Below are 48153 nucleotides of genomic sequence, written 5' to 3' on the forward strand. Positions count from 1 at the left end.
ATAAAATAGCCTGTACATTTTGCTACATAGGTTTTCAGTTGTTAGTTATTCTTTTTGGTTATTAAAATGTACGACTTATTTTTGCTAGACCAAAAAAAAGGGCCCGAAGGCCCTTTGTTACATAACATACTTAGGGAGTACTTAGCCTCGTTTTACGCGGCGACGAACACCTGCAAAACCAGCTAATAGAACAGTTAACCAAGCAAGTGAACCACTTGATGATTTTGCTTTTTCTTCAGGAACAACGGTTGTCTCTTGTGCCGTTACCGTCACTGCTACACCTAGTTCCATCGGTTCAACACCATCACTTACCGTTACAGTAAACTGATGCTCACCAGCTGTTAAACCTGATACTTCAGTGATTGCTGATGTTGGGCTTGCGATTGTACCTGGGCCTTCCCATGAGAAAGTTAACTCATCGTTATCTAAATCATGTGATGCTGATGCATCTAGGGTAATCATGCTGCCTTCAGTAACTTGCTGAGCACTTGCTTCAACAACCACTACCGGTGCATCGTTAACTGCTTCAACCGTTAACATAAAGGTCGTGCTTGCAGCATCTGAAGGGTATTCAATATCAGATACCATCACAGTTACTTCTGTCTCACCAGAGAAGTTCTCATTTGGTGTAATCGTTACTGTATCGCCATCAACTTCATAGGTTACGTCGTCAGAAATTACCGAGATTTCATTCTTCGAGTTCTTTTCATCAATGTGATGAACTTCAAAGCTAATCGGTGTTTCTTCTGTTGTTACCATGTCATCAAGGGCTACCACAGTGATGTTGCCTGGAATGGTTAGTGTTGCTGTTGAAGTCATGTCATTCAGACCCGAGATTGCTGCTTTAGCTGCAACTTCAAGTGTTTGACCTGCTGCAGACGGCGTAACTTCGGCCCAAGCAGTCACTTCAAATTGTGATGACTCTGGACCTACATAGTCCATACACACCACGTAACCATCGCTGATCACTTCATCTAGGTTGTTATAAGCGATTTGAATACCACGGTAGTTTTCAAGTGGACCATACTCGAACTGGGCACCACGGAAACCTTGCAGGCCGATACTACCTGCAGGACGCGTCGAACCGTAGTCTAGATTGTCGTATGCATAGTAAATTTCATGCTCATCTTTACCAAAGCGTGTATTTGCATTAAATAACACCTGGAAATCAAAAGAGTTATCACGTTTAGTGTATGTGTATTTACCTGTTGTACGGTCATATACTGGATTATCATAGTCTGATGCGTTATCCCACTCAACAATGCCCCAACCAGTTGTTGTACTTGCAAGTGAAATACCTTCGCTAGACGATAAACCAACTGACATTACAGAGCGCAATAAGCCATTATCAGTGAACTCCCAACCACGCCATAATGGGCCCATATTCTCATATGGGAATGAGTTATAAGGGAACGGGTTATGAACAGGGAAGAAATATCGGCTACCATTTGTGTTAACTGTACCCATACCACGAATTTGGATTATCGAGTTTTGGATATTGGTATTTTCAGCATTGTTATAAAGGCTGAATGTATCATATGCGCCGTTATAAAAACTTGCGATTGGTAACGAGTAACCATTTCGTGAGTTGTAATAATTATTCTCTTCAAAACCAGATAAAACAGGTGTAATACCAAACTCTGCTAAGTCAACATAGCCACCCGGGTTTGAGTTACCAAAATCAGGCGTACGACACATTTCATCGGTAATGTTATCTGTGACGATATAATCAGGTTCAACATCGCGAGTATCCGCTTGCGTACCCGTTACAATCACCTTACCGTCAGCAATTTCAACATTGATTTCTGATGCTGTTGAGACCGCCACGTTTTCTGCTTTAATGTCAAGACCCGCAGGGATATCAAGCTCTAGTGAGAACTCTCGATCTACACCTGAATTATTTGCTAACACTTCAAATGTGTAAGGCACCATATCACCCACTTTCGCACCAGTATATGGTGCATCAAGATGAGCAACGTCATTACCACGGTTGAGCTTAAATGGAATAGAACCTAGGTTACCATGGTTCACAGCCGATGTACCTACATCTAATAGTGAGTAGTACACACTGTCAGCATCAATGTCCATATCCCAGTCAACAGTCATTTCAACAGTATTTTGACCATCACTTCCTGGAAGGCTTGCAGTCATACCAGAGGCTACTTGGTCTGACACAACCGCTGTTGCAAGTTCAAATGTTTCTTCAACGGCACCCACTGACGCTTTATTCGGGCTATAAGCAACAACCCAATACTCACCTTCTTCTGGGTTATTGATATTACAGAAGTTTTTATAAATCTTATGATTAGATACACATAATATTTCATCTTGTGGCTGAACAATTCCATCACCGTTGTAGTCTTTACCTATATAAATAATAGGGTTAACTACGTTCAAGGTACCTTCTAGCTCAGATTCAACATCAACAGTTTCTGCAATAAAACGTTTTGAGTTAGCTGGTACTGTCACAAACTTAGTAAATGTTGCTTCATCTAAAATATCAGCTGCATCAACATCACCTGTGCGATTCATCGTCCAAGGGAAAGTACGCTCATCATCTTTTGGTAAAGTCACCGTTGTGATATCTGCTTTTACTGGCTCATATGCACGAGCCACTGGCGCTTCAACACTTGGTAATACAATACCTTTAGCTACATAAGTACCTACGTTTGAGTGAGCTGTTGTCTCTAAAGATGATGGTAAGTTACCACGATCATATTTAAACGCCACAGGCCAATGTGCATCAGGGATATTTTCTTCTTCAGCCTGGAAAACAAGGTTTGTATGCAGCTCAACCTCAGAGTTACTGAACCAATCTTGAGTATCCATGATTGATGCTTTAACAATGATTGTTTGTGTCTCACCTTTTTTCAGCGTGAAAGTTTTCGGGAAGATATCGATATTCACACCGTTTTGCGCTGTTTGTGAGTTAACATCAAACGCCCAGTTTTCTACATCTTCATGACTTACAGTCCAAGTACCATCTTCTGTTGCTTTAATTGTACGAACCCACTGACATTCAGGCGCACAAGAGAAATTAACTAGATTTGGTAAGTTAAGTTTATGTGGTGTACCACCATTATATGGATCAGCAGCTAAGAAGTTATCTGCCGTTTCATCCATGACAAAACCAGCTTTAGCAGCCAATCCAACATTGATGCGACCTGCGCCCGAACGATAGGTTTTCGCATCAGCAACAACATCACTTGCACTATTCAAGCGATGATACTTAACAACGTTTTCAGCAGTCATCGATAATGCAGATTGGATTTCAGCCGCAGTCCACTCAGGGTGAATTTGACGTAATAACGCCATTGAGCCTGCAACATGTGGTGATGCCATCGATGTACCGCTAATTGCAGCGTAATCTTGGCCATGTGGCGTTACAAATGGATGTTCATCAGAGTAAGCCGCGTAAATATCAACACCAGGAGCAGCGAGCGTAGGAGCAAGTACTTCAACATTAGAATAAGACGGGCCTCGTGATGAGAATGTTGCCAACCAGTCAGCATCTTCTGCATCAACACGACGCTCAATCACTGTTGGTTTGATGGTGATCATATGACCAAGTTCAGAGTAACTATCTACCCAATCTTCTAAGCCATCTTCTGGATAAACACCATTCCATTGATCGTAAGTAAAGTGAACACCTGGTAATGAATAACCTTCAGCCACTGTGCCTTGATCGCGGTCACGGTTAAACATGATGAAACCATCTGCACCACCGGCTTTTACGTGATCAACTTTTGCAGTACGCGCATTGGCTGCTGAATCATTTGGATCGTGACGTTGACAGATAACAATAACATCAGTGCTACCATCAGCCGCGCCCGCGATTTCAGTACCATCTTTGTAGAAATTGAAGGTGTTTTCTGGATAATCTGCCGTACAGTAACCGTTGTAGTCTTTAAAACCATTTACGTCTTCGTAATCTTTAGCCCAAACAACAACACCGGTAATTTCTTCGCTATTAATTGAACCACCAACAAGGCCTGTTTCTGACCAGCTAGGTACTTCTGAACCCAAAGTTTCGTCTGCAAAACCAGCAAACTCGACCGCAGTTTCAACAGCGACAGTACGACCATGTGTTGTTGCTGCAACTTGTGCAAGCCAAGGTGATGAATTATCTAAGTAACCAAAACACTCAGCCGCGCCACATGCTTGACCACTGTTACCTGCTGCCGCGGCAACGTTAATGCCCGCTTCACGCGCTGCTAAGAATGCAAGTTGTACTGGATCGGCCCACACATTAGAATCAGCACCACCAATTGAGAAGTTGATTACATCAACACCATCAGAAATTGCATCTTCAATACCCGCTACAAGTGCTTCACCAGGACAGCCTGCGTATTCGTCACTTGATGGATAACATACTTGATAAGCAATGATATTTGCGTGCGGTGCAACACCTGAGATTTCAGGAAATAAACCTTCTTTTAAGATATTACCATCGGTGTTTTCACCAAAGCTCGGAAGCATAAACGGTACATCTTTGACCACGTTACCAGCTGCTGTTGAAGCTACGTGTGAGCCGTGACCTTGGTAATCTTCACCAATTGCTGGCCAGCCTGGGATCATGGCATCAAATGCATCAGTGATCACATCATAAGAACGCACACCGATTAATTTATTATTACATTGAATTTCTTCAGGTTCTTCAACACAGTCACCTACATAAACACCTGGACCAAACGGGTTTTCATGCTCGTAACCATCCCCACCTACAGCTGCAAATGAAGGGTGATCTGAGTTAATACCGGTATCGATGATACCAACGATTTGGCCTTCACCTTTACCCTTGATGCCACTAGGAACGCTTGAGCCATCCCAAATTTGATCAGCGCCGATATGCTTAGGACCTTCATCAGAAAGAAGATCATAGTTCTTCGAACGCATTACAGAAACGACTGCACCAAGCTCTGCAACGCGCATCGCTTCTTGCTCTGTCATTTTTACAGAGAAACCATTTAATGCTTTAGTGAATTGACGACGCATCTCTGTACGACCAGTCACCGCAGTCACGTTTTGCATTACAGTACGTTGCTTTGAAAGTAGTTTATTTTGATAATCTGTTACAGCAGAGACTGCCGCTTGACCTTTTTCAAATACTTTTGAAACGCCTTGTGCTTGAAGTGATTGTGATAATGGTGAGGTTAAATCGCGTGCTTCAAGAGCAACAGAGTTATCACGTAAACGGATAATATAAATATGCTCACCATCAATGCCTTCTTCAGCAAATTTATTTGCTTTGCTATTTAGTTGAACATTTAGGCCATCGTTTTGTAGCATGTTGCTAGAGTCACCTTGGTTAAACTCTTTGCTAAACGCTTTTACTTCTTCAAATGTTATATTAGGTGCTTTTAATTGGTGTTTTACTTGATTGTTATCAACACCCACTGCATGAGCAGCACTGGCACTGTAGAGAGCTGCGGCAACAGCAATCGAGAGTGTTTTCACTTGCATAAAGTATCCCCTGGATAGTTAGTTGGAGTAATTATTCAAGCTGTGTGAACATCCATTTCACTGCTTGCGACTACAATATAACCACAAGAGGTTTTAAAAATGGCGTACATTCGTGTAGCGTTTTGTACACACTGTTAACATTTAAATTACCAGGCAAGTATCAATATTAAGTTTATTTTTACAATGCCGATAAATAGAAAAAGGGGCAGCGCATATTATTTAGGTGAAGTTGAAGAGCTTAGTTGTCTTGGTGAGCGCTCAGCACAATCTGGTGGTTATAGCCCTACAGAGGCCAATAAGATTGCTATTGAGCAGCTAAAACTTGAAGTAGTAAATCGAGGCGGCAATGGCTACTGGGTAGAAAGCTGTAAAGACTTTACCAGTGACTATCAAAGCTGCGATGTTGCCACTGTATGTAAAGGTAAGACTTATAGTTACTGAGGCAAACTTCGCTTTATTTATTACTGAGCTGTCACTTTTAACAGCTACAAACAAAAAACCGAGCATATAAGCTCGGTTTTTAAAACTAACATAACGATTAAGCTTGTGGATAATCGCGATATGCACGCTCAATTTTTTTCGCTTGCTTTTTAGACACACCAAGGTGCGCTAGTGCAACACGTAAACGAGCACGTGATAAGTCAGAACCTAAAATTTCCATCGCATCAAGTACTGAAGTTGAAGATGTCTTACCTGTGATAGCCACAAAGATTGGCTCAAGGAAGTCTTTAATCTTCAATTCATGGAAAGTCGCCACTTCTTTTGCGATAGCAAAAATCGCTGGCTTTTCCCAACTGCGTAAACCTTCTAATTGCCAGATGAAAAACTGTAATGCTTGACGGATTACATCTTCATCAGCTTTACCTGCTGTTAATAGCGCAGGATCATAGCTTGGAATACCACCGACAAAGTGACCGGCAAGGTCAACCATATCAGAAAGCGTATTAATACGCGTTTTTGCTTCTGGTAATACTTTAGCGAATAGCTCAGTATTAAACTTCCAATCAACAAAACGTTGCATTAGTTCAGCATCAGATAAGTTTTCACGGATCCACATACCGTTTAACCAGCTAAGCTTATCGATGTCGAAAATAGGGCCACCAAGCGACACACGTTTCATATCAAAGTGTTCAATCATCTCTGCTAACGTGAACTTTTCACGCTCATCAGGCATTGACCAACCCATACGGCCTAAATAGTTTAATAGTGCCTCTGGTAGGTAACCCATTTCTTTGTAGTAGTTGATTGAAGTTGGGTTTTTACGCTTCGATAATTTTGACTTATCTGGGTTACGAAGTAATGGTAAGTGGCCTAGTACTGGCGCTTCCCAACCGAAATCTTCATATAACTTTAATAGCTTAGGCGCTGAATTGATCCACTCTTCACCACGGAAAATGTGGCTAATTTGCATGTGATGATCATCAACTACGTTAGCAAGGAAGTAAGTTGGGAAACCGTCAGCTTTAAGTAGCACTTGCATGTCTACATTTTCCCATGGGATCTCAATGTCGCCACGTAGGTAGTCGTTAAACTTAAACGTGCCTTCGCTTGGGATCTTCATACGGATTACGTAAGGCTTACCCGCTTCAAGGTTTGCTTTAATTTCATCTTCAGAAAGATTTAAACCGCGACCATCGTATTTAGGGCGTAGGCCTTCGGCCATTTGCTCTTCACGCATTTGGTCTAGTTCTTCGCTCGTAGCAAAACAGTAAAAAGCTTTACCCTGTTCAACTAACTGATGCGCAAATTTCTTATATAAATCGCTACGCTCAGATTGACGGTATGGCCCAAACTCACCGCCTACATCTGGACCGTGATCCCAGTTTAAGCCTAACCATTGTAAGCTATCCATAATAGCTTGCTCTGATTCTGGCGTACTACGAACTTGGTCTGTATCTTCAATACGTAACACAAACTCACCGCCTTGCTGCTTAGCAAAACAGTAGTTAAATAATGCGATGTATGCAGTACCTAGGTGCGGGTCACCAGTCGGTGACGGAGCAACACGGGTGCGAATTGTCATGGTTATATCTCTCAAAAGACAATTAAAAATTTGCCCAAATGCTAGCACAGCACGGGCTATAATCGAAGTGAAAAGCCGCTTTATGCCGCGACTTTATCTAAATAAGCAATGATATCGTTTGATTCATACAACCAAGTTACTTGGCCGTTTTCTTCAATGCGTAAACAAGGCACTTTTACTTTTCCGCCCTGCTCTAAAAGCTCTTGGCGAAATTGCTCGTTGCCTTTGGCATCACGAGTTTCAACTGAAAGACCTTGGCGTTTAATTGCACGACGTACTTTCACGCAAAATGGACAAGCTTTAAATTGATATAGCTTAAATTGTGATGTCACTGAATCAAGCGCCGCTTGCTCTGCTGCCGGACGCTTTTTACTACGTGGTGTGAATACAAAATCAAAAAACAAAATGATGCGGCCTAACAACCAACGAACAAACTTCATCTTACCTTCTCAATAGGGCTCTAAAAAAATAGTGGGCAATTTTAACACAGCTAAGCGCGCTGCAACACCTTAAAACAGCTCTATTGAATCATCTTGAGGTTTGATTTTTTGAATATCTAACTCTGAATAGGCAGTGACACAATTACGACCACTGTTTTTAGAATGGTACAAGGCCTGATCGGCTTTTTGGACCAGACTGGCAACCATTTCAAACTCGTAGATTGGCATAAAACCGCTACTCACTGTTAAGTTACCGACTTGCGGGAAAGGGTACTCTGCTACGCAGCCACGAAAGCGATTAAGGGCATTGCGTGCATCGAGCTCGTCACTTGCTTGAAATAACACAGCAAACTCTTCGCCGCCGTAGCGAAAAACATAATCTTCAAAGCGAAAGTTATTTTTTAATAGCTGCGCCACTAACAAGATCACTTCATCGCCAATAACGTGCCCATAGTTGTCATTTACGCTTTTGAAATGGTCAATATCGACCATCGCCAAATACCAATGACGTTGCTTTGAGTCATGGCTTTCATGGCCTACAGCGGCATCGGCTGCAATTTCAATCACCTTTTTATCAAAGGTTTGCCTGTTTAAAAGCTCAGTTAAAGGGTCAAGTTGCGACTTATAAAGTAACGACAGTTGATTCGCGTAGATATTTAGCATGTAGATGGCGAGCATGCTACAGCGCTCTGAAAGCTCTTTTTCAGACTCAATGACCAGTACACCAACCACATTGCCCATGTAATAAATGGGCACATAAGTAGAAATAAAGCCGTAGTTGCGACTGATGCGAATTTTATTGCGGCTGACTTTTTCGATAAGCTCATTGACTTCGTGTTCACTGAGCTCTTCAATAACAGAATCTTTATTTAGCAGTCTTGCAGGCAAGCCCGGTTTGAAAAATTTATTGATATAAATAGCGAAACGAGAGAATTCATCTAATTCACTCACGGCATTGATAAGCGCCTGATCGAGCTCAGGCTCTTCTTCTTGTTGGGTAATTTCTACAACCCAGTCATGTCCGCAAGCGTTAGCCGCCATCTAAAAGTCCCCAAAACTGCTTATTACTTTAGTTTAGTTAACTTTATCAGAATTACTAAAAAACTATAACAAAATCATATCATCTCGATGGATTACTTCACTGCTTGGTGCAAATGCAAGCAACTGGGTAATTTGCGACGAATGACAGCCCTTAATTTGATCAATTTCTTGATGGTTAAAATTAACAAGGCCTTTGGCTATACATTGCCCTTGGCACGTCACCACTTCAATCACATCGCCGCGTTCAAATTGCCCTCGCACAGTTTTTACGCCTTTTGCCAGTAAGCTTGCACCACGCTCTTTAAGTGCAAGGCTTGCGCCATCATCAATCACTAATTGCCCCGTGCTTTTAGGTCCTGCAAGTAACCATTTTTTGCGGCCATCTTTTGGTGCGGTGAGTTTTAAAAAGCGTGTACCAGGAAGCTTGTCGGCCATACAATTTAGTATCACATTTTTGCCTGCGCCTTTGGCAATAATGACCTCAACACCAGCGCGACGTGCAATATCGGCTGCTTGCAGTTTGGTTGCCATACCACCGGTACCTAGGGTAGTGCCACTGCCACCAGCGAGCTCTCTTAGCTCATCATTAATATGCTCAACTTCGTTGATAAGTGTCGCATTGGCATCAGAGCGAGGATCGCCTGTAAATAGGCCTTCTTGGTCAGTTAACAGTAACAGCTTTTCTGCATTCGCTAATATCGCGACTAAAGCAGATAAGTTATCGTTATCACCTACTTTAATTTCGGCGGTTGCCACGGCGTCGTTTTCGTTAATAATTGGTACTACATTGTGCGCAAGTAGCGCATTTAAGGTATCGCGGGCATTTAAGTAACGTTCACGGTCTTCTACATCAGCGCGGGTCAGTAGCATTTGTCCAACATTCACACCATACAAAGCAAACAAGCTCTGCCAAATATGAATAAGTTGCCCTTGACCGATTGCAGCAAGCATTTGTTTTTCAATCAAAGAACGACCACAGGGGGTAATGAGTTGCTCGCGACCTGCAGCAACCGCGCCGCTTGATACTAAAACAACCTGATAACCCTGCTTTTTTAACTCGCAACATTGGCGAACAAGTTCAACCATGTGCGCTTTATCTAATTTGTCGGTACCGCCTGTCAGCACGCTTGTGCCCAGCTTTACAACAACGACGTGTGGCCTTTGCATTTGATTCTTATATTCTGTAATTAAAATAGAGAATTTATATATACCAGCTAACGGTTTTTGAACAAGTTAAAAAAATTCATGCTAGGATCGCGCTCTCGTTTTTTTACTCAATAGCGACACCTATGCCAGCCAGTTTATGCTTAATTATTGCGACCTTTTTATGGGGTAGCTCTTACATTGCTTTAAAGCATGCAATCAATGTTTATGACCCTGTGTTAGTGATTTTTTTAAGAATGCTAACCACATTATTGATTAGCTTATGTTTATGGCGCTATATAATCCGCTTTGAGTTTAAACCAGGTGACTGGAAGTACTTAATTGGTATGTCGCTGGCTGAGCCTTGCTTTTATTATTTATTTGAAGGACATGCCCTTGAATACACTTCGGCATCGCAAGCTGGGGTAATTGTTTCTTGTTTACCAATTATCGTCGCTATTTTGGCGTTCTTAATACTAAAAGAGTACATCAGTAAAGCCATCGTCGTTGGTTTTACCTTGTGTATTGGCGGCAGCATTTTATTAACGCTATTGTCACCAAGCACAGAGCAAGCCCCTAACCCGCTGCTTGGTAACTTTTTAGAGTTGATGGCGATGGTGTGCGCGGCGTTTTATACCGTGAGCGTAAAACACCTAGTAGCTCGTTACTCACCACTTACTTTAATTGCAATTCAAGGGTTTAGCGGTAGCTTATTCTTTGCGCCTTTTTTATTTTTCATCGAACTACCCAGCGAAAATCAGCATGATTTAAGTGCCCTACTGAGCATTTTATATTTAGGCTCATGTGTCACTTTAGGCGGCTATGGCATGTACAACTACGCCATTAGTAAGGTGTCGGTATTAACTGCTGCTGCTTATTCAAACCTCATTCCAATTTTTGCGTTAATTTTGTCAGCTATTTTACTTGGCGAAGTACTCACACTATGGCAATGGGTGAGTATTGCAGTGGTATTCGCCGGTGTTATTGTTAGTCAACGTCATCAAGAGCTGAAAGTTGACGTAGACGATAATTTATCAGCCGACACCAATAGCCTAAACTCTGTCCCTGAAGCTAACGAGTCAAAAGGGTAACAGGTTAATAAATAAAGGCCTGATTGCGCTAAAAAACCTTGTTCGCTTTGATGAATAACATCAATGCTGCGAACTTGATAGTGTTCAATCTGGCCATTTTGCAACTGCATACTGAACTGCTCACCCACTGCGACATGTTTTAGAAATGCAAAGTGGGTGTCGTTATGGCCAGCTATTAACACCCCTTTTGAGCTGCCAAGTTCACCGCTTGGCAAAAAATGCCCGGGGGCAAACGCAAGGTTTCGCCCCGACGCACCGGCAAGTACAGTCATCTCTTGCTGCTGGCTTGGCCAATTTATGTGTGCAGTGACATAACCATCGGCGTAAAACCAGGGCCTTACTTGCTGATTAGGACTTTGCAAAGCTTGCTGCCAAGCTGACTCAATTAGAGCCTGTGCCAGCCAAGCTTTCGCCTGTATATAGCCACCATTAACAAACAATGCGATGCCAAGTAAGGCGCTGCAAACTGGCAGCGCTTTTTTTAGCGTCGCCATTGCCATAACCATGAGAATGTAAGCAACAACAACCCAAGTAACATAAACACCCGGCTTTGTCCGTCGGTTTGCGGTAGCGTCATGCCATTAGGAAGTTTATTTCGTACTTGCATTGAACGCTCTGCAATCTCATTCCCCGCGTAGTTATCAACTGCAATAAAGGCCGTAAAAGGGCTAAGTAAATGATGCTGAAGTGCTAATGCTTCGACTTCTGCGCGTACCGCCTGTTTTTCGTTATAAAGCAGCAATGACTTAATTTTTTGTCTGGCCCAGAGTCTAGCGATACCTTCGCCGTGTGCAGCATTGGCAGTTGCTAAATTAATCGTCATTGGCCCTGTGTTTGTCTGCCCCTTTAATGTTAAGTGCTGACTGCCATCAAGCTTTACGGCAACCAAAACCGGCTCTGAAAAATACAAGTCAGGTAATGGCGATGGCCAATACTCAAGGGCTGCTTTGTCGCCTTCAAGAGCAAGCTCAGTAACAGCTGGATGCGCCAGCTTATCAAAAAGTAGTTGCATTTTTGGCTGTACTTGGCTGGTGCTACTTATAAAAGTAAATGTACCACGACCAATATCAGCAGCCCTGGTCATAAAAAAGCTATTAGGCGCGCTACCAATACCGACGGTAAAGAGTCGGCTGTCACCTAAATCTGTTTGAATTTGTTTAAATAGCTGCGTTTCGTTACCCACACTGCCATCGGTTAAAAACACCACTTGGCGTACAAAGCCATCATGCTGTTTACCATCAAGTACCTGAGTCAGTGCTTTTGCTATTTCGGTACCGCCATCAGCTTGTAAGCCATAAATAAAGCGCTCTGCACGGCGAATGTTAAAGTCATTGGCAATCATTGGTGTGTCACTTAACACTGACACTTCGCTATCAAAGCCGATGATGTTAAAACTATCATTTTCATCCAATAAAGAAAGGGCATAAAACAAGGCTTGTTTAGCCTGCTCCATAGATTGACCATGCATTGAGCCGGAGGTATCTACAACAAACACCATTTCTCGAGGAAGACGAGCTTGCGAGGTAAAGTGATCGCTTGGCGGTACTAACATCAGTAAACCATATTCTTGCCCTGCTACAGTTTCGGTAAAAAATGCAGCCTGAGAGTGGGCTTTATCAAGGGGTTTAAATGTCAGCTCAAAGTCTCTATCCATCGGAACATCACGATTAAGTGATAACTGGTACCGACCAAAACTTGGGTTATCGATTTGCATACCCGCTAAATTAGCGCTGATATCACTGAGTTCAAGGCCAATATCCATCGCAATTGCAAGGTTTAGGCTCGCATCAGACTCTTGGCTTTGTGCGCGATGAAAAACAGGTTTCAGCCACGCTGATGCCACTTGCGCTGTGTTAGCTGTTGCGTCGTTCTGTTGTTCTGTGTCTGTTGTTTCTAGATTCGCTTTTTGCTGTAGTTCTGCCGTTAAAGGTTCGTAGCGCGGCGTAATAGTGGTAGGAAAGCGCAGTGAAAACACACCATCTCGAAAACCGATTATCTCTTGGTATTGCAAGGTAATTTCAATCTCTTCCCCTGCTCCAAGGTTTGCCACATCAGTAGAGAAAATATTCGCACGTTGCTGACGAACTAAAGCGGCGCGTTTACCCTGTTTTTGAGCTTGCTCAAATTGCTGTTCAGCCTGCTGTTTAAGGGCAATGTTACCGGTGATAATGCGCTCACCAATTTGCATTTGCATGGCATGAACTGCACTTTCATCAAGTAACGGAAACACATAGCGTGCATTAACCGCAAACGGGTGCGGGTTTTGATAACGTTGTTTAACAACAACATGATTAATAAGCCCAGTGAGCGTCATAGTGACATCGTTTTTCACTAATAAGCCCGAAGACACTTGGCTATTTGAGTCATCATAAAATCGCAGTTCGGCACTGGCATTGGCTGCAAATGCAGGGTTAACTGCATAACCTAATAAGAGGATAAAAAGGCTCCCAAAAAGGAGCCTTTTGGTACGGTTACTCAACATAATATGTCACTCCATCGACCGATGAATTAGTGGTTACTTTGTGCTGTACGTAAGCTGCTTTGTGACACAGGGCGTGTCGTTAAGGTTACACGGCGGTCAAACACGTTGTCTTCGTAGTTATTTGAATCGGCAACACTTTGCTGCTCACCAAAGGCGGTTGCGGTTAAGCGCGTATGAGGCACACCTTGTTTAATTAAGTAGCTTTGCACTGCATTTACACGCTGTTTTGAGAGCATTAAATTAGCCAATTCATCACCACGCTGATCTGCAAAGCCATTTAAGTCGATAGCCAAATTTGGCTGGGCAATCAATAACTGCGCGACTTTGTCGAGTTGATTAGCAAAGTGTGGGGCAATTTCGCTAGAGCCGGTTTTAAACTGTACCGTCATCGCCAGTAAGGTGTTTAATTGGGCTTGTAGTAACTGCTCTTTTTCGTCAGCTAATAATTCAAGCTGCTCACTTAGTGCTGCGTTATCGGCAATCACTTGTTGGTAATCAGCGGTTTGCTCTTTCATTACAACTAATGCGTGAGCTTGTTCATCAATGGTGTTGTCTGCCGCTTCTTTTTCACCAATTAAGCCACCAGCAAACGCGCCAATAAATGCTCCCACTGGGCCGCCGACTATGCCGCCAACAACTGCGCCAGCACCTAAGCCAATGGCTGTTTCTTTTGGTGTTTCTTGTTTACTTTGACTCGCAGCATCTGCAAAAGGGGCTACAGATACAGCAGATGTGATAACAGCGGCAATAATTAATTTTTTCATGGTTTAATCCTTTTTCTACTTAATTGCTTGGCAACATTGGTTGGTGTTGCAAACTTGGTATGGAGCTATTAAAACAAGTCGAAATGGCAATAAAGGGGATCAAAAAAGGCAAACTGCTGAGCAATTGTGGCAGAAAAATGGCAATCGCGTTTTTGCCAGTACGCAAGGCAAAAAATTAGGTATAGTTCGCTATAGAAAGAATTTAAGTAAGTATTAGCAATGAAGAAAATAGCAATCGTTGAAGATGAAACTGCAATCCGTGAAAACTACACAGAAATGCTCAGCGCTCAGGGCTATCAGGTTGTAGGCTTTGCTGACAGATCCAGTGCTGAACTGGCATTTAGTCAATCTTTACCAGATTTAGCCATTGTTGATATTGGCCTTGGCCATGAAGTGGATGGTGGTTTTTTACTTTGCCAAACATTACGAAGTCTATCTAAAACCTTACCGATTATATTTTTAACCGCCCGCGATAGCGAAATTGATACCGTATGCGGCCTGCGCATGGGTGCTGACGATTACTTAACTAAAGACATCAGTATGGCGCACCTTGCTGCTCGAATTGGCGCATTGTTTAGACGCCTTGATGCCTTCGACCAACCCGCCGATCAAACCGCTCTTTTGCATCGCGGCCCATTAAAGTTAGATACTCAGCGCATGCAGGTTTTTTGGCAAGAGCAACTGGTTGATTTAACTGTGACAGAATTTTGGATGGTGCATTCACTTGCACAGCGTCCAGGCCATGTAAAAAGCCGCAACGAATTAATGAGTGATGCCAAGATTTATGTTGATGACAGCACTATTACTTCTCACGTAAAACGTATTCGTAAAAAATTTATTGCTTTAGATGGTGCATTTGACTGCATTGATACCGTTTACGGTATGGGTTATCGCTGGGAGCAAGCTTAATGCTGCGTTTTGGGCTTAGAACAAAGTTTATTTTCTTATCCTGCTTTTTATTTTTATTGCCCTGGCTTGGCTATGAATATGTTTGGGAAATGGAAAAGTTTTTAAGACAAGGGCAAGAAAAAACCTTAGTAGGCACCACCCGCGCACTCGCAACCGCATTACATGAACGCCCCGCTTTGTTTGACTCGCAAACCAACTTTTTAGATCAAGTTGTAAAAGGCCGAGATTTATACGCTTACAACCTAAATAACCCGATTCAGCTTGATGGTAAATTGTCGGAGTGGCAGCCTTACCAAAGCTTATTTTGGCATTATGACAAACGCTACTTACAAGGGCTAAGCAATGAGCATCAAGAAAGTGATCTAAGTTTTGATCACATGGTAGGCAAGTACGAAAACTACCTTTATGCGGCATTTAAAGTCACTGACAGCTCACTGGTGTATCGTGCTAAAAATGTGCTTAGCTTTACCCGTAATGATCACTTACAGATCATGTTAAAAACACCTGAAGGTGAATTTAAAAGTTATGTGGTGGCTGCCCGTCAAGATGGTTGGGTTAATGCCTTTGATGCTACGACACAAGAGCCGGTCACTAAAATCCAAGGCTATTTTAAAAGCACCGATACGGGTTACAACATAGAGCTGCGTTTTCCGCTTTCGATGCTAGGTAATAAGCTTGGTTTTGCGATTGAAGATTGGGATGAAGACAAAGTTGAGCCTCAGCTAATGTCGACCTCAAACCTGCAAAACCCAAATGATATCGGCTCAGTTTTAGTGCCTTCACCAGAAATTAACCGTATTTTGAAAGGCATGGGCCACAGTGGCAGTCGAATTTGGGTCGTCGATAACCATCATCGTGTCCTTGCGCAATCAGGCTCAATTCATCATGCCGATGGCGTTTGGGCAGACGGCTTAAAAGAGGAGCCTGCAACAACATGGTGGCAACGCTTTGAGCAAGATTACTTACACCCACTTTACTATAAAATTTTAACTCGCCCAGAAAATGAGTTTATTGATACCTTGCATGATGTCGCAGCGATGCAAGGTACTCACATAGCCAGTGCTTTAAATGGTAAACCCGCATCATCATGGCGCTTAACCCCAGATAACAAAGCCGTTATTTTATCGGCGGCCTACCCTATTTGGATCCAAGATAAAGTCATTGGTGCAGTAATCGCAGAAGAAACCACCAACGGCGTGCGCACTCTGCGTAATAAATCCTTAGAAAAGCTCTTTAATGTGATTTTAGCGGTGATGCTTGTTGGTACTGTGACACTGTTCTTTTTTGCTTCAAGAATTTCCAGCCGTATTCGCCGCTTACGTGATAATGCCGAGCAAGCTATTGATGCTCAAGGGCGGATCACTGGCAAGATTACTTATGCCGATTCGAATGACGAAATTGGCGACCTTTCTCGCAGCTTTGCCAACATTGTTAGCCGTTTAAGTGGTTATACTGATTACTTAGAAAATATGTCATCACGACTCTCCCATGAACTTCGTACGCCTGTGGCTGTTGTACGCTCATCACTTGAAAATTTACAAATGCAGCCGCAATCTGAACTGAGTCAAAAATACCTCGACCGTGCCAGTGAAGGGGTTGAGCGGTTAGGTAAAATTATTACCACCATGAGTGAAGCAACGCGCCTTGAACAAAGTATTCAAAATGCCGAGGCAGAAGAGTTTGACCTGACCAAGGTGATCACCGGCTGCATGCAGGGCTATCAAATAACCTATGGTGAAAGCCTATTTACCTTGTCGCTTTGTAAGGAGCCGTTAAATGTTAGTGGCGCACCAGAATTTATTGCGCAATTACTCGATAAGCTCATCAACAATGCACTTGAGTTTAAAACCCCGCAAAGCACAATTTCAGTCAGCTTAACCAAGCAAGAGCAGCATGCATTATTAAAAATCAGCAACCAAGGGCCTTTGCTCCCTGACGGTTTAGTTGAACACATTTTCGACTCAATGGTCTCGGTGAGAAGTCAGCAACATCAGCAGCAGCCACACTTGGGTTTAGGCCTTTATATTGTAAGGCTTATTTGCGATTACCATCACGGTAAAGTATTAGCAGAAAATTTAGCTGATGGCACAGGTGTTGTATTCACTGTGGAGCTGCCTATTTAATAAGCATATTTGCGTTACATATGATTACAGTTTAATGACTGGGTATTCACCGATAATTCAGATTACAGGACGTAATATTTGTAATACAAAAGGCAAATTATTCTTTGGAGGGCATCATGCGATCTGGATTACAACGTGAAGAGATTGAGTTCATTATGGGGCTATTTAGCTATAATGAAGCAACCGATAAACCAGCGGCTCCAAAAAAGCAGCCTGTAAAAGCTGACACAAAAAAAGTTGATACAGCGCAATATAAAGCAAACTACAAAGCAACTTATTTGACCTAGCTAAGGGTAGCTCATTACAATGGCGCACCTTTGGAATATAACGCCTTGTAATGAAAAAACACTCACCTAAAAAAGAACTGATTTTACTGCCCGTTTTGTTCGTGGCTATTTTGCTTTGTGTTGCAGGTCACTTCCTACTCCAGCCTAACTACCAAGACAGCCATACCGTTGAGTATTTACTCGCTGCACTGCCATTTGCCTTGTTTGGATTAGTGATTATCGCCTTTAAAGTTGCCAGTAAAAACGATAACCAAGAATAGATCAAAGAACGTGATAGCCAAACCAATCGGGCTTCATTGCTTGAGCTTGCCCGCTTGGCGTTAATTTTATTGATAAGTTGCTATCTAACAAATCAATCGCAAAACAATCGTCTACATCGTGCAAATCATCTTTATGAAGATGAGTCATTCCAGCCAATAAAGACTCTTTAGCGCGTTGCTTCGCTTCTTCACTGCTACGGGCAACGTACAATGCAAAATCATGTTGCTCCGCAAGACTATCAGCTCGGTAAGCACCTAAATTCACAAAATATAGTTTTTCTGTTTGGTGATGCGCAGTATCAACCACTTCGACCTGATAGCCATCGATGTGCTGAATTTGCATGTAGCTATCCATGTGCACATTGCTTTTATCACCCACCCACTGTGCTTTTAGTTTTGAGTAAGTTTGCTCAATGTTATCGCCTACGACAAATCGAACGTCGTGCATTTCAATGTGGCAACCTTGAATACGACCGCCCAGATAGACTAAAAAAAGCGCCATGTTTTTCCTTATATTAAGCTTTCAACATTAATGTTGTGCTTTTTAATTAATTTATAAAAATCTGAGCGATTACGTTTCGCAAGCTTTGCGGCTTCAGCAACATTACCCGCTGACATTTTCAGCATATTAATTAAATAATCTCGCTCAAATTCTTTTTTTGCATCGTTTAACGAAAGCGGCTCAGCAATACTTACATTACTATTTAATGCACTCTCTACTAACTGAGCGGCAATCACTTTACCAGGTGTAAGGGCTACTACCTGCTCTATTACATTTTGTAATTGACGAATATTACCCGGCCAGTCATAGCGCACCAAAGCATGCATTGCATCATTGGCAAACTGCTTTTGCTCTTGCCCCATACGTTTAGCAATTAGACCTGCAAAATGCTGTGCTAGCAAACTTATATCTTCTCTGCGTTCACAAAGCGGAGGCAGTTTTAAGTTCACCACATTTAATCGGTAGTATAAATCTTCACGAAACTGCTGATTGCTAATTGCCTCAGGAAGATTCTTATGAGTCGCCGACACTACCCGCACATCAATTGGGATCTCTTCTTGAAAGCCCACAGGGCGAATGGTTTTCTCTTGTAAAACCCTCAGTAGTTTTACCTGTAAATTTAGCGGCATATCACCAATTTCGTCTAGAAAAAGGGTACCACCTTGTGCTTGTTGAAACAAACCTTGATGGTCTTTGACTGCACCTGTAAATGCGCCTTTTTTATGCCCAAACAATTCAGATTCTAAAAGCTCTCCCGGCACTGCGCCGCAGTTAATTGCCACAAATGGCCCATCACTAACATGGCTGTGTTGATGTATTGCTTGTGCAAGCAGCTCTTTACCTGTGCCGCTGGCACCGGAGATCAACACATTCACTTGCGTTGGACCAAGCAATTTAACTTGCTCAAGTAAATGCAACATCGCGCCGCTACGGGTGACAATATTGGTTTGTGTTGTTGTTTCATCACCGTGTACACCATGGATCTCGATAGCTTTAGCAAGGCTGTCGAACAGCTCATCTTTATCAACCGGTTTGGTAATAAATGCAAATATACCTTGCTTCGTCGCTTCTACTGCATCAGGTATCGAACCATGTGCTGTCATCATAATCACCGGCATTGAAGGGTAACGACTTTGTAACTGGCGATGTAGAGCCATGCCGTCCATTTCATCCATTCTTAAATCGGTGATCACCGCATCGTAGGTTTGATTTTTTAGCGTTTGTAGTGCCTCAATGCCACTTTCAACTGTATTAACCAAATAACCTTTTGACTCAATTCTAATTGCCAGTAACTTTAATAAACTCGCATCGTCATCTACTAATAAAACCCGTGGTTTTGTTACTTCATTCATGGTTACTGCTCCTTGGTTTCTTCACGTAGCAGAAGTTGTTGTTCGATAGTCGCAAGCGACGATAAGGTTTTTTCCATTTCATCACTCAGTGCTTGCTTTGCTTGTTTTGCCGCTAAATTCTGTTGTAAATATTGCTTTTGCAACCAAAGATACTGCTTAATATCATCTGGCCAATAAAAAGCATGGTCGCTTTTTTCAAGCTGGTTAAGGGCTTTTTCTGGCTCTGAAGCACCGAGTAAACAAATTGATTCAAACAGACGCTTTAGCTCATTTTCGCCAACATAATTTGCTTTATCAGAACTCGATTTAAAGCCACCGCACTTGGCAGCATGCCAAGCAATGACAGTACTTGCAGGCGGGTATAACGGCTCACTTTTCGGCCGAGGCTTGGGATTAGGTTGCCCTTGAGGCTTCACATCTGTTGTCGGCTCTACTTGCTCTGGCTCGACATGCTTTTGCGTGATCGTGCACCCTGTTATAAAAAGTGTGCCTATAACAAGCATAAAACTGGCTTTATTCGCTAAGCCCATATCAGTTAACTCCTTGGGTTAATTGAATTGGTAAAATGGCTGTAAATACACACCCTTGTGGCTCATTATCTGTAATAGAGAGCTTACCGTTTAATTGTTCAACGGTTTCTTTAACGATAGTTAAACCGAGCCCGCTGCCCATTTCAGTATGTTGTTTTGCATTCTTGCCTTGGTAAAAAGCCCCAAACACGGCGGCTTTTTCAGTGTCGTCTATTCCTACTCCTAAGTCGCTAACACTCAAAATTAACTGTCCCTGCTTTAAGCTTGCTTTTATTGTCACTGACTCATGTTCCGGCGAAAACTTTAGCGCATTTGAGGTGAGTTGAATAAGCACCATTTCAAGTAGCTCAATTGAGATAAACAAGGTTTTATTTGGTAACTCGTTAACCCACACAATGGATAAGTCACGCGCTGATAATCGGTGCTCAAAATGACGCTCAATTTTATTCATCATCACGTTAAAATTAAGCTCGCTTAGGCTTTGCTTACTCGTTCGAATCGCGTTGTAACTCAATAAGCTTTCAATCATGGCTCTGAGTCGCACCATACTTTGTGTTATTAACTCAAGGACAGCTTGTTGCTCACTATTGATTGGACCAACAATTTCATCTGCAAGTAAATCTGTGCCTTCAACCATCGAAGCTAGGGGGGTTTTTAACTCATGTGTCACATGGCGTAAAAACGTATCTTTTTGCTGCTCAAGCATATGTAACTGTGCTTGAACCCATTCTAGTTTATTACCTAATTCAACTAACTCTGACGAGCCACGAACTTGAATTTTTTGCTGCCAATGGCCTTGTCCAAGTTTATCAATCACATGTGTGAGTTCCCTAAGCCGTCCGCTGATCCGCCAAAGAAACCCGCCCCCGACCAATAACGTCAGTGGAATTAACGCAACTAACCAATTAATAAATGAAGCTTGAAGTGCTTTTAATTGCTGCTGATTTTTTGTGATGCGTAATTCATTTTGTTCTTTGAGCCAATTTGTTTGCTCACTGATAAGCTTACTAGCGGGTGCAAACAGCTCACCATCTTGCTTTTGTTCTATTAATAAATGTTGATGCGCAAACTGTAATACCTCAGCCAATTGCCGCCACTGCGAGACATAATCAGCGGTTGGACTTAAAAATATAAGTTCATCGACACTTTGCAGTGACGATTGCCACTTATTGGCAATCAAGCTATCGAGGGACTCACTTTTAAGCACCCAATTTTGTCGAGTTGCCCTTTCTAGGCTATTTAAGTCTTGTTTTAGGTTATTAAATGCTTTGGTAATTTCGTAATTATCACCAACAATTTCTTGAGTCACCGCAAGCTGCTTATTGAGCGCATTTAAAAATAAAATCACCACCAATGATAACGGCAGTAAAGACAGCAAAATGCTACAGACGAACTGACCAATAAGACTAGGTCGCCAATTGAGTAACTGTTTTATTTTTATCGCTACTTTATTTTGCATATTCACTCTCAACATAATTTCAGATGCTGATTATTAGTGAACAAACTTAGACACTCGCTGAATCCGACCTTAAAAAGTGCTGATTTTTACCCAAAAACCGATACAAAGTTGCTATTTGGCAACATGCTAACTAATTGAAATAATAAGGATAAACTTTTAACACCTGAAAATCGTTGCAAAAAAGACACAACACCCTGTAACTATTTCGCATTCAAAACCACACAAAAACTATAAACCATTGATAATTAAAACCTTTTAACATTGGCACTAATTTTGATTAGTACTAATCAAATTAGTTATTTAGGACACAAAATGAAAGTAACGGCCCAGGTAGCCACCCTGCTTATAAGTCTCATCTCGCTAAGTAGTTATGCACTAGATTTGCAAACAACGTTTAACGAGCTTGATAAAGACAGTAATGGTTTTTTGAATGAAGCAGAAGCATCTGAAGATGCATTATTACATGGCAACTTTACGCAAATTGATAGTAACCAAGATGGCCAAATTTCATTTTCTGAGTTTCAGTCGTTTATTCAATAGGAGATTGTAATGAAACAACTTTTAGCTGCATTCTCGCTGATGTTTTTAGTTATCAGCGCCACTGTTTTAGCATCACAAATGGATGTTCGATTTGCTAAATTTGATACAAACGCCGACGGCGAGATTTCATTAACTGAAGCAACTAAACACGATAACTTACTTAAGCAATTTGCTGATCTGGATGAAAACGGCGATCAGGTTTTGTCTGAACAAGAGTTTGAAAAATTCAAACCTTAACGGCTTAAAGTGCTTGCCATAATCCCAGAGGGAATGTGTAAACGGATTTAAATTTTGGGAGTTAAATTATGGCAAGCACTTTTATTTATAAAGGAGAGTAATTATGAGAATTTTCTGGCTTGCTTCATGCACCTTAATTACTATAAGCTTCAATAGCTTAGCATTGGATGTAAAACAACGATTTGATCACCTCGATAAAGATAAAAATGGTTTTTTATCTGTGCAGGAACTGTCATCACAACCGCACTTGCAAAAACGCATAGCGCAGTGGGATACAGATAAAGATCAACAAATCTCGCTCCTTGAATTTAAACACTATTTAACAAACAAGAGTTAAAATAATGTCAAAATTAACCTTTGCCAGCCTAATTTTATGTGGTGTATTTAGCACAATAAGTTTTGCTGCAGATAGTATTGGTGAAAAATTTAAACAACTTGATCGTAATGACGATGGCTACCTGACTCGTTCAGAGTCAGCGAGAGATCCTGCTCTGTGGTCACGTTTCAAAAACTACGACAGCGATAAAGATAATAAATTATCGCTCAGTGAATTTAAGGTCTACGCAAGCAAATAAAGAGTTACAGTTAATTATTTACCTGCTGCTGAGTTGCAGTTTACTGCAACTCTGATACTGTTTTCGTAAATCAATAAAAACTATTAGAAGATTATGAAACTCATCATCAGCTTACTAGCAACAGCTTCACTTAGCTGCTTTGCCAACACCACTGTTATTTACAATGTAAATGGCTACACGCCTACCTACAAAGGTGAAACCCAACACTTTTCTGCACTGGTTTTTAAAGACGGTAAAGTCGTAAAAACAGGCAATGACTCAATTAAAAACAGCTTCCCTGACGCCACCTCAATTGATGGTGAGCAAGCCACGTTGTTACCTGGTTTAGTCGATGCTCATGGCCATGTAATTGGTTTAGGGAATAACCTCTCACAACTTGATGTCAGGAATACGCTCTCGGCAGATGAGGTTGGCAAAATGCTGGCTGAGTTTGCCAAAGATAAGCAAGGTTGGATCATTGGTCGCGGTTGGAACCAAGAGCAGTGGCCTGGCGGTGAATTTCCAACTGCCGCTGATTTAGACAAGTATGTAAAAGACAAACCTGTGGTGCTTTCTCGCGTTGATGGTCATGCAGTATGGGTTAACTCAAAAGCCATGGAACTTGCAGGTATTGATAAACAAACTCCCTCTCCTGCCGGCGGTGAAATTTTAAAGCTAGATTCTGGGTTACCTTCAGGGGTATTCATCGATAAAGCTGAAACACTTATTACCCAGCATGTACCAAAAGCAAGTCATGCCAGCATAAATACAGCATTAGATAATGCTGGTGAACACTTGCTGAGTTTGGGTATTACATCAACCCATGATGCTGGTATCGATTATGATACATGGCAAGTGTACAAGCAGCGCTCTGAGCAAAATACCCTTCCGGTTAGAATCGTTGCCATGCTAAGTGCAGCCGATCCTCAGCTAGAAACCATGCTCAAAGCAGGCAAATATAAAGACATGAATGACATGCTGTCGATTCGAAGTGTCAAAGTGTATGCGGATGGTGCTTTAGGAAGTCGAGGCGCAGCCCTTATCGAGGAATACGCAGATCGTAAAAATCACCACGGCTTAATGCTTGAAACCCAAGAAAAACTTGAGCAACTATTCAACTTAAGCTTTGCTCATGGTTTTAGTGCGAACACCCATGCCATTGGTGATAAAGCCAATCATGTTGTGCTCGATGCTTATGAAAATGTGTTTAAAAAAACCGGTGGGATTTTACTGCGTAACCGAATTGAACATGCACAAGTTGTTACTCCTGAAGATATCCCTCGTTTTAAAACGTTAAAAATTATTCCATCAATGCAGCCTGTTCATGCAACCTCTGATATGCATATGGCAGAGCAGCGCCTAACTGAAAAACAACTTGAAGGGGCGTATGCTTGGAAAACCTTTTTAGCGCAAGGCTCAATAATTGCAGCAGGTTCTGACTTTCCTGTAGAGCTTGCTGATCCGTTTGATGGATTATATTCAGCCATTACACGAATGGATCATAATCAATTACCTGAAGGCGGCTGGCGACCACAAGAGCAGCTATCGCGTGATGAAGCTTTGCGTGCATTTACTTTAGGTGGTGCTTATGCTGCACATCAAGAGTTTAAAGTAGGTAGTTTAGAGCAAGGAAAGTGGGCTGACTTTATTTTGATTGATAAAGACTATTACAAAGCCCCTGTTTCTCAGATCCACGATATAAACGTGACACAAACTTGGATTGCGGGCGAGCTGAAGTATAAAAAAGAGAAATAATATTACTTAGTGTTACTCGGCGTCAGCTTTTTGCTGACGCTTTAATTTAATGATGTGGTAAATATTCACAAACGCCAGTAAGCCATTGGTAAAGGCTACCGGAACGGCACCAATTGCCAGCCCGTAGAAGGTAAATGCAATACACCCTGCTAGGTTGAGCCAGCGTAGTTTTACTACATCGCTCATTGTCAAAGAAGCAACCAACAGTGCTGACGCTAAATAGCCTAAATATTCCCAACTCAATTGTTCTCTCCTAGGCTTTAGGTTAGCATTGGAGCTTGTCATTTTTTTTGACGCACTCTGTGCTAGTTTGACAATAAAATAAAAAAGCTAACTTACTAAAAACCTTGTAAAGCTTAAGAGTAATCTTAGCTTTAAAATCATTACACGGGAAATGAAGGTATCAGTAACGTGAAACACCTTACTAGCAAGTTAGCGTAAATTCTTAGAATCTTAATGCTAACGTCATTAAGATGTAATAAATAGGACAATTGTCCGAAGAGCGGCGTTAATGTTTCAATATCATTTTTCAAGCTATCTTGTTGACCAATTACTGACATTTGCTGGCAGTAGTTTTCAACAAGCTAAAAAAGAAGTGCTGATCCACCAAGATCAACCCTTGTCAAAACTCGTATTAGTGAGAAGCGGCACAGTGTCATTCAGCTATGACGTGGGTAATGGCCGACGCCTTCTTTTAGGCCAGCTTGATTGTAACAACACATTGATTGGTGAGATTGAAGCACTGAATAACTACCCGTGCATTTACACAGTTACGTGTTTTAGCGATGTAAGTTATAACTTAATAGAGCTTAAGCATTGGCGCGCACTACTCTTAGAAAAGCCAGAATTAAGCTTATACACAGCGCAAACAATTGCTGCTAAGTTCCAAGAAAACCAAAAAATAAACTTAGATAAACTGCTATTACCACTTAGCTACAATATAGCTAAAGATTGCTTGTTAAGAGCTGAAAACAGCAACCCAACACTACTGCGTGCCTACCCTACCGTAAATGCTGAAGCAGAGCGCTTTGCCACCACCGAAAGAGCTTATAGACGAGTAGTTACAGAACTAGTTGAAAAAGGCTTAGTGCAGAGAAGTAACCAAGGTTTACAAGTGGTAGATATCGACAAGCTTAGTGACTACGTAGAAAGTTTTGCGCAGTTATAAATGTGTTACAAATTATTCTTAAATGCTTTAAAATAATATTACCAAACTGAAAAGCAAAGTCAGCACAAGTTCAGTTGGATAATCTATAAATATTCATAGAGTTAAGCTTCTTAACAGTAAGACTCTATATTACAATTTAGCAAAGCGGTTTGTTATCAGCTGTTGTACTTGATAGATAAGACAGAACTTTCTTATTTTATTAATGAAAGTATATATAATGTTCACTTGACGTATATATAATGTACGCTTATCCTTCAATAACAGATAACCATGTGTGGCGTTTTTTCGGTGCACAAACCGGTACTATTTGCTCTAATAAAAGTCTGATTACTTTACGAGAAAGGAAAGAAAGGTAACGATTATGGGAAACAATGAATTTAAACTAACCAAGCTAGCGCTAGCGTTAGGTGTCACTTTAAGCTTAAGTGGTTGTTTGAGTGATGACGACAAAAACGACACAGTGCCTGAGCCACCTGTACCTACTGTAGATGTTCCTGTGGCTGATACACCTGAGGATTTAACGTTCTATGTTTCAGGTAACGTAGTTCAAAAATCAACAGGTAACCCAATTGCTGCAACAATTATGTTCTACCAAGACGGCTCTCCTTCTGAAAATGTTGTAGATATCGACGGTAACTCTATTACCTCTATCACAACTGAAGATGGTTCTTTCACATTCAATCTTGCATCATCAGATGTTTCTACGCTTAAAATGATTGTTTCTTCAGATGAGTTTATTTCTAAAACTTCGATTTTAGACTTCTCTGAAGTAGATGACTCTGAACCGTTTGAAGCTTTCGTTCAACTTACAAAACTTGATGACACTGTAACTTCTGCTTCTGGCACAGGTACTGCTACTTCTGGTCAACTTGCTGAAGAATTAACTGTATCAGCAGATGCAGACTCGAGCTCGGCTTCAGTTGCTATTGGTACTGATGTTGTATTGCAAGATGCTGATGGCAACGCAATCTCTGACGGTGATATTAGCTTATCAGTTGTTACTGCTGATGTTGATGCGGCTTCAGGTAAAGCAAAAGCAATTGACCTTATCCCTGATGGTTTAAATGAATCAAGTACAACTACAGTTCAAGTTCCTGTTTCGATGATGAATGTTGAAATGATGGCTGGTGATTCAAAAGTGAAGAACTTCTCTAGCCCAATCTCTCTTACGGCATCATTACCAGCAACAGTTAATGGCCAAGCCATTTCTGAAGGCGATTCTCTAAGTGTAATGTCTTATAACGAAGATACTGGTGAGTGGGCAACTGAAGATTCTGTAACAGTAGACGCGGATGGCAACGCAACAGTTTCTACTAATCACTTATCTGGCTGGCCTTTCCTTTGGAGCTTCCCAGCTTGTACAGCGGTACCAACTTTCGCATTAGGTGGGTATCCTGGTAGCGTACCATTAATTATTGATATTGATACTCCTCAATTTTCATACAGCCGCCGTATTAAATCTGGCAGCGGTAACCTATTCTTACGTGCTGCAGCTAAGTATGGCTTATGGAATACTTTAAATGCTCGTATCTCTGTACGTGATTTACTAGGTAACTCATGGGGTTTCAGCTCACAATTAGTATGTGGTCCAATTTCAATTCCAGTTGTTCAACCTTACGAAATCGTTAGTGAGAATATCAATGTAACTTATTCTTGTTCTAACGCGAGCGAAGATTTCCAAGATAATACGTACCCATTCACAGGTGCTTTAGTTAAGTATGCACAAGCAAACAGAATTAAAACAGCAGCAAGTGGTTCTGATGGTTCATACAGCTTAACTGGCTTACAAAGTGGTGCAGAGTATGATGTTGTATTCACTCCACGTGGTGTTGATGTTGAAGAGCAAACATTCACTATCACGGCAGATGGTACTGATGAAACCTTTAACATCGTTCGTGACAACTGTGAAGTTGAAGAAGTTCCTGTAACTGGTGGTACTGGTGGTACTGGTGGTACTGGTGGTTCTGGTAACGGTGGCTAGTCCACAACGCTAATAAAGCTTTTAAAACCGCGCTTATGCGCGGTTTTTTATTGCCTTTAAAAAATATACATAAACACCAAGTTTCTCTTTTGTGATAAGCATCAATGCATTTACGCTGCTTAAACTACCACTATTATCAATGGGGAGTTTTACGCACTTAATTAAAGACAATAAAAAAGGCCCACTAAGAGCCTTTTATGAAACATCTGAACAAGATTACTTTTCAAGTAAAATGTCGTGGATGTTCGCTAAATCAGACTTACCTTCGATAATTTCGTCTGGCGTTAGGCCTGAAAGCTCATGAGGGAACACTAACCACTCTTCAGACTCATGAATGAAGTAATCTGGCACCATGTCTACCTTTGAGTTCTTCGGCTTGTAGTATGGGCATGCAACGCGAATATCACGTGGTAGGTTTAAACGCATTAACTCCGAAAGCTTTTCTTTTAATGCAAAAATACTGCGGCCAGAATCGAACACGTCATCAACGATTAGTAATGAATTGTCTGCATTGGCATTTTCAATGATGTAATGCAAACCGTGAACTTTGATCTCTTTAGATTGCTGGTTAATACCGTAATACGAAGAAGTACGCACTGCGATATGGTCAGTTTCGATGCCTTTGTAATCGTAATATTCTTGAACTGCGATACCAATTGGAGCACCACCACGCCAAATACCAATGATGAAATCAGGACGGAAACCATCTTCATAAACTTGTGCCGCAACACGAAATGAATCTTCAAGAAGCTGCTGCGCAGTGATATAGCACTTATCTGACATAAATAGAGACCCCAGTGTGAATTGATCATTCAAGTGTAGCTAATTTAATAAAAACTAACCACAGGATGAGAAAATGTGGGGCGTGATTTTATACTAATTTACTCAAAAAAGCTTGTATCAGTTTGTAAAATTCCCCTTTAGATCAAAAAAGCCCCTTAACTTAGATAAAGTTAAGGGGCTTAATGAAAAAGATAATTGCTTATGCTTTTTCTAGTAATGTTCTTGCAACGGTACGCATACCTTGTGTTGTTGCGCCTGCAGCCCACTCGCTTGTGCTACCCATGTTAAATGCAGCAGCAAGGTCAATGTGAACCCAACCTTTACCTTCATTTGGCACAAAGCGTGATAAGAAACCAGCCGCATTAGAAGCACCACCGTAGCCACCACCTTTTTGTGGACGACTATTTGCTGTGTCAGCATATGGCGACGGGCAATTTTGTTGGTGCCACTTTTCAAGTGGTAGTGGCCAAGCAGCTTCCATTTCTTGCTCTGCAAAGTCTTGTACGTCACGTACAAGCTCTTTATCAAGACCAAACAATGCATTGTACTCTTGGCCTACAGCAACAAGCGCAGCGCCTGTTAAGGTTGCCGCATCAATGATTAATGGCGCGCCAGACTCACCTGCTGCCATTAAGCCATCAGCTAGTACTAAACGACCTTCAGCGTCTGTGTTAACGATTTCAACCGTTGTACCATTTTTATACGTTAAGATATCGCCAAGTTTGTAGGCGTGGCCTGAAATTAAGTTTTCAGCACAGCATAAGAACAACTTAATGCGTTTGTTGATACCACGGCTAATAGCAAGTGCTAAACCTGCAGTCACAGTTGCTGCGCCGCCCATGTCGCATTTCATGCCTAACATGCCTTCACTTGCTTTGATTGAGTAACCACCTGAATCAAACGTAATACCTTTACCAACTAAAGCGGCTGCAACAGGCGCGTTTTCATCACCAGTTGGGTTGTAATCTAATGCTAATAATACTGGTGGACGTTCACTACCACGGCCTACCGCATGGATACCAATCCATTGTTGCTCTAATAAAGCATCACCTTTAATAATTTGGTAGCTTACGTGCTCAGGTGCTAGTGACTGAATAAACTCAGCTGCTTTACCAGCTAGGCTCTCTGGGAAAATATCATCAGCTGTGCCATTGATCATTTGACGAGCCCACGTCGCAGCTTGCTTTAAAGAAGCCAATTCTTTGCCGTCTGTTTTTGCATTTTCAACAAACTCAATAGCATCTAAATTCTTTGGTGAAACAAAGCCTTGGTAGAAAGCCCATTGTGTTTCTGTACACCAAACATCGCCCACTAAGGCAATATTTTTTAAGCCTTGATTAGCTAACGTACGTGCTGCTTTTTGTACGTTTTTAAGTGTATCTTGCTCAGTTAAATGAACAGTTGCGCCTTGTTCAGTAAAAGAAAGAGCGGCTTTTTCGCCCCAATGTGCGGCAGCGCCCTGCTCGCTAAGTTGAACTAGAAATTTTTCTGACATGTTAGAATACTCTTTGCGCTAAAAATGTTACTCGAGTTTACTACAGCCAACGTCAGTTCCCAACAGCTTGCGATAAATAGCATTATGAGATGTGGTTCAATCCTCGTAATGAATCACTTACAATAAAGAAAAACGAATTACTAAGAGCCATGAAGTTTACTCCCGCATTACAAACAGCTACCTTAATTAAACGCTACAAACGTTTTTTAGCCGACTTAAAAACTGCCGATGGCGAAGAGTTTACAGCTCACTGTGCTAATACCGGCAAAATGACGGGCTGTGCAGAGCCTGGATTTAAAGCGTTTTATTCAACCAGTGATAACGCCAAACGTAAGTTCCCTCAATCCTTGCAATTAACTCAGAACCAATTCGATCACTTAATATGTGTTAATACCGCGATTGCAAACAACGTTGTACAAGAAGCCTTAAATGCAGGCGCGATTACTGAACTTGTTGACTACCAGACAATTGCTGCAGAAGTAAAATACGGCCAAGAAAATAGCCGTATCGATTTTTTATTAACAGGTGAACACAAACCCCATTGCTATGTAGAAGTAAAATCTGTGACATTACTTTCACAAACAGAACCACAATCTGGGCAAGGGTATTTTCCGGATGCAAAAACTGAGCGAGGCCAAAAACATCTGCGAGAGTTAATAGAAGTGGTGCAACAAGGACATCGTGCAGTATTATTTTTTGCCGTTTTACATGAAGGTATCAATCAAGTAAGTGCGGCGGAACATATCGACCCGAAATACGCCAAACTTTTAACTGAAGCTATAGATAATGGTGTTGAAGTGATTGCTTATAAAGCAAAAATTTCGGCAGAAGAAATTAAGTTGCAAGAAAAATGTGATTTTCTGAACTAAGCTACTCTTTTACGAAAACGACAATAAAAGCACTATTTTAGTTGTATTATTTTTTTTTGCCCATATAACTTAGCAAATTTAAAAAATTTATGGATAGTTAAGGGCTTACAAAACCGCCCATAATTATTTGAGCAATCATTAGCGCAAGGTCTAGAGGATTAATTAAAAATAAATTTGCCTCAGTCTAATGATTCTGCTATTTATAGCCGCCGGCTAACGCTGGGCAAAATATTAAGGATTTAGGAGAAAGTTATGCCAGACCAAAAAAGACTAGGGTTATTGGCTCAGGCCGGGTTGGAACCATACCAAGAACAGCCAGGTGAAGAGTATATGAATGAAGCACAGCGTGCTCATTTCAAAACAATTTTAGAAGCTTGGCGTAACGATTTACGTAACGAAGTAGACCGTACTAAATCGCATATGCAAGACGAAGCAGCTAACTTTCCGGATCCAGTAGATCGTGCAGCACAAGAAGAAGAATTCTCATTAGAACTTCGTACTCGTGACCGTGAGCGTAAACTGATCAAGAAAATTGAAAAAACGATTCAATTAATCAAAGAAGATGACTTTGGTTTCTGTGAATCATGTGGTATCGAAATTGGTATCCGCCGCCTAGAAGCGCGTCCTACAGCTGATTTATGTGTAGACTGTAAAACGCTTGCGGAAATTAAAGAAAAGCAATCTGGACGCGGTTAATTACATCCTTTAATTAGCCCATGTCTACCACAGCCGTTAACACGCCAATGCGTGAGTATCGTGGCCGCTTTGCGCCATCCCCTTCAGGGCCATTACATTTTGGCTCACTTATAGCGGCTGTGGGTAGCTTCCTTGATGCAAAAGCCAATCAAGGGAAGTGGTTAGTACGCATTGAAGATATCGACACAACGCGTGTTGTAAGCGGTGCTAGCGACGATATATTACATACCTTAGAGGCTTACGGCCTGCATTGGGACGAGCCTGTCATATACCAAACCCAGCGTCATGAGCAATACCAAGCCATTGTAGACGAGTTAATTTCGCAGAACCTTGTTTATGCATGTCATTGCACGCGCAAAGAAATTAAAACAATCGGTGGAATATACCAAGGCCACTGCCGGTATAAAAACCACGCTTTAACTGATTCAGCGCTACGTTTAACCCAGCAATTTGCAACCAGTCAATACCATGATTTAATTCAAGGTAAAGTGTATGTTGATAGCCAACTTGCCAAAGAAGATTACTTAATAAAGCGAAGCGATGGTTTATTTGCTTACCAACTGGTCGTAGTCGCCGATGATATTGCACAAGATATTACAAGAGTCGTTCGCGGCGCTGATTTACTCGAACCTACCGCACGACAACTCAGTTTGTTTAAGCAGCTAAATAAACCGGCCCCAGAATACGCCCACCTACCTTTAGCAGTAGCTAAACCCGGTTTTAAGCTATCAAAACAAAATTACGCTCCGGCAATAGCAAAATCAGATCCAAAGCCTGCGTTGTTCGATGCCTTGCGCTTTTTAGGCTTAAAGCCAGAAAGCTCACTTTTATCGTTAAATATCGATCAGATGTTAGCATGGGCTATTGAAACTTACCGCCTTGAACACATACCAAAGGTGCAAGAAATACAAGTTAGCGAGGATCCAAACTCTCCTTTTTGTAACTTTGTTACTATTGAAAAATAAATTGCCAATTTTAAAGGCCGGGTAACTTAATTTTTCAGCCCTGCTGGTATATGATAGCGACCCAAAGTGTGCGAATCATCAACACCTTAATTTAGCGCCATTTAAAACACACTGATTACACGTCAATCTCACATCGGCGAAGTATCAAACAAACGCTATACTTGATGAGTCGCAAAGTCCGCGTCGTAGGAGACAGATTATTATTTCTAAGCTTTTTCAATTTTGTCGGCAGATTATTGGCCCAAATGCCACGACATCAAGTGATGCTTTGCCAACGAGTGAGTTACCTTTGGTGATCGAGCGCAGTGAACATGGTATTTCGCGCAAACAATTTAGCCCAAATGCAATCAAAGTATTGTACCGCCTTAAAGAAGGTGGTTTTGATGCCTACCTTGTAGGTGGTTGTATTCGAGATATATTGTTAGGCCAACAACCAAAAGACTTCGACGTTGTAACAAACGCAACCCCTGAGCAAATCAAAAAGCTATTTCGTAACTGTCGCCTAATTGGTCGCCGTTTTCGTTTAGCCCATATCGTGTTTGGTCGAGAAATTATTGAAGTGGCGACCATGCGTGGCCATCACGAAGCCGAAGAAAGCAAAAATCAAATTAGCCAATCAAGTGAACACGGCCAACTCCTGCGTGACAATGTCTATGGCAGCATCGAAGAAGATGCTGAGCGCCGCGACTTTTCGATTAATGCACTTTACTACTCAATTAACGATTTTTGTATTTATGACTATGCCAATGGCATTAGCGCGATAAAAGCAAAACAAATTGAGCTAATTGGCGACCCAGAAACACGTTACCGTGAAGACCCTGTGCGCATGTTACGTGCAGTGCGTTTTGCCACCAAACTGGGAATGAGCATTGCACCTGGCACCGAAAAGCCAATTAAAGGCCTTGCTAATTTACTTGATCATATTCCGCCTGCTCGTTTGTTTGAAGAATCACTCAAATTGTTTTTAAACGGCAAAGCTGAAGAAAACTACTTAATGCTACGCCAGTATGGTTTATTCAAAGCATTATTTCCTGCTCTTGATAAAATCTTAGATGCCAACCCTGAAGGCTTTGAGCATACGTTTATCCTGCAAATGTTTAAAAACACCGATAAACGTATTAATGCTGATAAAAAAGTCACCCCAGCCTTTATTTTTGCAGCCTTATTGTGGTTCCCATTGCAGAGCATTGCGAAGAAGTTACAACAACGCGACCAACTTTCAGAGTACGATGCATTTGCACAAGCAATGAACAAAGTACTGAGTGAAAACGCGCAACATGTAGCAGTACCAAAACGCTTCACCTTGGGTGCACGCGATATTTGGCATATTCAGCAACGCCTTGATAAACGAGGTGGTCAGCGTGCTTACAGGCTCACTCAACAGCCTCGCTTCAAGGCTGCCTATGATTTCTTACTACTGCGTGTGCAAGCTGGCGAAGAGCAGCAAAAAGAGCTTGCTGACTGGTGGACAACCTACCTAAGCCAAGACATCAATGGTCAAAAAGAAATGGTTAAAAGTTTAGGACACCAAGGTGGCCCTAAGCGCCGTCGTCGCCCACGCAAGAAAAAAGTAGACTAAGTATGAATACCGTTTATTTAGGTTTAGGTGCCAACTTAAACACACCACGTAAACAAATTCATGCTGCTGTCACTGCCCTAAAAGCATTAAAAAACGTTGAGTTTGTTTGTGTATCCCATGATTACGCAAGCAAACCAATGGGGCCACAAGATCAACCCGATTATGTAAATGCAGTCGCGTGTGTTAAAACTGCACTTAAGCCAGAGCAGTTGCTTGATTTAACTCAAGCCATTGAGCTTGAGCATGGCCGTGTTAGAAAAGAAGAACGCTGGGGTCCGCGTACCCTTGATATAGATATTTTATTGTTCGGTAATGACGTGATAGACACCCCTCGCTTAACTGTGCCTCATTATGGCTTAACAGAGCGAGAATTTGTTGTTTATCCCTTGTTGGAAATTGCACCAGCACTTGTACTACCGAATAATCAATCACTTGCTGATATAACAAAAACGTTGCCTTTAAACGATTTACAACAACTCCCTCAGCAGTAATCAACCAAGGCTAAGCCTTAGAGGAAATTATGTCTAAAATCACCGTTTCAACTCTCAATAAAATGAAACAAGAAAAACAAAAAATCACCGCATTAACGGCCTACGATGCCAGTTTTGCAAAATTGTTTCATGATAATGGCGTCGAGGTGATTTTAGTCGGTGACTCACTAGGCATGGTACTGCAAGGTGCTGATGACACCCTTGCAGTAACTAACACAGATATTGCTTATCATACACGTTGTGTGCGTGCGGGTAGCCGCGAATTATTTGTGATTGCTGACTTACCTTTTATGACCTATGCCAACCCAGCTGATGCCTGTAAAAATGCAGCAGAGCTGATGCGTGCTGGGGCAAACATGATAAAGCTTGAAGGCGGCGAATGGCTGCACGACAGTATTCGTGCAATGACCCAACAAGGTATTCCAGTATGTGGCCACCTAGGATTAACACCTCAGTCAGTACATGTATTTGGCGGTTTCAAAATTCAAGGTCGTGAGCAATCTCAAGCCGATAAAATGGTCAGCGATGCAAAAGCACTTGAGGCAGCAGGTGCACAGTTACTTGTTTTAGAATGTATTCCAAGTGAACTTGCTAAACGTATTACTGATGAACTGAGCATTCCTACGATTGGTATTGGTGCAGGTAATCAAACTGATGGGCAAATCTTAGTAATGCACGACCTAGTTGGTATTTCGGCAGGTTATATCCCTAAGTTTTCAAAGAATTTTTTATTAGAAACCGGCAATATGCCAGCAGCAGTGCAAAAGTATTGTGAAGATGTAAAAAGTGGTGCTTTCCCAAGTACCGAACACGAGTTTAAATAAATGCAATCAATCACTGAAATTAAATCGTTACGCAGCCAAATCAAAGCTTGGCGTCAAGCGGGCCTGAGCATTGCGCTAGTGCCTACCATGGGCAATTTACACCAAGGTCACTTTTCACTTGTTGAAAAAGCCAAAACATTGGCTGATAAAGTGGTTGTGAGTATCTTTGTAAACCCGATGCAATTCGGTGCCAATGAAGACCTTGATAGTTACCCGCGTACACTAAACGAAGATAAACAAGGTTTAGCAGATCTTGGTACTGATATCGTGTTTACCCCATCCGTTGAGACGATTTACCCAAATGGTTTAGGCGAGCAAAGCTTTGTCGATGTACCGGGTGTTTCTATGGGGTACTGTGGAGGCTCGCGTCCTGGTCACTTCAAAGGCGTTGCAACCGTTGTCACTAAATTATTTAATTTGGTTCAACCTGACTTTGCTTGTTTTGGTGAAAAAGATTTTCAGCAGCTACAGGTTATTAAAACCATGACGCGCGACCTATCTATCCCAGTTGAAATTGTTGGCGTTCCTACTTGCCGCGAAATCTCAGGTTTGGCAATGAGCTCTCGTAATGGCTATTTATCTGATGAGCAAAAAGACACCGCAAGAGTACTGTTTGCCACACTAAATAATACTGCAACGGCACTTAAACAAGGCAGCGCAGACATTGCAGCTCTTGAGGCAGATGCAAAAGCACAGCTTGAAAAGGCAGGACTAAAACCTGACTATTATTCGATTGCAGAGCGCTCAACACTAAAACCAGCCACCGTGGCTGACAAACAACTTGTTATTTTAGCTGCTGCTTATTTGGGCTCAGTACGTTTAATTGACAATTTACAAGTTGAGCTGGATTAAATAGCAACAATCTGGGTAAGATGGATTGCAAAGAAAAGACATAAACTAGGGATAAGCATGAAAAAATTACCAGCAATTGCAGCAACATTGTTTGCTATGACATTACTGTCTGCCTGCTCAAACAAAATTGAAAACCCAGAAATGCAGCAATGTGCTCAGCAAAACTATCAATGCGAAGCGAGCTGTGAGCAACAAAGCACCGCTGATGGCTTAGTTCATAAAGTCTGTAGCAACAAGTGCATTGAAGCTTACAACCAATGTAAAGCCAATGCAGAAAAGTTAGGCGAAGTTAAATAACAACGACTCGCTTTTTAAGGCACTGAAAACCTATTCGGTGCCTGCACTCCCCTCCTCGATTACAATTTCACTCGCACAATTAAGCCTCTGGTAATTTTGTTCATATTTTTGTTTACCCTTTAAGCTATTCATATTAGGGCAAGCTTTCGTTCATTAAACTTCTCCATATTGGTGACGAATAAACAACTGCAACTGTGTAATTGTTTCTCACTAATTTCAAAATTTTACTCTTCGCATTTAGCTGCACCAACTCAAAGCCATTGAGATTGTTAATTTTTATTTTGGGTCCAGCAATTGCTATGAGATATGAAAGAATTAACGTGATTTACGGCTAAAGGAAAATTGAATGAAACCAGAAACCCGAACTAAGCTCTTCAGCGCTATTAAAAAGAAGACCTTCTTGGGCGTATTATTAGCCATGAGCGCAGGTCATAGTTACGCAGTTGAAGACCCAGAGCAGCCAAAAGCAACTGAAACAGAACAAACAGCCGCTGAGGTTCAAGCAACCGAAAATGAAAAACAGCAAGTAGAGGATACTGCTGCTGTTGAGCTTAAGCCTGCAATGATCACGATTCCAGAAGAAAAGCTATTTGAAGTTATCACTGCACGTGCGAAAAAATTAGCCTCTGAGCCGTATGTAGCGCCTAAAGAGTTAGAGCTTGAAGCATTAACTAATATTGGTTATCAGGACTACCGTGCGATTCGTTTTCGTACTGAGCAAGCAATTTGGAAAGATCAAAGCCTGTATGAAGTGCAGTTATTCCACCCTGGCTTTTTATATCGCTCACCAGTTGCAATCAATACTCTTGAGCAAAATGCCGAAGTAAAAAGTTTACCTTTTAAAACAGATTACTATCGTTACGATGCAACTGCTGCCCCGTTAGAGCAAGAGATCAGCACCGCTATTGCCAATACACAACTTGGCCATGCAGGTTTTCGTTTGCATTTTCCACTGAACAACAACCAGTACAAAGACGAAGTAGCTGTGTTCCAAGGTGCTTCGTATTTTCGTTTAGTTGGCCCGCATCAAGTATATGGTCTGTCAGCTCGAGGTCTTGCAGTTGATACAGCACTGAGCTCAGGCGAAGAATTTCCTGTTTTCAAAGAGTTCTGGTTAGTAAAACCTGCACCCGAAGATACTACCATCGTGCTTTATGCATTATTAGATAGCCCTTCAGTGTCGGGAGCCTATCGTTTTGAACTAACACCTTCTACTAACACTGAAGTAAAAACCGAGATGCAAATTTTTGCCCGTAAAGACATTAAAAAGCTCGGCATAGCCCCGCTAACAAGTATGTTTTACCACGGTGAAAATAGTACTAAGTTTTTTGATGATTACCGCCCTGAAGTACATGATTCTGATGGCCTATTAATGCAATCAGAACAAGGTCAATGGATTTGGCGTGCACTGAATAACCCAAAAAAATTAAGTGTCACTTCGTTTAGCTACGAGAACCCTAAAGGCTTTGGCCTTGCACAGCGAGACCGAGATTTTAATAACTACCTTGATACCGAAGCGCATTATCACAACCGTCCGAGCATGTGGATTGAGCCAGTGGGTAATTGGGGTAAAGGGCGTGTTGAGTTAGTAGAAATCCCTACAGATACCGAAACCAACGACAATATTGTTAGCTATTGGGTGCCAGAGCAGCCTATGAAAGCTGGTGACAGCTTAAGCTTTAGTTACAAGCTGTCGACTTTCAATGCCACGCTTGCAACTCAAGATAAAGCGAGTGTGTTAAGAACCCGAATTGGTAGTGCAGCATTACCTGGTGAAGACAATCCACCACCAAAAAGCCACCGCCAATTTACCGTTGATTTTAGTGGCGAAACCATTAATCAACTATCAGCTAATTTTGCCATGCAGGCGGATCTTACACTCTCTGCTGGGCAAATAAGCGATAAAACGGTACAGCAGTTACCAAACAATCAAGGATGGCGCGTAGCATTTAAAGTGGCGCCAGAGGGAGATAAGCCTGTTGATATGCGCTTATCGTTAAAACTACGTGATAAAGAAATCAGCGAGGTATGGAGCTATGTCTGGTATCCAAACGACGTCCAATAGTAAAGCATTAAAGGCAACAGCAATGCCATTTAAGAAGACCCGCGCTTGGCTTTTTTCAAGCCTAGCGCTTACCATTACCGCCTATGGCGTGTGGATCATGTTCGATATTTTAAATTCTAACGGCATGACACCGCTTGAGTACGCTTTACTGGCATTATTTACAGTTACCTTCGCGTGGATTGTTACAGCCTTTTGTAGTGGCTGTATGGGCTTCATCCTGCAATTATTTCGTATTGACCCGTTGACCTTAAAACGTCAAAAGCCAATCGAGATTAATCAGCATGCCTTGAGCCAAACTAAAACAGCCATTGTTATGCCTATCTACAACGAAGATACAGAGCGTGTCATCGCCGGTTTTGAAGTAAGTTTACGCTCGCTGGCTAAAACAGGGCAAATGCCGCATTACGACTTTTACTTGCTAAGTGATACGCAAGACCCTGAAATTGCACGTAATGAACTTAAAGCGTGGAATGCACTTACTGAGCGCTTAGGTGATTTAGCAAAGCATACTTTTTATCGTCGCCGTGAAGATAATAAACACCGTAAAGTGGGTAACTTAACTGATTTTTGTGAACGTTGGGGCAGCCAGTACGATCACATGATTGTGCTTGATGCCGATAGCATTATGACGGGTCAATGTATGCTTGAACTGACTTCTAGCATGATCAGCAATCCAAAATCAGGCTTGATCCAGACGATCCCGATTCCGGTTCGCCAAGACACGTTTTTTGGCCGCTTTTTACAGTTTGCATCAATTTTATATAGCCCAATGCTGGCAACTGGTTCTGCTTTTTGGCAAACAAACCAAGCAAACTACTGGGGCCACAATGCGATTATTCGCGTTGAAGCATTCACAAAGTGCTGCGGCCTACCTATTCTAAAAGGTAATGCCCCATTTGGTGGTGAGATCTTAAGTCATGACTTTGTAGAAGCTTCTCTGCTACACCGCAGTGGTTGGGATGTGTTACTGCTTAGCGATGTTGAAGGCAGTTACGAAGAAGTACCAAGTAACATTCTCGATTACGCGATTCGTGATAGACGCTGGGTGCAAGGTAATATCCAGCATTTAGGTTTACTGCCTAAATCAGGTCTTAAGCTAATGAGTAAAATGCACTTTTTATTTGGAGCCACAGCGTATATTTCATCGTTGATTTGGTTATCGATGCTGGCATTAAGTACCTTAGATGCAGTAACTCGTGCACTTAATAGCGACGTGTACTTTAACCATGCTTATCAACTTTTCCCAACCTGGCAAATTGCTAAAACGGATTTAATTGATTCGTTGTTATTTATTACAGCTGTATTGTTGTTACTGCCTAAATTAATGGGCGTAATTGTGACTTTAGTGCATCGTAATAACGCCTTTGGCGGTACGATGAAGTTAATTGCCGGTTCACTCATCGAAACTATTTTTGCGATTGTGATTGCCCCTTTAATGATGGTGTTTCATAGCTACTTTGTAGTGTGCGTATTTTTAGGCAAAAAAGTTAGCTGGGATGCACAACCTCGCGAAGGCAGAATGGTACCGTGGAAAGAAGCGATTGGTTATACGTTATTTTCGACTATTACCGCGATTATCTGGGGCTCGGTTGCTTACTATTACACACCGACCTTCTTTTGGTGGTTATCACCTATTTTAGTAGGCCTTATTTTAGCAGCGCCAATTGTACGCTATTCAAGCAGCATCGGCTTAGGAGTGAAAATGCGTAAAATGGGTTTATTTTTATGTCCAAGTGAAGTTGAAAACGATGATACCTTAGCGGCACTTCGTGTACATCAACAAGAAATTGGCTTGCCAAAAGATGAACACGCTGACTTTAATGTACCAGCATTACCCAATGAATACCCAACGGTAATGCCTATTCAAAGCTTTAAGGCACCCTCGGGTAAAAAGCGCAAGCAAGTACGTATTGCTCAGCAACGTATTAAAGCCAAGCTCTTTGCCAAAAGCTAAACGAAAAAAAACCGCTCAATGAGCGGTTTTTTCATCTATGTCTGTATGGTTGTTACAGAAGGCCTAGCTTTTTAAGTTCAGCCATTGCCATTTTACCTGAAAGTGGCACATAACCATCTTTCTCAACAATTTTTTGACCGTCTACAGAAAGAACCATTTTTAAGAACTCTGCATCGATTGGTGAAAGCGGCTTGTTAGGGTGCTTGTTCACATAAACGTATAAGAAACGAGATAGTGGGTATTTACCTGTTGCTACGTTTTCTAATGTTGCATCAACAAAGTTATCGCCTTTCTTAGAAAGTGGAACTGTGCGTACACCTGATGTTTTATAACCGATACCTGAGTAACCAATCGCGTTCACTGAAGAAGAGATTGACTGTACTACAGATGCAGAACCAGGTTGTTCGTTTACGTTGTTACGGAAGTCACCTTTACAAAGTGCTTTCTTCTTGAAGTAACCGTAAGTACCTGATACTGAGTTACGACCGTAAAGCTGGATATCTTTTGCAGCCCAATCACCCTCAAGACCTACTTCGCTCCAACGGTTAACTTGTTCACTTGCACCACATTTACGTGTAGAAGAGAAAATCGCATCAACTTGGTCAATACGTAAACCTTTGATTGGGTTATCTTTGTGTACGAATACAGCTAGAGCATCGATTGCAACGCGAACTTCAGTTGGCTTGTAGCCATAACGCTTTTCGAATGCTTCGATTTCTTTTGACTTCATACGACGGCTCATTGGGCCGAAGTTTGCTGTACCTTCAGTTAATGCTGGAGGAGCAGTTGAAGAACCCGCTGCTTGGATTTGAATGTTTACGTTTGGATAGAAGCGTTTGTACTCTTCTGCCCAGAACGTCATCATGTTTGCAAGAGTGTCAGAACCAACAGATGAGAAGTTACCAGAGATACCACTTGTTTTAGTGTACTCAGGCATATCTTTATCAACTGCAGCTGCTTGTGCTGATACAAATGTTGTTACAGCCACACCCATTGCGGCAACGAGATTTTTGAATTTCATAGGGGTTACTCCGATTTGTTCGTCCCATTTCCTAACTGCGGTCTACTCTAATGACACTAGATGACAGTTAGATTACCCTTAAATGACATTTTTATGACTTTGCGGTTTTTTTGGTATTACCTGCAATACGCACGACTTTTTCGCTACCAAATGCAAACGCAAAGGTCGAGCCTTGTCCTACTTTACTGCTGATATCTAAACGACTATCATGCCTTGTAAGTACATGTTTTGTAATAGCTAAACCTAATCCAGACCCACCTGTCGTACGGCTACGCGCTTTATCTACACGATAAAAACGCTCGGTTAAACGGTTAATATGCTCTGCGGCAATACCATCACCATTATCGGTCACACTAAATGCGGCTTGGTTATTTTTAAACTGCCAATCAACCACAATTTTGCCACCTGGCTTGGTGTAATGAATGGCATTAAAAACAAGGTTAGAAAAGGCACTACGTAATTCATCTTCGGCCCCTTTAATGTCTAAGCTCGGATCAACATTAAAAATAAGCTCATGGCCTTTATCTTGGTTTAATGACTGTGCTTCGGTTTGAATATAGGTAAGTAGCTGCGGCACATTGACAGGCTTATCGTTATCTTGACGACGTGCCCCTTCAATACGTGACAACGACAATAATTGATTAACCAGACTGTCCATACGCTTACATTGTTCAAGCATGGTTGTTTGCGCTTTTTGCCACATTGCAGGAGGTGGTAAGCTATCTGAATCAAGCATCTCTAAGTAACCGGTTACCACAGTAAGCGGTGTTCTCAGCTCATGAGAAACATTGGCCACAAAGTCTTTACGCATCTGCTCAAGTTGCTTTAAGCGAGTAACATCACGCACCACCATCATCAACTGTGAACTTGCATAGGGCATAACACGAAACTCTAAGGTTTGATCGTAGCTGTGGCCACCATCAAGCTCGAGCGGTTCATCGAAACAAGCTTTATGCATGTACTTTGCAAACTTAGGATCGCGAATAAGATTATCTAAGCGTTGCCCATGATCAGTAGGCCACTGTAAACCTAAAACCTTTAAAGCCAATTGGTTACACCAAATAATGCTTAGGTCTTTTTGCAATACAACCACCGCATCAGGCACAGCTTCGGCGCCATCACGAAAACGGCGTATTAAGTCTGCCAATTCATTGCGTTTTTTACGGTTGCGGTGTTGTAAATGATAGATCCCTTCAAAGACTTGCTCCCACGCTCCCTCCCCTTCGGGTGGGTTAAAACTACGTTGATTAAGGAGCCAATCGCTGAGGCGATATAATTGATGATAATGCCAAATTAAAAGTGCAAAAGAGCCTAAAAATAAAAGCAAAAAAGGCGCACCTACAAGTACGCCAACTAATAACAAGGGTAAGAAATACATAAACAGGCGTTTTGCTAACGCCTGTTTATTCACTACTCGATACATACACTCACTTTACCTTAAGTATGTAAATTAGCTTGTTAAGGTCATTGCCATGACACTTATAATTTACTTGAAAAACGATAGCCTGCACCGCGAACGGTTTGCACTAAACGGTCATGCCCTAATGGTGCAATCGCTTTACGTAGACGGCGAATATGTACATCAACAGTACGGTCTTCTACATATACATTTGTTCCCCATACATGATCAAGTAATTGTTCACGACTGTAAACACGTTCAGGATGTGTCATGAAGAAATGTAGTAATCTAAATTCAGTAGGCCCCATATCTAATTCACTACCTTCTGATGTTACACGGTGTGAGATTGGGTCAAGGCGTAAGCCATGAACTTCAATGGCTTCTTCTAATGAGGTTGGTGAAACACGGCGAATAACCGCTTTAATGCGCGCCATTAATTCTTTAGGAGAAAATGGTTTGGTTACGTAATCATCAGCACCTACTTCAAGGCCGCGTACTTTGTCTTCTTCTTCACCGCGAGCAGTCAGCATAATGATAGGGATCTGACGAGTATATTCGTTTTGCTTAAATTTCTTAGCAATTTGAATACCGCTACCACCAGGTAACATCCAATCTAATAAAACCATATCTGGGTATGGTTCAACCATAGCTTCAATCGCAGAGTCATAATCTTCTGCTTCAATTGCTTGAAAACCATTTTGCTCTAAAACAAAAACCAGCATCTCTCTGATAGGCGCTTCGTCATCGACGACTAGTACTTTACGTGACATTCCAATTTATCTCTTTCGTTAGCGAACTGGTTTCATTATTATGACTAAGTATGACATTTTTATGAAAGTCTAACGAGTAATTGAAAAAGCGCAAAAAAATCAAAGCAAAAATAGCCATTTTTTACGCTTAAATAGTAAGTTTTGGATTAAAAGTCATACCTTAAAGTGACTGCAAGATGATCTTCATCAGCATTATTATCTAGTGAAAATTGCGTATACCACATGTACATACGCGCTTGTTTTGACAGGCTTCGTTCAACCCCAACAGAAGTACCGCTACCCGAATCTTTCAATTTACCAAAGCTGCCATCAGTATCTTGATATTGCGCCAGCAACTTATATTTATCTATTTTGTAAGATGCGCTCACTAAAAACCCATCTTCTTTGTCAGAACCTGTGATTTTTTCGCTTTGTTGATACATACCGCCTAGGGTTAAATCGCCTAATTTGCCTTGCGCCGTAAACCGTGTTGTATCATAACCGGCTACTTTACTGTCGTGGGCAACACTTACAAAGTAAGGCGCTTTTTTAAATTTACTATCACCATACATAAATGCCGCAGAAACACCGGTTTCTTCATCTTGTTTGGAGTTATCTTCAGCAATATAGGTGACCACAAATTGCATATTGCCAACAATTGGCGAACTGTAATGAACTACATCACCAAGGCGATTTTCACCATTAAATAAGGCTTTAACATCACCATTAAAGTCGTTCATTAAATCAATTTTACCCTGCGATACTTTTAACGCCGTATCGTGACGACCAAGCACTACCTGCCCATAGCTGCCTTGTAGACCAACATATTGATTACGCGCGGTAATATTCTCTTCAGTTTTACCATCGCTATCTTGATCTGCCGCATTTACTGCAAATTCAAACTTATATACGGCTTTTAACCCATCGCTTATTTCACCGCTACCTTTGATCCCCATACGAGAGTTATAGCTCTCAATAGACGTTTCGCTGCCATCGCCAGTGTCGCTATTAGCAACCCCTAAATGGGCCCGACCATACACATCTACAGCTTCGGCAGCACTATGAAAAGAAATAAAGCACATTGCAAAGCTCGACAACATCATGGCAGGTTTATTCATGGTAGCGATCCTCAATTTAAGCAATAACTTAAAAATCGAACATAAAGGGCTTTTGGTCAAGGCGAGGAGGAGATATTTCACATAAAAATCACGGATCACTGATCTACCAACTTAATCAGATCAGGATCAGGTTTTTACTAAGAAGATCAACTTCAGATCAGTTTTTTACCTAGAGAATAAGATAACTTGTTGATTTAATGTTAAGACGCTCAGCATTTCGTTTAAAAGATGAGCAAAGAAAAGCCTGTGATCAGTATACAACTAGTAAAATAATGATCCGTGAAAGCGAAGGTTAGTAAAACAGTGATCCTGAAAAGCACGAGTAGGTATTTCGCTGATCCGCCTTGATCTAACTAATAATACCTATTTGAATGTAATAAAAAACCGGCATAAAGCCGGCTTTTTCAACTTATTATCAATTACTTGATTTGTGGATCAAGTTCACCCGATAAGTATTTAAGGTGCATATCATCTAAAGAGATAGGCTTGATCTTACCAGCTTGACCCGCAGTACCAAAGGCTTCGTAACGAGCAACACAGATCTCAGTCATTGCTTTCGTTGCTTCTGCTAAGTATTTACGTGGATCAAAGTTAGCTGGGTTTAAAGCTAAGTGACGACGAATTGCACCTGTTGATGCTAAACGAAGATCGGTATCGATATTTACTTTACGAACACCGTACTTAATACCTTCGATGATCTGCTCTACAGGCACACCATACGTTTCAGGGATTTCGCCACCGTATTGGTTAATCACTTCTAGCCACTCTTGTGGCACAGAAGAAGAACCATGCATTACTAAGTGTGTGTTAGGAATACGCGCGTGGATTTCTTTAATACGATCAATCGCTAAGATATCGTCTGTTGGTGGACGCGTGAATTTGTACGCGCCATGTGATGTACCACAAGCGATAGCAAGTGCATCAACCTTAGTTTTACTTACGAAATCAGCGGCTTCTTCAGGATCTGTTAGCATTTGATCAGTAGACAATTTACCTTCAGCACCAACGCCGTCTTCTTCACCTGCTTCCCCTGTTTCCAGTGAACCTAAAACACCTAACTCGCCTTCAACAGACACACCACAAGCATGTGCCATTTCAACGGTTTGACGTGTTACATCAACATTGTATTCGTAGCTTGAAGGGGTTTTACCATCAGACATTAATGAGCCATCCATCATAACTGACGAAAAGCCTAACTGGATTGAGCGCTGACATACACCTGGTGAAGTACCGTGGTCTTGGTGCATTACAACTGGAATATGAGGCCATTCTTCAACGGCTGCTAAAATCATATGACGAATAAAAGGGGCACCAGCATAGGCACGTGCGCCTGCTGAACCTTGTACAATTACCGGGCTGTTTGTTTTGTCAGCCGCTTCCATAATTGCACGCATTTGCTCTTGGTTATTAACGTTAAACGCAGGTACGCCGTAACCATTTTCAGCTGCATGATCAAGAAGTTGTCGCATACTGATTAAAGCCATTTGGTATTCTCCAAATTGTATCGACAGTAGTTTCCTACTATCTAGTTTGAACGGATAAGTTATTTTTTTGATGCATCACTGCATCACGAAAAGCTCGCGCCTACCGTAACAGCTGTAAATAAAACGAGGGTGAGAGGTATTTTATTAACAGCTAAACCAGCGTAATTACCTAATAACTACGCTGGCAAACGCACTAATTACTTAGCACGTTCTTCAAGCATAGCAACTGCTGGTAATTTTTTCCCTTCTAAAAATTCAAGGAAAGCACCACCACCGGTTGAAATGTAAGAAACTTTATCGGCAATGCCGTATTTATCAATCGCTGCAAGCGTATCACCGCCACCAGCAATCGAGAATGCACTTGAGTTAGCAATCGCATCAGCAATAGCACGTGTCCCGTTACCAAATTGGTCAAATTCAAATACACCAACTGGACCATTCCATACAACAGTGCCTGCATTAGCAATGATTTTTGCTAGTTGGTTTGCTGTATCAGGACCAATATCGAAGATCATGTCTTCGTCTGTTACTTCATTCACATCTTTTAATGTTGCCACTGCAGATTCTGAGAACTCATTACCTACAACAACATCAGTTGGTACCGGTATTTCACCGTTATTAGCTTTTGCCGCAGCACTTAATTTGTTTGCTTCATCAATTAAATCAGCTTCAAATAAAGATTTACCTACTGGGTGACCTGCCGCTGCGATGAAGGTATTAGCGATACCACCACCCGTTACAAGTTGATCAACCACTTTAGAAAGTGAATCAAGTACAGTTAACTTAGTCGATACTTTAGAGCCACCAACGATAGCAACTAAAGGACGAGCTGGGTTATCAAGCGCTTTACCTAGTGCGTCTAGCTCCGCAGCAAGCAGTGGACCTGCACATGCAACATCAGCAAATAAACCCACACCGTGAGTCGATGCTTGTGCACGGTGAGCCGTACCAAATGCGTCCATTACGTAAACATCACATAATGCAGCTAGTTTTTTAGACAGTGCTTCGTCGTTTTTCTTTTCGCCAGCGTTAAAACGTACGTTTTCGAAAACAACCACTTCGTTATCAGCAACGTCTACGCCTTCTAGGTAGTCTTTTTCAAGACGAACTGTTTGCTCAAGGGCATCATTTAAATAATTAACCACAGGGGCAAGCGAAAACGCTTCATCATATTCCCCTTCCGTAGGGCGGCCAAGGTGTGACATCACCATTACTTTAGCGCCTTTTTCTAACGCTAATTTGATAGTTGGTAATGCTGCACGAATACGTGCATCAGAGGTCACTTTACCTTCTTTTACAGGCACATTTAAATCTTCACGAATTAACACGCGTTTGCCGTTTAAATCTAAATCTGCCATTTTAATGACCGACATGGACTTCTCCTTAGTTAACGATACTAATATTATAT

At 41.7% G+C, this 48153-nt stretch carries 44 protein-coding genes; 23 read left to right on the forward strand and 21 right to left on the reverse strand.

Translation table 11 applies throughout. From position 1 onward, the window contains the following. Positions 1-141 precede the first annotated feature (141 nt). Positions 142-5463 carry a S8 family serine peptidase gene (locus L1D51_RS21725; protein WP_275669123.1) on the reverse strand — a complete coding sequence of 1774 codons (5322 nt, stop codon included), beginning with the start codon at positions 5461-5463 and terminating at the stop codon, positions 142-144. Between the two features lie 183 nt (positions 5464-5646). Here L1D51_RS21725 and L1D51_RS05250 point away from each other — a divergent pair, with 183 nt between their 5' ends. Further along, a complete protein-coding gene (locus L1D51_RS05250; protein ID WP_239963048.1) occupies positions 5647-5904 on the forward strand; it encodes a hypothetical protein in 258 nt (85 codons plus the stop codon). A gap of 97 nt (positions 5905-6001) precedes the next feature. Here the strand turns inward: L1D51_RS05250 and gltX are convergent, their stop codons facing one another. From gltX to proB, 4 genes are all read right to left on the reverse strand, one after another. After that, positions 6002-7486 carry a glutamate--tRNA ligase gene (gene gltX / locus L1D51_RS05255; protein WP_239963049.1) on the reverse strand — a complete coding sequence of 495 codons (1485 nt, stop codon included), beginning with the start codon at positions 7484-7486 and terminating at the stop codon, positions 6002-6004. 80 nt (positions 7487-7566) lie between these two features. Then, the gene (locus tag L1D51_RS05260) at positions 7567-7926 is read right to left on the reverse strand and encodes a glutathione S-transferase N-terminal domain-containing protein (RefSeq protein ID WP_054560852.1); all 360 of its coding nucleotides are present in this window, start codon (positions 7924-7926) and stop codon (positions 7567-7569) included. 69 nt (positions 7927-7995) lie between these two features. Then, complete coding sequence (locus L1D51_RS05265) at positions 7996-8967, reverse strand: GGDEF domain-containing protein (RefSeq protein ID WP_239963051.1); 972 nt, start codon at positions 8965-8967, stop codon at positions 7996-7998. Between the two features lie 63 nt (positions 8968-9030). Beyond that, positions 9031-10134, reverse strand: a complete 1104-nt coding sequence (proB, locus tag L1D51_RS05270; RefSeq protein WP_054560854.1) for a glutamate 5-kinase — start codon at positions 10132-10134, stop codon at positions 9031-9033. Between the two features lie 122 nt (positions 10135-10256). Between proB and L1D51_RS05275 the strand changes: the two genes are divergently transcribed. Continuing rightward, a complete protein-coding gene (locus tag L1D51_RS05275) occupies positions 10257-11201 on the forward strand; it encodes a DMT family transporter (RefSeq protein WP_239963053.1) in 945 nt (314 codons plus the stop codon). Here L1D51_RS05275 and L1D51_RS05280 read toward each other — a convergent pair. The 3 genes from L1D51_RS05280 to pdsO are packed head-to-tail and all read right to left on the reverse strand — an operon-like array spanning position 11111 to position 14447. After that, the gene (locus L1D51_RS05280; protein WP_239963055.1) at positions 11111-11695 is read right to left on the reverse strand and encodes a class GN sortase; all 585 of its coding nucleotides are present in this window, start codon (positions 11693-11695) and stop codon (positions 11111-11113) included. The two genes, L1D51_RS05275 and L1D51_RS05280, sit on opposite strands and share 91 nt — an antisense overlap. Next, on the reverse strand, positions 11683-13683 hold the full coding sequence (locus L1D51_RS05285; RefSeq protein WP_239963057.1) for a marine proteobacterial sortase target protein: 2001 nt from the start codon (positions 13681-13683) through the stop codon (positions 11683-11685). Before L1D51_RS05285 ends, L1D51_RS05280 begins: the two co-directional genes overlap by 13 nt. Positions 13684-13709: 26 nt before the next feature. Beyond that, positions 13710-14447, reverse strand: coding sequence for a sortase-associated OmpA-like protein PdsO (gene pdsO, locus L1D51_RS05290; RefSeq protein WP_054560857.1), 738 nt, complete (start codon positions 14445-14447; stop codon positions 13710-13712). 219 nt (positions 14448-14666) lie between these two features. Here pdsO and pdsR point away from each other — a divergent pair, with 219 nt between their 5' ends. The 4 genes from pdsR to L1D51_RS05310 all read left to right on the forward strand — a co-directional run bounded on the left by pdsR (position 14667) and on the right by L1D51_RS05310 (position 18026). Beyond that, positions 14667-15356, forward strand: coding sequence for a proteobacterial dedicated sortase system response regulator (gene pdsR / locus L1D51_RS05295; protein WP_054560858.1), 690 nt, complete (start codon positions 14667-14669; stop codon positions 15354-15356). After that, a complete protein-coding gene (gene pdsS, locus L1D51_RS05300; protein WP_055198178.1) occupies positions 15356-17479 on the forward strand; it encodes a proteobacterial dedicated sortase system histidine kinase in 2124 nt (707 codons plus the stop codon). The genes pdsR and pdsS overlap by 1 nt, the downstream gene beginning before the upstream one ends. Before the next feature lie 116 nt (positions 17480-17595). After that, a complete protein-coding gene (locus L1D51_RS05305; protein WP_156426462.1) occupies positions 17596-17766 on the forward strand; it encodes a hypothetical protein in 171 nt (56 codons plus the stop codon). 50 nt (positions 17767-17816) lie between these two features. Beyond that, a complete protein-coding gene (locus L1D51_RS05310) occupies positions 17817-18026 on the forward strand; it encodes a hypothetical protein (protein ID WP_054551195.1) in 210 nt (69 codons plus the stop codon). A gap of 1 nt (position 18027) precedes the next feature. Here the strand turns inward: L1D51_RS05310 and L1D51_RS05315 are convergent, their stop codons facing one another. The 4 genes from L1D51_RS05315 to L1D51_RS05330 are packed head-to-tail and all read right to left on the reverse strand — an operon-like array spanning position 18028 to position 21869. Further along, positions 18028-18528: a DUF1543 domain-containing protein gene (locus tag L1D51_RS05315; RefSeq protein ID WP_055020994.1), complete on the reverse strand. Its 501-nt coding sequence runs from the start codon at positions 18526-18528 to the stop codon at positions 18028-18030. A gap of 8 nt (positions 18529-18536) precedes the next feature. Then, on the reverse strand, positions 18537-19880 hold the full coding sequence (locus L1D51_RS05320) for a sigma 54-interacting transcriptional regulator (RefSeq protein ID WP_239963073.1): 1344 nt from the start codon (positions 19878-19880) through the stop codon (positions 18537-18539). 2 nt (positions 19881-19882) lie between these two features. Further along, complete coding sequence (locus tag L1D51_RS05325; protein WP_239963074.1) at positions 19883-20410, reverse strand: hypothetical protein; 528 nt, start codon at positions 20408-20410, stop codon at positions 19883-19885. A gap of 1 nt (position 20411) precedes the next feature. After that, positions 20412-21869, reverse strand: a complete 1458-nt coding sequence (locus L1D51_RS05330) for a HAMP domain-containing sensor histidine kinase (RefSeq protein WP_239963076.1) — start codon at positions 21867-21869, stop codon at positions 20412-20414. 312 nt (positions 21870-22181) lie between these two features. Here L1D51_RS05330 and L1D51_RS05335 point away from each other — a divergent pair, with 312 nt between their 5' ends. The 5 genes from L1D51_RS05335 (at position 22182) to L1D51_RS05355 (ending at position 24955) form a co-directional block, all read left to right on the forward strand. Beyond that, positions 22182-22409, forward strand: coding sequence for an EF-hand domain-containing protein (locus L1D51_RS05335; RefSeq protein ID WP_239963078.1), 228 nt, complete (start codon positions 22182-22184; stop codon positions 22407-22409). 9 nt (positions 22410-22418) lie between these two features. Continuing rightward, positions 22419-22646 carry a PLC family EF-hand domain-containing protein gene (locus L1D51_RS05340; protein ID WP_054551189.1) on the forward strand — a complete coding sequence of 76 codons (228 nt, stop codon included), beginning with the start codon at positions 22419-22421 and terminating at the stop codon, positions 22644-22646. A gap of 103 nt (positions 22647-22749) precedes the next feature. Continuing rightward, positions 22750-22983, forward strand: a complete 234-nt coding sequence (locus L1D51_RS05345) for an EF-hand domain-containing protein (RefSeq protein WP_054560866.1) — start codon at positions 22750-22752, stop codon at positions 22981-22983. Positions 22984-22987: 4 nt separating this feature from the next. Next, entirely contained in the window at positions 22988-23221 is a 234-nt protein-coding gene (locus L1D51_RS05350; protein ID WP_054560867.1) for an EF-hand domain-containing protein, read from the forward strand. Positions 23222-23314: 93 nt separating this feature from the next. Then, on the forward strand, positions 23315-24955 hold the full coding sequence (locus L1D51_RS05355; protein ID WP_239963086.1) for an amidohydrolase: 1641 nt from the start codon (positions 23315-23317) through the stop codon (positions 24953-24955). Between the two features lie 12 nt (positions 24956-24967). Here the strand turns inward: L1D51_RS05355 and L1D51_RS05360 are convergent, their stop codons facing one another. Next, positions 24968-25198: a YgjV family protein gene (locus tag L1D51_RS05360; RefSeq protein ID WP_054560869.1), complete on the reverse strand. Its 231-nt coding sequence runs from the start codon at positions 25196-25198 to the stop codon at positions 24968-24970. A gap of 268 nt (positions 25199-25466) precedes the next feature. Between L1D51_RS05360 and L1D51_RS05365 the strand changes: the two genes are divergently transcribed. Together L1D51_RS05365 and L1D51_RS05370 are read left to right on the forward strand one after the other, a co-directional pair. Continuing rightward, positions 25467-26123: a Crp/Fnr family transcriptional regulator gene (locus L1D51_RS05365; protein WP_054560870.1), complete on the forward strand. Its 657-nt coding sequence runs from the start codon at positions 25467-25469 to the stop codon at positions 26121-26123. Between the two features lie 361 nt (positions 26124-26484). Next, complete coding sequence (locus L1D51_RS05370; RefSeq protein ID WP_239963088.1) at positions 26485-28104, forward strand: hypothetical protein; 1620 nt, start codon at positions 26485-26487, stop codon at positions 28102-28104. A gap of 216 nt (positions 28105-28320) precedes the next feature. Here the strand turns inward: L1D51_RS05370 and L1D51_RS05375 are convergent, their stop codons facing one another. Together L1D51_RS05375 and pepB are read right to left on the reverse strand one after the other, a co-directional pair. Beyond that, positions 28321-28887: a phosphoribosyltransferase gene (locus tag L1D51_RS05375; protein WP_054560872.1), complete on the reverse strand. Its 567-nt coding sequence runs from the start codon at positions 28885-28887 to the stop codon at positions 28321-28323. A 199-nt stretch (positions 28888-29086) separates the two neighbouring features. Continuing rightward, a complete protein-coding gene (pepB, locus tag L1D51_RS05380; RefSeq protein WP_054560873.1) occupies positions 29087-30382 on the reverse strand; it encodes an aminopeptidase PepB in 1296 nt (431 codons plus the stop codon). Between the two features lie 149 nt (positions 30383-30531). Here pepB and sfsA point away from each other — a divergent pair, with 149 nt between their 5' ends. From sfsA to mdoH, 10 genes are all read left to right on the forward strand, one after another. After that, the gene (gene sfsA, locus L1D51_RS05385) at positions 30532-31251 is read left to right on the forward strand and encodes a DNA/RNA nuclease SfsA (RefSeq protein WP_239963126.1); all 720 of its coding nucleotides are present in this window, start codon (positions 30532-30534) and stop codon (positions 31249-31251) included. Between the two features lie 252 nt (positions 31252-31503). Continuing rightward, positions 31504-31947 carry an RNA polymerase-binding protein DksA gene (dksA, locus tag L1D51_RS05390; protein WP_054551179.1) on the forward strand — a complete coding sequence of 148 codons (444 nt, stop codon included), beginning with the start codon at positions 31504-31506 and terminating at the stop codon, positions 31945-31947. Between the two features lie 20 nt (positions 31948-31967). Continuing rightward, positions 31968-32912, forward strand: a complete 945-nt coding sequence (gene gluQRS / locus L1D51_RS05395) for a tRNA glutamyl-Q(34) synthetase GluQRS (protein WP_239963090.1) — start codon at positions 31968-31970, stop codon at positions 32910-32912. Between the two features lie 292 nt (positions 32913-33204). Beyond that, the gene (gene pcnB / locus L1D51_RS05400; RefSeq protein ID WP_239963134.1) at positions 33205-34491 is read left to right on the forward strand and encodes a polynucleotide adenylyltransferase PcnB; all 1287 of its coding nucleotides are present in this window, start codon (positions 33205-33207) and stop codon (positions 34489-34491) included. Positions 34492-34493: 2 nt separating this feature from the next. Further along, positions 34494-34982, forward strand: a complete 489-nt coding sequence (gene folK, locus L1D51_RS05405; protein ID WP_239963091.1) for a 2-amino-4-hydroxy-6-hydroxymethyldihydropteridine diphosphokinase — start codon at positions 34494-34496, stop codon at positions 34980-34982. Positions 34983-35011: 29 nt separating this feature from the next. After that, positions 35012-35806: a 3-methyl-2-oxobutanoate hydroxymethyltransferase gene (panB, locus tag L1D51_RS05410; RefSeq protein ID WP_239963103.1), complete on the forward strand. Its 795-nt coding sequence runs from the start codon at positions 35012-35014 to the stop codon at positions 35804-35806. After that, on the forward strand, positions 35807-36658 hold the full coding sequence (gene panC, locus L1D51_RS05415) for a pantoate--beta-alanine ligase (RefSeq protein WP_055021001.1): 852 nt from the start codon (positions 35807-35809) through the stop codon (positions 36656-36658). It abuts the gene before it with no gap. A 96-nt stretch (positions 36659-36754) separates the two neighbouring features. Continuing rightward, positions 36755-36955, forward strand: coding sequence for a hypothetical protein (locus L1D51_RS05420; RefSeq protein ID WP_370625252.1), 201 nt, complete (start codon positions 36755-36757; stop codon positions 36953-36955). Positions 36956-37301: 346 nt separating this feature from the next. Continuing rightward, positions 37302-39020, forward strand: coding sequence for an OpgD/OpgG family glucan biosynthesis protein (locus tag L1D51_RS05425; protein WP_055021002.1), 1719 nt, complete (start codon positions 37302-37304; stop codon positions 39018-39020). Next, positions 38992-40974 carry a glucans biosynthesis glucosyltransferase MdoH gene (gene mdoH, locus L1D51_RS05430; protein ID WP_239963105.1) on the forward strand — a complete coding sequence of 661 codons (1983 nt, stop codon included), beginning with the start codon at positions 38992-38994 and terminating at the stop codon, positions 40972-40974. The genes L1D51_RS05425 and mdoH overlap by 29 nt, the downstream gene beginning before the upstream one ends. 52 nt (positions 40975-41026) lie before the next feature. On the opposite strand, the gene L1D51_RS05435 is transcribed toward mdoH, so the two are convergent. From L1D51_RS05435 to L1D51_RS05460, 6 genes are all read right to left on the reverse strand, one after another. Then, a complete protein-coding gene (locus L1D51_RS05435) occupies positions 41027-41995 on the reverse strand; it encodes a PstS family phosphate ABC transporter substrate-binding protein (RefSeq protein WP_054560880.1) in 969 nt (322 codons plus the stop codon). 91 nt (positions 41996-42086) lie between these two features. Next, positions 42087-43418 carry a phosphate regulon sensor histidine kinase PhoR gene (gene phoR / locus L1D51_RS05440; protein ID WP_239963115.1) on the reverse strand — a complete coding sequence of 444 codons (1332 nt, stop codon included), beginning with the start codon at positions 43416-43418 and terminating at the stop codon, positions 42087-42089. A gap of 56 nt (positions 43419-43474) precedes the next feature. After that, complete coding sequence (gene phoB, locus L1D51_RS05445) at positions 43475-44164, reverse strand: phosphate regulon transcriptional regulator PhoB (protein WP_054551169.1); 690 nt, start codon at positions 44162-44164, stop codon at positions 43475-43477. A gap of 146 nt (positions 44165-44310) precedes the next feature. Further along, positions 44311-45261, reverse strand: coding sequence for a porin (locus L1D51_RS05450; protein WP_054560882.1), 951 nt, complete (start codon positions 45259-45261; stop codon positions 44311-44313). Positions 45262-45680: 419 nt separating this feature from the next. Further along, positions 45681-46745, reverse strand: a complete 1065-nt coding sequence (gene fba / locus L1D51_RS05455; RefSeq protein ID WP_054560883.1) for a class II fructose-bisphosphate aldolase — start codon at positions 46743-46745, stop codon at positions 45681-45683. Positions 46746-46942: 197 nt separating this feature from the next. Continuing rightward, complete coding sequence (locus L1D51_RS05460) at positions 46943-48118, reverse strand: phosphoglycerate kinase (RefSeq protein ID WP_054551165.1); 1176 nt, start codon at positions 48116-48118, stop codon at positions 46943-46945. Positions 48119-48153: the final 35 nt, after the last annotated feature.

This window comes from Pseudoalteromonas shioyasakiensis (genome assembly GCF_022398475.1).
In the GTDB taxonomy this organism is placed as follows: domain Bacteria; phylum Pseudomonadota; class Gammaproteobacteria; order Enterobacterales; family Alteromonadaceae; genus Pseudoalteromonas.

Excerpts from the sequence above, each read along its gene's own strand:
- L1D51_RS05320 (WP_239963073.1), bottom strand. The coding sequence starts at position 19,880 with ATGAATGAAGTAACAAAACCACGGGTTTTATTAGTAGATGACGATGCG.
- L1D51_RS05460 (WP_054551165.1), bottom strand. The coding sequence starts at position 48,118 with ATGTCGGTCATTAAAATGGCAGATTTAGATTTAAACGGCAAACGCGTG.
- pdsR (WP_054560858.1), top strand. The coding sequence starts at position 14,667 with ATGAAGAAAATAGCAATCGTTGAAGATGAAACTGCAATCCGTGAAAAC.
- folK (WP_239963091.1), top strand. The coding sequence starts at position 34,494 with ATGAATACCGTTTATTTAGGTTTAGGTGCCAACTTAAACACACCACGT.
- mdoH (WP_239963105.1), top strand. The coding sequence starts at position 38,992 with ATGTCTGGTATCCAAACGACGTCCAATAGTAAAGCATTAAAGGCAACA.
- L1D51_RS05305 (WP_156426462.1), top strand. The coding sequence starts at position 17,596 with ATGCGATCTGGATTACAACGTGAAGAGATTGAGTTCATTATGGGGCTA.
- L1D51_RS05450 (WP_054560882.1), bottom strand. The coding sequence starts at position 45,261 with ATGAATAAACCTGCCATGATGTTGTCGAGCTTTGCAATGTGCTTTATT.
- panB (WP_239963103.1), top strand. The coding sequence starts at position 35,012 with ATGTCTAAAATCACCGTTTCAACTCTCAATAAAATGAAACAAGAAAAA.
- phoR (WP_239963115.1), bottom strand. The coding sequence starts at position 43,418 with ATGTATCGAGTAGTGAATAAACAGGCGTTAGCAAAACGCCTGTTTATG.
- pdsS (WP_055198178.1), top strand. The coding sequence starts at position 15,356 with ATGCTGCGTTTTGGGCTTAGAACAAAGTTTATTTTCTTATCCTGCTTT.
- L1D51_RS05335 (WP_239963078.1), top strand. The coding sequence starts at position 22,182 with ATGAAAGTAACGGCCCAGGTAGCCACCCTGCTTATAAGTCTCATCTCG.
- L1D51_RS05370 (WP_239963088.1), top strand. The coding sequence starts at position 26,485 with ATGGGAAACAATGAATTTAAACTAACCAAGCTAGCGCTAGCGTTAGGT.
- L1D51_RS05355 (WP_239963086.1), top strand. The coding sequence starts at position 23,315 with ATGAAACTCATCATCAGCTTACTAGCAACAGCTTCACTTAGCTGCTTT.
- L1D51_RS05365 (WP_054560870.1), top strand. The coding sequence starts at position 25,467 with ATGTTTCAATATCATTTTTCAAGCTATCTTGTTGACCAATTACTGACA.
- L1D51_RS05310 (WP_054551195.1), top strand. The coding sequence starts at position 17,817 with ATGAAAAAACACTCACCTAAAAAAGAACTGATTTTACTGCCCGTTTTG.
- L1D51_RS05325 (WP_239963074.1), bottom strand. The coding sequence starts at position 20,410 with ATGGGCTTAGCGAATAAAGCCAGTTTTATGCTTGTTATAGGCACACTT.
- L1D51_RS21725 (WP_275669123.1), bottom strand. The coding sequence starts at position 5,463 with ATGCAAGTGAAAACACTCTCGATTGCTGTTGCCGCAGCTCTCTACAGT.
- pepB (WP_054560873.1), bottom strand. The coding sequence starts at position 30,382 with ATGTCAGAAAAATTTCTAGTTCAACTTAGCGAGCAGGGCGCTGCCGCA.
- L1D51_RS05350 (WP_054560867.1), top strand. The coding sequence starts at position 22,988 with ATGTCAAAATTAACCTTTGCCAGCCTAATTTTATGTGGTGTATTTAGC.
- phoB (WP_054551169.1), bottom strand. The coding sequence starts at position 44,164 with ATGTCACGTAAAGTACTAGTCGTCGATGACGAAGCGCCTATCAGAGAG.
- dksA (WP_054551179.1), top strand. The coding sequence starts at position 31,504 with ATGCCAGACCAAAAAAGACTAGGGTTATTGGCTCAGGCCGGGTTGGAA.
- gluQRS (WP_239963090.1), top strand. The coding sequence starts at position 31,968 with ATGTCTACCACAGCCGTTAACACGCCAATGCGTGAGTATCGTGGCCGC.
- L1D51_RS05340 (WP_054551189.1), top strand. The coding sequence starts at position 22,419 with ATGAAACAACTTTTAGCTGCATTCTCGCTGATGTTTTTAGTTATCAGC.
- L1D51_RS05375 (WP_054560872.1), bottom strand. The coding sequence starts at position 28,887 with ATGTCAGATAAGTGCTATATCACTGCGCAGCAGCTTCTTGAAGATTCA.
- panC (WP_055021001.1), top strand. The coding sequence starts at position 35,807 with ATGCAATCAATCACTGAAATTAAATCGTTACGCAGCCAAATCAAAGCT.
- L1D51_RS05265 (WP_239963051.1), bottom strand. The coding sequence starts at position 8,967 with ATGGCGGCTAACGCTTGCGGACATGACTGGGTTGTAGAAATTACCCAA.
- L1D51_RS05345 (WP_054560866.1), top strand. The coding sequence starts at position 22,750 with ATGAGAATTTTCTGGCTTGCTTCATGCACCTTAATTACTATAAGCTTC.
- gltX (WP_239963049.1), bottom strand. The coding sequence starts at position 7,486 with ATGACAATTCGCACCCGTGTTGCTCCGTCACCGACTGGTGACCCGCAC.
- L1D51_RS05250 (WP_239963048.1), top strand. The coding sequence starts at position 5,647 with ATGCCGATAAATAGAAAAAGGGGCAGCGCATATTATTTAGGTGAAGTT.
- L1D51_RS05280 (WP_239963055.1), bottom strand. The coding sequence starts at position 11,695 with ATGGCGACGCTAAAAAAAGCGCTGCCAGTTTGCAGCGCCTTACTTGGC.
- pdsO (WP_054560857.1), bottom strand. The coding sequence starts at position 14,447 with ATGAAAAAATTAATTATTGCCGCTGTTATCACATCTGCTGTATCTGTA.
- L1D51_RS05435 (WP_054560880.1), bottom strand. The coding sequence starts at position 41,995 with ATGAAATTCAAAAATCTCGTTGCCGCAATGGGTGTGGCTGTAACAACA.
- L1D51_RS05420 (WP_370625252.1), top strand. The coding sequence starts at position 36,755 with ATGACATTACTGTCTGCCTGCTCAAACAAAATTGAAAACCCAGAAATG.
- fba (WP_054560883.1), bottom strand. The coding sequence starts at position 46,745 with ATGGCTTTAATCAGTATGCGACAACTTCTTGATCATGCAGCTGAAAAT.
- L1D51_RS05425 (WP_055021002.1), top strand. The coding sequence starts at position 37,302 with ATGAAACCAGAAACCCGAACTAAGCTCTTCAGCGCTATTAAAAAGAAG.
- L1D51_RS05330 (WP_239963076.1), bottom strand. The coding sequence starts at position 21,869 with ATGCAAAATAAAGTAGCGATAAAAATAAAACAGTTACTCAATTGGCGA.
- L1D51_RS05275 (WP_239963053.1), top strand. The coding sequence starts at position 10,257 with ATGCCAGCCAGTTTATGCTTAATTATTGCGACCTTTTTATGGGGTAGC.
- L1D51_RS05260 (WP_054560852.1), bottom strand. The coding sequence starts at position 7,926 with ATGAAGTTTGTTCGTTGGTTGTTAGGCCGCATCATTTTGTTTTTTGAT.
- sfsA (WP_239963126.1), top strand. The coding sequence starts at position 30,532 with ATGAAGTTTACTCCCGCATTACAAACAGCTACCTTAATTAAACGCTAC.
- L1D51_RS05285 (WP_239963057.1), bottom strand. The coding sequence starts at position 13,683 with ATGTTGAGTAACCGTACCAAAAGGCTCCTTTTTGGGAGCCTTTTTATC.
- L1D51_RS05315 (WP_055020994.1), bottom strand. The coding sequence starts at position 18,528 with ATGGCGCTTTTTTTAGTCTATCTGGGCGGTCGTATTCAAGGTTGCCAC.
- proB (WP_054560854.1), bottom strand. The coding sequence starts at position 10,134 with ATGCAAAGGCCACACGTCGTTGTTGTAAAGCTGGGCACAAGCGTGCTG.